The 56,103-nt window shown below is 73.3% G+C and carries 38 protein-coding genes; 8 read left to right on the plus strand and 30 right to left on the minus strand.

What is annotated here, in order from left to right; translation table 11 throughout:
* Both ADK86_RS41395 and ADK86_RS26530 read left to right on the plus strand, forming a co-directional pair.
* On the plus strand, nt 1-145 hold a 145-nt coding region (locus ADK86_RS41395), incomplete at its 5' end, for a universal stress protein (RefSeq protein WP_159393946.1).
* 140 nt (nt 146-285) lie between these two features.
* Nucleotides 286-786, plus strand: a complete 501-nt coding sequence (locus ADK86_RS26530; RefSeq protein ID WP_053698867.1) for a pyridoxamine 5'-phosphate oxidase family protein — start codon at nt 286-288, stop codon at nt 784-786.
* A gap of 517 nt (nt 787-1,303) precedes the next feature.
* On the opposite strand, the gene ADK86_RS26535 is transcribed toward ADK86_RS26530, so the two are convergent.
* Complete coding sequence (locus ADK86_RS26535; RefSeq protein ID WP_199834473.1) at nt 1,304-2,980, minus strand: GAF domain-containing protein; 1,677 nt, start codon at nt 2,978-2,980, stop codon at nt 1,304-1,306.
* Between the two features lie 293 nt (nt 2,981-3,273).
* Here ADK86_RS26535 and ADK86_RS26540 point away from each other — a divergent pair, with 293 nt between their 5' ends.
* Entirely contained in the window at nt 3,274-3,966 is a 693-nt protein-coding gene (locus tag ADK86_RS26540; RefSeq protein ID WP_063789094.1) for a CBS domain-containing protein, read from the plus strand.
* Nucleotides 3,967-4,063: 97 nt separating this feature from the next.
* Here ADK86_RS26540 and ADK86_RS26545 read toward each other — a convergent pair whose 3' ends face one another.
* From ADK86_RS26545 to ADK86_RS26595, 11 genes are all read right to left on the minus strand, one after another.
* Nucleotides 4,064-4,798 carry a response regulator gene (locus ADK86_RS26545; protein WP_053698869.1) on the minus strand — a complete coding sequence of 245 codons (735 nt, stop codon included), beginning with the start codon at nt 4,796-4,798 and terminating at the stop codon, nt 4,064-4,066.
* Between the two features lie 139 nt (nt 4,799-4,937).
* Nucleotides 4,938-5,657, minus strand: coding sequence for a respiratory nitrate reductase subunit gamma (gene narI, locus ADK86_RS26550; RefSeq protein ID WP_053698870.1), 720 nt, complete (start codon nt 5,655-5,657; stop codon nt 4,938-4,940).
* The gene (gene narJ, locus ADK86_RS26555; RefSeq protein WP_053698871.1) at nt 5,654-6,310 is read right to left on the minus strand and encodes a nitrate reductase molybdenum cofactor assembly chaperone; all 657 of its coding nucleotides are present in this window, start codon (nt 6,308-6,310) and stop codon (nt 5,654-5,656) included. The genes narI (ADK86_RS26550) and narJ (ADK86_RS26555) overlap by 4 nt, the downstream gene beginning before the upstream one ends.
* Nucleotides 6,307-8,073: a nitrate reductase subunit beta gene (narH, locus tag ADK86_RS26560; RefSeq protein WP_053698872.1), complete on the minus strand. Its 1,767-nt coding sequence runs from the start codon at nt 8,071-8,073 to the stop codon at nt 6,307-6,309. Before narH (ADK86_RS26560) ends, narJ (ADK86_RS26555) begins: the two co-directional genes overlap by 4 nt.
* A gap of 1 nt (nt 8,074) precedes the next feature.
* Entirely contained in the window at nt 8,075-11,785 is a 3,711-nt protein-coding gene (locus tag ADK86_RS26565) for a nitrate reductase subunit alpha (protein WP_053698873.1), read from the minus strand.
* Between the two features lie 122 nt (nt 11,786-11,907).
* A complete protein-coding gene (hemG, locus tag ADK86_RS26570) occupies nt 11,908-13,437 on the minus strand; it encodes a protoporphyrinogen oxidase (protein ID WP_078952289.1) in 1,530 nt (509 codons plus the stop codon).
* An 80-nt stretch (nt 13,438-13,517) separates the two neighbouring features.
* The gene (locus tag ADK86_RS26575; protein WP_053698899.1) at nt 13,518-14,735 is read right to left on the minus strand and encodes an MFS transporter; all 1,218 of its coding nucleotides are present in this window, start codon (nt 14,733-14,735) and stop codon (nt 13,518-13,520) included.
* Between the two features lie 197 nt (nt 14,736-14,932).
* Nucleotides 14,933-15,715, minus strand: coding sequence for a respiratory nitrate reductase subunit gamma (narI, locus tag ADK86_RS26580; protein ID WP_053698874.1), 783 nt, complete (start codon nt 15,713-15,715; stop codon nt 14,933-14,935).
* Nucleotides 15,712-16,473: a nitrate reductase molybdenum cofactor assembly chaperone gene (gene narJ, locus ADK86_RS26585; protein WP_053698875.1), complete on the minus strand. Its 762-nt coding sequence runs from the start codon at nt 16,471-16,473 to the stop codon at nt 15,712-15,714. The genes narI (ADK86_RS26580) and narJ (ADK86_RS26585) overlap by 4 nt, the downstream gene beginning before the upstream one ends.
* A complete protein-coding gene (gene narH / locus ADK86_RS26590; RefSeq protein ID WP_053698876.1) occupies nt 16,470-18,020 on the minus strand; it encodes a nitrate reductase subunit beta in 1,551 nt (516 codons plus the stop codon). The genes narJ (ADK86_RS26585) and narH (ADK86_RS26590) overlap by 4 nt, the downstream gene beginning before the upstream one ends.
* A 1-nt stretch (nt 18,021) precedes the next feature.
* Nucleotides 18,022-21,714 carry a nitrate reductase subunit alpha gene (locus ADK86_RS26595; protein ID WP_053698877.1) on the minus strand — a complete coding sequence of 1,231 codons (3,693 nt, stop codon included), beginning with the start codon at nt 21,712-21,714 and terminating at the stop codon, nt 18,022-18,024.
* 229 nt (nt 21,715-21,943) lie between these two features.
* On the opposite strand from ADK86_RS26595, the gene ADK86_RS26600 reads away from it, so the two are divergent.
* From ADK86_RS26600 to ADK86_RS26615, 4 genes are all read left to right on the plus strand, one after another.
* Nucleotides 21,944-23,149 carry a TIGR04053 family radical SAM/SPASM domain-containing protein gene (locus ADK86_RS26600; protein ID WP_234346044.1) on the plus strand — a complete coding sequence of 402 codons (1,206 nt, stop codon included), beginning with the start codon at nt 21,944-21,946 and terminating at the stop codon, nt 23,147-23,149.
* A 231-nt stretch (nt 23,150-23,380) separates the two neighbouring features.
* On the plus strand, nt 23,381-24,643 hold the full coding sequence (locus tag ADK86_RS42560; protein WP_159393969.1) for a wax ester/triacylglycerol synthase domain-containing protein: 1,263 nt from the start codon (nt 23,381-23,383) through the stop codon (nt 24,641-24,643).
* Nucleotides 24,640-25,830, plus strand: coding sequence for an acyl-CoA dehydrogenase family protein (locus ADK86_RS26610; RefSeq protein WP_053698879.1), 1,191 nt, complete (start codon nt 24,640-24,642; stop codon nt 25,828-25,830). Before ADK86_RS42560 ends, ADK86_RS26610 begins: the two co-directional genes overlap by 4 nt.
* 51 nt (nt 25,831-25,881) lie before the next feature.
* A complete protein-coding gene (locus ADK86_RS26615) occupies nt 25,882-27,012 on the plus strand; it encodes an SDR family oxidoreductase (RefSeq protein WP_053698880.1) in 1,131 nt (376 codons plus the stop codon).
* Here the strand turns inward: ADK86_RS26615 and ADK86_RS26620 are convergent.
* The 17 genes from ADK86_RS26620 to ADK86_RS26700 all read right to left on the minus strand — a co-directional run bounded on the left by ADK86_RS26620 (nt 26,964) and on the right by ADK86_RS26700 (nt 52,142).
* Nucleotides 26,964-27,926 carry a GNAT family N-acetyltransferase gene (locus ADK86_RS26620; protein WP_053698881.1) on the minus strand — a complete coding sequence of 321 codons (963 nt, stop codon included), beginning with the start codon at nt 27,924-27,926 and terminating at the stop codon, nt 26,964-26,966. The two genes, ADK86_RS26615 and ADK86_RS26620, sit on opposite strands and share 49 nt — an antisense overlap.
* Nucleotides 27,927-27,991: 65 nt before the next feature.
* Complete coding sequence (locus ADK86_RS26625; RefSeq protein WP_199834472.1) at nt 27,992-29,905, minus strand: CocE/NonD family hydrolase; 1,914 nt, start codon at nt 29,903-29,905, stop codon at nt 27,992-27,994.
* Complete coding sequence (locus ADK86_RS26630) at nt 29,902-31,095, minus strand: lactate 2-monooxygenase (protein ID WP_053698882.1); 1,194 nt, start codon at nt 31,093-31,095, stop codon at nt 29,902-29,904. Before ADK86_RS26630 ends, ADK86_RS26625 begins: the two co-directional genes overlap by 4 nt.
* Complete coding sequence (locus ADK86_RS26635) at nt 31,092-31,424, minus strand: hypothetical protein (protein WP_053698883.1); 333 nt, start codon at nt 31,422-31,424, stop codon at nt 31,092-31,094. The genes ADK86_RS26630 and ADK86_RS26635 overlap by 4 nt, the downstream gene beginning before the upstream one ends.
* Nucleotides 31,421-34,516, minus strand: a complete 3,096-nt coding sequence (locus ADK86_RS26640) for a non-ribosomal peptide synthetase (protein ID WP_053698884.1) — start codon at nt 34,514-34,516, stop codon at nt 31,421-31,423. Before ADK86_RS26640 ends, ADK86_RS26635 begins: the two co-directional genes overlap by 4 nt.
* Nucleotides 34,513-35,844, minus strand: a complete 1,332-nt coding sequence (locus ADK86_RS26645) for an MFS transporter (RefSeq protein ID WP_053698885.1) — start codon at nt 35,842-35,844, stop codon at nt 34,513-34,515. The genes ADK86_RS26640 and ADK86_RS26645 overlap by 4 nt, the downstream gene beginning before the upstream one ends.
* Nucleotides 35,841-36,101, minus strand: a complete 261-nt coding sequence (locus tag ADK86_RS26650; protein WP_053698886.1) for an acyl carrier protein — start codon at nt 36,099-36,101, stop codon at nt 35,841-35,843. Before ADK86_RS26650 ends, ADK86_RS26645 begins: the two co-directional genes overlap by 4 nt.
* A 4-nt stretch (nt 36,102-36,105) precedes the next feature.
* A complete protein-coding gene (locus tag ADK86_RS26655; protein ID WP_053698887.1) occupies nt 36,106-37,020 on the minus strand; it encodes a hypothetical protein in 915 nt (304 codons plus the stop codon).
* Entirely contained in the window at nt 37,017-37,982 is a 966-nt protein-coding gene (locus ADK86_RS26660) for an acyl carrier protein (protein ID WP_053698888.1), read from the minus strand. The genes ADK86_RS26655 and ADK86_RS26660 overlap by 4 nt, the downstream gene beginning before the upstream one ends.
* On the minus strand, nt 37,979-39,337 hold the full coding sequence (locus ADK86_RS26665; protein ID WP_053698889.1) for a condensation domain-containing protein: 1,359 nt from the start codon (nt 39,335-39,337) through the stop codon (nt 37,979-37,981). Before ADK86_RS26665 ends, ADK86_RS26660 begins: the two co-directional genes overlap by 4 nt.
* On the minus strand, nt 39,334-40,365 hold the full coding sequence (locus ADK86_RS26670; protein ID WP_030372557.1) for a MupA/Atu3671 family FMN-dependent luciferase-like monooxygenase: 1,032 nt from the start codon (nt 40,363-40,365) through the stop codon (nt 39,334-39,336). Before ADK86_RS26670 ends, ADK86_RS26665 begins: the two co-directional genes overlap by 4 nt.
* A 2-nt stretch (nt 40,366-40,367) precedes the next feature.
* A complete protein-coding gene (locus ADK86_RS26675) occupies nt 40,368-45,137 on the minus strand; it encodes a type I polyketide synthase (RefSeq protein ID WP_159393970.1) in 4,770 nt (1,589 codons plus the stop codon).
* Nucleotides 45,130-47,046, minus strand: coding sequence for a non-ribosomal peptide synthetase (locus ADK86_RS45265; protein ID WP_053698891.1), 1,917 nt, complete (start codon nt 47,044-47,046; stop codon nt 45,130-45,132). The genes ADK86_RS26675 and ADK86_RS45265 overlap by 8 nt, the downstream gene beginning before the upstream one ends.
* Complete coding sequence (locus ADK86_RS26685) at nt 47,043-48,167, minus strand: 3-hydroxyacyl-CoA dehydrogenase NAD-binding domain-containing protein (RefSeq protein WP_053698892.1); 1,125 nt, start codon at nt 48,165-48,167, stop codon at nt 47,043-47,045. Before ADK86_RS26685 ends, ADK86_RS45265 begins: the two co-directional genes overlap by 4 nt.
* Nucleotides 48,164-49,414, minus strand: coding sequence for a Coenzyme F420 hydrogenase/dehydrogenase, beta subunit C-terminal domain (locus tag ADK86_RS26690; RefSeq protein WP_053698893.1), 1,251 nt, complete (start codon nt 49,412-49,414; stop codon nt 48,164-48,166). Before ADK86_RS26690 ends, ADK86_RS26685 begins: the two co-directional genes overlap by 4 nt.
* Complete coding sequence (locus ADK86_RS26695; RefSeq protein WP_053698894.1) at nt 49,411-50,685, minus strand: aspartate aminotransferase family protein; 1,275 nt, start codon at nt 50,683-50,685, stop codon at nt 49,411-49,413. The genes ADK86_RS26690 and ADK86_RS26695 overlap by 4 nt, the downstream gene beginning before the upstream one ends.
* Nucleotides 50,685-52,142 carry a 3-phosphoshikimate 1-carboxyvinyltransferase gene (locus tag ADK86_RS26700; RefSeq protein ID WP_053698895.1) on the minus strand — a complete coding sequence of 486 codons (1,458 nt, stop codon included), beginning with the start codon at nt 52,140-52,142 and terminating at the stop codon, nt 50,685-50,687. Before ADK86_RS26700 ends, ADK86_RS26695 begins: the two co-directional genes overlap by 1 nt.
* 360 nt (nt 52,143-52,502) lie before the next feature.
* Here ADK86_RS26700 and ADK86_RS26705 point away from each other — a divergent pair, with 360 nt between their 5' ends.
* Nucleotides 52,503-53,600 carry a TolB family protein gene (locus ADK86_RS26705; RefSeq protein ID WP_053698896.1) on the plus strand — a complete coding sequence of 366 codons (1,098 nt, stop codon included), beginning with the start codon at nt 52,503-52,505 and terminating at the stop codon, nt 53,598-53,600.
* 18 nt (nt 53,601-53,618) lie between these two features.
* Here the strand turns inward: ADK86_RS26705 and ADK86_RS26710 are convergent, their stop codons facing one another.
* On the minus strand, nt 53,619-55,796 hold the full coding sequence (locus ADK86_RS26710; RefSeq protein ID WP_234346045.1) for a hypothetical protein: 2,178 nt from the start codon (nt 55,794-55,796) through the stop codon (nt 53,619-53,621).
* Nucleotides 55,797-56,103 lie beyond the last annotated feature (307 nt).

Raw genomic sequence — 56,103 nt, forward strand, 5'->3', positions numbered from 1 at the left:
CCTGCTGTCCGCCGGCGCGCGGGCCCGGCTGCTGGTCGTGGGGCGCCGCAGCCCGGGCCGGCACGACCTGAGGAAGATCGGCGCGGTCGCGCACGCGGCACTGCACCACGCGGCGTGCCCGGTGGCCGTGGTGCCCCACCCGTAGGCTGGGAACAGCGGACGGCCCTGCGCAAGTGCCCCCGACCGGGGTCCGTTCGGCCCTGTTGCCGCGATCCCGCTTCGGGGAGGCTGGCAGGCAGGCAACGAGTGCCCGGACGAACGCCGCCGGAGCAGAGGGTGTGCAGGATGAACGACGAAGACGCTCAGCAGGTCGAGGAACTCCGTGAACCGGTGGCTCCCCGGGGGATGCAACAGCTGCCCCGGGGCGAATCGCTGCGGCTGCTGGGCAGCGTCCCGCTCGGCCGGCTGGTGTTCACCCAGAACGCCCTGCCGGCCATCCGACCCGTCAACCACCTCATGGACGGCGAGGACATCATCGTCCGGCTCAACGACGGCGCGACCCTGACCTCGATCGCACCGCCCGCGGGCGAGGCGGGCCTGGTGGTCGCATACGAGGCCGACACCATCGACCCACGTACCCACCTCGGCTGGAGCGTCATCGTCACCGGCTACGCGCGACTGGTGGCCGACCCGGCGCAAGTCGCCCGCTACGAAAGCCTGCTGCGCCCCTGGGTGCAACAGACCATGAACGGCGTCCTGCGCATCCAACCCGACCTGGTCACCGGCTTCCGACTGGTGGCACAACCCGCGGTCGCGGCGTGCGCCGCGGGGGGCGAGCGTCGCTGAGGCCCCGGCGCCGTCACGAAGCGGCCAGCATGGCCGCCAACGGCGCGCGCCCCCTGCTCCGACCGGACCATGGCGCCCGGTACTTGCCGTACTGGCAGGCTGGCGTGGTGCGCACATCTCGGCAAGCAGCCGAGCGCGAGTTGCGCGAGGAGATCGGGTGGACCGACATCGAGGTCACCGGCGCCGTGCTGTGCCGGTGGCGACACGACTTCACGCGGGCCGGGATGCCGGCCCGTCAGCATGAGGAGATCTTTCTCGCCCGGGGCCCCGCCGGGACCCGATCGGTGACGTTGCGGCCGCGCATGCGACGGACAGGACCTTCCGGTGGCACTGGTGGTCACCGGACGATCTGTCCGCCGGCCGCGAGCCGACATGGCCGCCGCAGCTGGGCGAACTGCTCGCCGCAGTACGGGAATCCGGCGCGCCGCCGACGCCCGTCGGCCTCGGTTACGTCTCGAACGGGGCCGTCAGCGGGGGACGACCCAGGAGGGCTCCGGAGCCCTCTACAGCCGACCCGTCACGCCTCCCCGCCCAGCGGTGCGCGCCATACGATCCGGCTGCCGCCGTCGTCCGGCGTGTGGATCTCCATCGTCCCGCCCACCCGGTCCGCCCGTTCCGCCAGGTTGGTCAGTCCGCTGCGCCGGCCGCCCTGCGGGATGCCCCGGCCGTTGTCCGTGACGGCCAGCACGACCTCGTCGCCGGTGGCCTGCAGTGCCACCTCCACCCGGGTCGCATGGGCGTGCCGGGCCGCGTTGCTCAACAGCTCGGTCAAAGCCGCCACGACATGGTCGGCGACCTGGACGGGTACGTCCGTGTCGAGCAGGCCCTCCATGCTCAGCCGGGGCGGGAAGCCCAGCGCCGTACCGGCCTCCCCCACCGCACGCGCCACCCGGGCCCGCAGGCTCGGACCCGTGTCCTCCTCCCGGACCCGCAGACCGAAGATCGTCGACCGGATGATCTTGATGGTCTCGTCCAGATCGCCCACTGCCCGGGTGACCCGCTCCGCCGCCCCGGCGTGCTCGACCAGCCGGGCCGCGCTCTGCAGCGTCATCCCGGTGGCAAACAGCCGCTGAATGGCCAGATCATGCAGATCACGGGCGATCCGGTCGCGGTCCTCCAGCAGGGCCAGCTGCTCGGCATCCCGCCGGCGCTCGGCCAGCTCCAGGGCCAGCGCCGCCTGCCCGGCGAACGCGTGCAGCGGCTCCAGCTCCTCCTCGGTGAAGACCGGCTCCCCCTCGGCCCGCGCCAGCAGGAGGACGCCCCGGGCGCTCTCGCTGCCCAACGGCACGGCCACCGCGGGGCCCAGGCCGTCGAACCGGCGGGGCCCGGCGGCATACCGGTCGTCGGCCGCCAGCCCGGACGTGGTCACCGGCCCGCCCGAGGTGAGAGCGGCACCGGACAGCGTGCCGTCGGCCGGGACCACCAGGCCGCGGCGCTTGTCGGCGTTGCCGCCGAGCGCCAGCTCGACGACCAGGTCGCCGGTGCCGGGCATCGGCACGCACACATCCGCCAGCCGCGCCCGGGTGATCTCCTGCGCCCGGCGGGCGATCAGCTCCAGGACCTCCAGGCGGGGAATGCCGGACAGCAGGCTGTTGGTGATCTCCGCGCCCGCCTTCAACCAGCGCTGCTGGCGCTGCGAGCCCTCATAGAGCCGGGCGTTGTCGATCGCCACACCGGCCGCGACCGACAGCGTGGAGATCACCGACTCGTCCTCCGCGTCGAAGTCCTGCCCGCCGCGCTTATCGGTCAGATAGAGGTTGCCGAAGACCTCATCACGCACCCGGATCGGCACGCCCAGGAACGTGCGCATCGGCGGATGGTGCGCCGGGAAGCCGTACGACGACGGATGGGCGCTGAGATCACTGAGCCGCAACGGCTCGGGCTTGCGGATCAGTTCGCCCAGGATGCCGTGCCCGGCGGGCAACGGCCCGATCGCCGCCACCTGTTCAGGGGTCAGGCCCACGGTCAGGAACTGCGAGAGCCGTCTGCCGTCCGGGCCGATCACCCCCAGCGCCGCATACTCCGCATCGACCAGCAGCGCGGCGGCCTCGACGATACGCCGCAGCACCTGGGGCAGATCCAGTTCCCGCCCCACCGAGACCACCGCCTCCAGCAGGCTGTGCACCCGGTCCCGGGTCCCGCGCGCCGCGTCGATGCGTGCCTGCAGCTCCTCCAGCAACTCATCCAGTCGCATCTGCGGCAGCCGCGACAACGACTCCTGCGTACCCACCGGTCCTCCTTCTCCGCTCCGCCCGCCGTACCCGGTCAGCGTAACCCTGTCCGGACAGCGGCTCCCGACCGCCGCCATCCTGCGCTCATCCGCTGCCGCCCAGGTCATGCGTGTGACGCAGCGGGCCTGGTGGCCCTGGGATGAAGGCGGATAGGCCCCTGCTCCCCGGCCCCTTCCTCGGCCAGACTCGTCCGGCGGGGGCAGGGACCGGCATGGCGGCCGGTCCCGTGAGGCACCGACCGAGGGGAGGTATCGCCGTGCAGGACCGCACCGTTGCCGAGGTGATGACGTGGGATGTCGTCCAGGCCCGCCCGGACACCCCGGCGCAGGAGCTGGCCCGGCTGCTCGACGTCCACCGGATCAGCGGCCTGCCGGTGGTGGACGGCGACGACAAGGTCATGGGGGTGGTCTCCCGTACGGACCTGCCCGCGCCCCCGGGCGGCCGGGACGGGAGCCCTGCCGTACTACGCCCGGTGCCGCGCCGTCCGGCCGGTACCGCGACCGCCCGCGGCACGACCGCGGGCGAGGTGATGACCACTCCGGCGGTCACCGTGCACCCGGAGCACCGTGTGGTGGACGCCGCCCGCATCATGCAGCGCCGGCACGTCGACCGGCTGCCCGTCGTGGACGAGGAGGACCGCCTCATCGGCATCACCACCCGCCGCGACCTGCTGCGGGTCTTTCTGCGGACGGACGAGCAGATCCGTGCGGAGGTGGCCGACGAGGTGCTGGGCCGCGCCCTGGACGTACCGCCGGGCGACGTGCTGGTCTCGGTACGGGACGGCGTCGTGACCCTGCGGGGAACGCTCCCGCACGAGGACGACATCCCGGCCGCGATCGGTCTGACCTGGCGGGTTGACGGAGTCGTGGGCGTGGTCAGCCGCCTCGTCGCGCGCGCGGGCGGCGACGGTCCCCCGCACACCGGGGCCTTATGGCGGACGCGGGACTGACCGGTCACGCCCCGGCCCCGCCCGGCGCTGCGCGGTCCGGGCCGGGTAGCCGGGGGCAGGCCGCGGAATTCCCCGCCGGACCGGGCACCGGGGCCCGTCAGCGCCGCGGGCCGCCGTCGCGCGGCGACGCGGCGGGGCCCGTCCGGGGTTCCTGGGAGCCCGCGAGCGCCTGGGTGGCGATGACGGCGGCCTGGACGCGGCGCTCCACGCCCAGCTTGGCCAGCAGGCGGGAGATGTTGTTCTTGACGGTCTTCTCCGCGAGGTAGAGCCGCTTGCCGATCTCCCGGTTGGTCAGGCCCTCGCCCACCAGCGCCAAAATCTCCCGCTCCCGCTCGCTCAGCCCGGACAGGCCGTCCGGCCGCTCCTCCTGCTTGGGCTCGCCGCGCAGCCGGGCCATGACACGGGCGGTGGCGCCGGCGTCCAGCAGCGACTGGCCGGAGGCCACCGTCCGTACGGCGTTGACCAGGTCGGTCCCGGTGATCTGCTTGAGCACGTACCCGGCGGCGCCCGCCATGATCGCGTCCAGCAGGGCCTCCTCGTCGTCGAACGAGGTCAGCATCAGGCACACCAGGTCCGGCATCCGCGAGCGCAGCTCACGGCAGACGCTGACGCCGTCGCCGTCCGGCAGCCGGACGTCCAGGATCGCCACCTGCGGACGCAGGGCGGGCACGCGCACCAGCGCCTGTTCGGCGGTGTTCGCCTCCCCCACCACGGTGAGGTCCGGTTCGGCGTCCAGGAGGTCGTGCACGCCGCGGCGCACCACCTCGTGGTCGTCGAGCAGGAAGACGCTGACCGGTGCCTTCGTCCGGGCGTCGGCCGGGTTCTCCGTCATCACACAGCTCCGATGTTCCTGATCCGGCCCGCCCGCGCGGGCGGTGCCACTGATCAGCCTGCCGCACGCCAGGGCCGAAGGGCCAGGGCCGGACGGCCCTTCTTGCCACCGCATCCGGGCATGATTCTCCCGGCCGGTCTCAGCGGACGCGTTCCCAGCCGCGCCGGGGTGGCCGCGAGCCCAGCTGCGCGTCGCGGCTGCGGTAGACGATGTACGGGCGGGTGAGGTAGCCCAGGGGCGCGGTGAGCATGTGGACGAGCCGGGTGAACGGCCACACGGCGAACAGGGCCAGCGCGCTGAGCGCGTGCAGCTGGTAGAGCAGCGGTACGCCGGTCATCAGCGTGGGCTCGGGCCGAAAGGAGAGCACCGACCGGAACCACGGGGAGATGGTGGTGCGGTAGTCGTAGCCCGCGCCGGCGATGTTGGCGTCGACCGTGGCGGCCAGTCCCAGCACCAGGGCGAGGGTGAGCAGGACGTACATCAGCTTGTCGTTGCGTGTGGTGGCGCTGAACACGGGGCCGACGGTACGGCGCCGGTAGATCAGGAGGGCCAGGCCGCCGAGTGTGCACACGCCCGCGACGGTGCCCAGGGCGACGGCGGTGACGTGGTAGGCGTGCTCGGTGATCCCGGCGGCCTCGGTCCAGCCGTGCGGGATCAGCAGACCCACCACATGGCCGATGATCACCAGCAGGATGCCGAAGTGGAACAGCGGGCTGCCGATGCGCAGCAGGCGGTTCTCGTGGAGCTGGGACGAGCGGGTGGTCCAGCCGAACTTGTCGTAGCGGTAGCGCCAGATGTGTCCGCCGATGAACACGACCAGCGCCACGTACGGCAGCACCACCCACAGCAGGATGCTCATCGGCGGCCTCCCGCCGGGTCGGGCAGGTACGAGGGCGGGGCGAAGGGGGCCAGGCCCACCTGTTCCTCGGGCGGTCCTTCGGCGGCGAGCCGGGCGACGGCGGTGCGCTGGTCCCCGGCCAGGGGCGGCAGGGTCGCCGACACCGAGTCCAGGACGTGCGCCCAGGGCGCGGACGCGTCGTGCAGGGCCAGGCGGAGGAGTTCCAGGCCGGCCCGGTGCTCCAGGAGCAGGCGCCGGCCCGGCTCGGGCTCGGCCGCGGCGAATTCCAGTACGACGGCGAGGTGGTCGGGGAGTTCGTCGTCGGACAGCCGCAGTCCGGCGGCGGCGTAGGCCGTTTTCATGCGGAGCAGCGCGACTCCGCGTTTCCGGGTGTCTCCGCAGGCGTAATAGGTCAGGAACGGGCAGCAGCGCTTCTTGTGGTCGAAGACGCCGACGTATTCCGTGGCCAGCTTCTCGGTATCGCTCCCGGCCACGTGGTCGAGGAAGCGGAGCATGGGGGCGGCGACCGGGCCGGGCAGGAGACGCGCGGTCCGGTGGGCCAGGCGTACGCGCCACGGGAAGTGTTCGTCGGGGTAGGCCAGCAGCAGCGACTGGACCTGCCAGGCCGGTTCGCGTACGGGGGCGGGTACGGGTACGGAAAGGTGGTCGGTCACGGCTTCGGCTCGCTCTCGGCGTTCGGATCGGTACCGTCCACCGGTTCCGCCGGAGTACTCCCCCGGCTTCCGGACCGGTCTGCGGAGCGGCTTCCGGACCGGCGGGGGAACAGCCCTTGTGGGCTGCCCTTGCCGTCCCAGTTCAGGAGGTTGACACGGGCTTCCTTGTCGGCCGGGTCGGTGAGGGTGCCGGTGGTCTGGCGGGCTTGCAGCATGCGGAAGTTCTCGACGGCGATCGGCGAGTTCGCGCCGGAGGACTCCCCGAACGGGCCGGAGCTGCCCGCCCCTCCCCCGTCGCCGCCCATTCCCGGACCGCCCTCGTAATCAAGGCTGCATTCGGTGGCCAGTTCCTCCAGCCCGTGGGCCTGTTCGGCGTGGGCGGGCGGGATGACATAACGCTCGTCGTATTTGGCCAGGGCCAGGAGGCGGTACATGTCGTACATCTCCTCCTCGCTCATGCCGACCGCCTCGGGAATGGCGGCGTCGGGCTCGCGGCCCAGGTTGATGTCGCGCATATAGCTGCGCATGGCCGCCAGCCGTCGCAGTACGGCGTCGACGGGGCCCGGGTCGCCCGCGGTGAACAGCTCGGCCAGGTACTCCACGGGGATGCGCAGCGCGTCGATGGCGGCGAACAGGTTCCCCCGGTCCTCCGCGTCGTGTCCGGTGCCGCCGACCGCGTCCACGACCGGGGACAGCGGCGGGATGTACCAGACCATCGGCATCGTGCGGTACTCCGGGTGGAGGGGCAGGGCCACCCGGTAGGTGCTGATCAGCGAGTGGACGGGCGAGCGCCGCGCCGCCTCGATCCAGTCGCGCGGGATGCCGTCCCGCTCGGCGGCCGTGATCACGGCGGGGTCGTGCGGGTCGAGGAGGACGCGCCGCTGTGCCTCGTACAGGCCCTTGTCGTCGGGGGTGGCGGCGGCTTCCAGGACGCGGTCGGCGTCGTAGAGCACCAGGCCGATGTAGCGCAGGCGCCCGACGCAGGTCTCGGCGCAGACGGTGGGCAGGCCCACCTCGACGCGCGGGAAGCAGAAGGTGCACTTCTCGGCCTTGCCGGTGCGGTGGTTGAAGTACACCTTCTTGTACGGGCAGCCCGTCACGCACATCCGCCAGCCGCGGCAGCGGTCCTGGTCGACGAGGACGATGCCGTCCTCGGTGCGCTTGTAGATCGCCCCGGAGGGGCAGGACGCCGCGCACGAGGGGTTGAGGCAGTGCTCGCAGATCCGCGGCAGGTAGAACATGAACGTCTGCTCGAACTGGAACCTGATCTTCTCGGAGACCTCGTCGAGCAGGACGTCCTGCTCGCTGGTCGCCCTCGACCCGCCCAGGTCGTCGTCCCAGTTCGCCGACCAGGTGATCTTCATGTCCTCGCCGGTGATCAGCGACTTGGGCCGGGCGACGGGCGTGTGCTCCTGGAGCGGGGCGTTGGTCAGCGTCTCGTAGTCGTACGTCCAGGGCTGGTAGTAGGCGTCGAGGGAGGGCAGCTTGGGGTTGGAGAAGATCGTGACCAGCTTGCGGAACCGCCCGCCGGCCTTGAGCGTGAGCCGCCCGCGCCGGTTCAGCCGCCAGCCGCCCCGCCAGGTCTCCTGGTCCTCGTAGCGGCGCGGGTAGCCCTGCCCCGGCCGGGTCTCGACGTTGTTGAACCAGACGTACTCGACGCCGGTGCGGTTGGTCCACGCCTGTTTGCAGGTGACCGAGCAGGTGTGGCAGCCGATGCACTTGTCGAGGTTCATCACCATCGCCATCTGGGCCATGACCTTCATGTCAGTACGTCACCTCCTGGGAGCGGCGGCGGATGACGGTGACCTCGTCCCGCTGGTTGCCGGTGGGACCGAGGTAGTTGAAGGCGAAGGACAGCTGGGCGTAGCCGCCGATGAGGTGGCTGGGCTTGATCAGCAGCCGGGTCAGGGAGTTGTGGATGCCGCCGCGGCGGCCGGTGGTCTCGGTGCGCGGCACGTCGATCAGCCGGTCCTGCGCGTGGTGCATGTAGACGGTGCCCTCGGGCATCCGGTGGGAGACGACAGCGCGGGCGGCGACGACGCCGTTGCGGTTGACCGCCTCGATCCAGTCGTTGTCCGCGACGCCGATCTTCGCCGCGTCCTCCTGGCTCATCCACACCGTCGGCCCGCCGCGCGAGAGGGAGAGCATGAACAGGTTGTCCTGGTACTCCGAGTGGATGGACCATTTGTTGTGCGGGGTCAAGTACCGGACGGTGACGCCGAGTTCACCGGTCGCTCCCACCGCGGGTTCACCGAAGAGGGCGGCCATGTCCAGCGGCGGCCGGTAGACGGGCAGTTGCTCGCCCAGCTCGGCGATCCAGTCGTGGTCGAGGAAGAAGTGCTGCCGTCCGGTGAGGGTGTGCCAGGGCTTGAGGCGTTCGGTGTTGATGGTGAACGGCGCGTAGCGGCGCCCGCCGGACTCCGATCCCGACCACTCGGGGGAGGTGATGACGGGCACCGGCCGGGCCTGGGTGTCGGCGAAGGTGATCTGCTTGCCCTCGTGTTCGGCCGCCAGGTCGGCCAGCCGGGTACCGGTGCGGGCCTCGACCGTACGGAAGCCCTGGGTGGCCAGGTGCCCGTTGGTGGTGCCCGACAGGGCGAGGATCGCCTCGCAGGCGTGCACGTCGCGGGCCAGCGAGGGCCGCCCGTCGCCCGCTCCGCCGCGTACGGTGCCGTTCTGGTGCCGCAGGTACTCCAGCTCGCGGCCGACGTCGAAGGTGACGCCCTTCGTGGTGGCGCCGAGGGTGTCCAGCAGCGGGCCGAGGGCGGCCATCTTGTCGGCGACGGCGGTGTAGTCGCGCTCGACGGGGATCAGCTTGGGCATCGTGCGGCCGGGGACCGGATCGCACTCGCCCGCCTTCCAGTCCCGTACGCGGCCGTGCGGGGTGGCCATGGCGTCGGGGGTGTCGTGCAGCAGCGGGGCGGCCACCACGTCGGTGGCGGTGCCGAGGTGGCCGGCGGCCAGGCGGCTGAAGGCGCGGGCGAGGGTGTGGAAGGCGTCGAAGTCGGTGCGGGTCTGCCAGGGCGGGGAGATGGCCGGGTTGAAGGCGTGCACGTAGGGGTGCATGTCGGTGCTGTTGAGGTCGTGCTTCTCGTACCAGGTCGCGGCGGGCAGCACCACGTCCGAGTAGAGGGTGGTGCTGGTCATCCGGAAGTCGAGGGACAGCAGCAGGTCGAGCTTTCCGGTGGGGGCCTGCTCGCGCCAGGTCACGTCGCGGGGGCGGACTCCCTCGGGCGCTTCGGTGGCGCGCACGGCGGAGTCGGTGCCCAGCAGGTGCTTGAGGAAGTATTCGTTGCCCTTGGCGGAGGAGCCCAGCAAATTGGCGCGCCACACGGTCAGCACCCGCGGGAAGTTCTCCGGCGCGTCGGGGTCCTCGGCCGCGAACCGCAGCCGCCCGGCCTTCAGTTCGTCCACCACATACGGGCCCACCTCCTGGCCTGCGGCTTCCGCGTCGGCGGCGAGGGTGAGCGGATTGCGGTCGAAGGTGGGGTGAGAGGGCATCCAGCCGAGGCGCGCCGACTGCGCGATCACATCGGCCGTGGACCGGCCGGCGAAGGTGCCGCCGGCGGAGGCGGCGGTGAGGGTGTCGGCGCCGAAGGGGTCGTAGCGGAACTGGTCGGTGTGCAGGTACCAGTAGGCGGTCTGGATCATCTGGCGGGCGGGCCGGTTCCAGTCGGCGGCGGTGGCCAGCACGGAGTAGCCGGTGATCGGGCGGACCTTCTCCTGGCCGACGTAGTGGGCCCAGCCGCCGCCGTTGACGCCCTGGCAGCCGGTGAGGGTGGTCAGGGTCAGGAAGGCGCGGTAGATGGTGTCGGAGTGGAACCAGTGGTTGGTCCCGGCCCCCATGATGATCATGGAGCGGCCGCCGGACTCCTCCGCGTTGGCGGCGAACTCCCGGGCGATACGGGCCGCCTTCTCCGCCGCCACACCGGTGACCGGCTCCTGCCAGGCGGGGGTGTACGGCTCCGCCGCGTCGTCGTAGCCCGTCGGCCACCGGCCGGGCAGCCCCTCGCGGGCCACCCCGTACTGGGCCAGCAGCAGGTCGTAGACCGTGGTGACGGTCTTTCCGCCGACCTGCCGTACGGGGACACCGCGCAGCAGCCGCCCGGCTTTCCCGTCGGGAGCGTCGAAGCGGGGCAACTCCACCGGTACGGGTGCCTCTTCCCCGCCGGCGGCCGTCAGCAGCGGGTCGATGTCGCCGAGGTCGAGATTCCACCGGCCGGCGCCCGACTCGCCGAAGCGGTGGCCGAGCGTCCCGCCCGGCACCACGGGGCGGCCCGTGACGGCGTCCAGCAATACGGTCTTGAACTCGGCGTTCTCGGCCGCGCCCTCCTCGCCTCCCAGGTCGGCGGCGGTCAGGAACTTGCCGGGCGTGTACCGGCCCGGCGCCGACTCGTCCAGGACGACCAGGAACGGCAGATCGGTGAAGCGCTTCACGTACGAGATGAAGGGCGCCGTCTCCCGCTCGACGAAGAACTCCTTCAGAACGACGTGCCCCATGGCCATCGCCAGGGCCCCGTCGGTGCCGGGCCGCGCGTGCAGCCACTCGTCGGCGAACTTCACGTTGTCCGCGTAGTCCGGGGCGACGGCGACGACCTTCTGGCCCCGGTAGCGGGCCTCGGCCATCCAGTGCGCGTCCGGCGTACGGGTCACCGGCAGATTGGAACCCCACATGATCAGATAGCCCGCGTCCCACCAGTCCCCCGACTCGGGCACGTCCGTCTGGTCGCCGAAGACCTGCGGCGAGGCCACCGGCAGGTCCGCGTACCAGTCGTAGAACGACAGCATCACCCCGCCGAGCAGCGAGTAGAACCGCGCCCCGGCCGCGTGCGACACCATCGACATGGCCGGGATCGGCGAGAAACCCGCCAGCCGGTCCGGGCCGTACTCCTTGATGGTGTGCACATGCGCGGCGGCGACCAGCTCCGCCGCCTCCTCCCAGGTCGCCCGCAGCAGGCCGCCCTTGCCGCGCGCCGCCTTGTAGCGGCGGGCGCGCTCGGGGTCGCCGACGATGTCGGCCCAGGCCAGCACCGGGTCGCCGAGGCGCTGCCGGGCCTCGCGGTACAGCTGGAGCAGCACCCCGCGTACGTACGGATAGCGGACGCGGGTCGGCGAGTAGGTGTACCAGGAGAACGCCGCGCCGCGCGGGCATCCGCGCGGCTCGTACTCCGGGCGGTCCGGGCCGACCGACGGATAGTCGGTCTGCTGCGCCTCCCAGGTGATGATGCCGTCCTTGACGAACACCTTCCACGAGCAGGAGCCGGTGCAGTTCACGCCGTGCGTGGAGCGCACCACCTTGTCGTGCGACCAGCGGTCCCGGTAGAAGGCGTCCGCCGCGCGCCCGCCGGTCCGGTACAGCGTGCGCCCGTCGTCCGAGACCCGGGCGCGGGTGAAGAAGCGGCGGCTGTTCACCAGCGCCTCGGCCAGCGGGCCGTCCAGGCCCGGGGGCCGCTCCGGATGGGTTCCGGTACGCACCGCGCCACTCCGCTCCCGGGCACCCTGCCCGTTCGGATCGTGATCGGTTCACCGCGAACGGCTTCAGGGCCACTTTCCACGCAAAGCGGGGCTGCCGCACCATGAGTGCGGCGCCGGATTTCTCACCCGCGGGGGCGGCGCGCGTCGAGCGACGCCGTGACCGCCTCGGCCGCCCGCCCGGCGCCCTCGACGCAGCTGGTGATGCCGACACCGTCGTACGCGGCCCCGCAGACCGCCAGCGTGCCGAGCCGTCCCAGGTGCTCCCGCACGCGGGCGATCCGGTCGGTATGGCCGACGGTGTACTGCGGCAGGCCGGTCGCCCAGCGGGTGACGGCACTGGCGTACGGTACGGCCGCCAGGCCGGTCGCCTCGGCCAGCTCGGCCCGGGAACGGTCCACCAGTTCGGCGTCGTCGAGGCGCAGGGCGGTGTCCTCGCCGTACCGGCCGACGGATGTGCGCACCACGGCCTTGCCGGGCGCGTACCGGCCCGGCCACGCCCATTTGGCGCTCAGGAACGTGGCCGCCTTGATGAGGCGCCCGTCCACCGGCGGGACCAGGAAGCCGCTGCCCGGCAGCTCGCCCGTCAGACCGGCGCGGTCGAAGACCAGGGTGACCAGGGCCATGTCCGCGTACTCGACGGCGCGCAGCGCGGCGGCCGCGGCCGGCACCTCGTCGGCCAGCAGGCGGGCGGCGGCGGGCGCGGGGACGGCGAGCACCACCGCGTCGGCGTCGATCCGGTGCTCACCCGCGGCGTCCCGTACCGTCAGCCGCCAGCCGTGCCCGGTGTTGCGCAGGGTGCGGGCCGCGGTGGCGGTGCGGATGTCGACGCCCACGGTCCGGCACGCCTGGGCGACGGCCAGGGGCAGCCGCCCCAGTCCGCCCCGTACGCTGCGGAACGGCGGCACGGCCGCCCCGGGCTTCGGCGCCTCCGGCTCCGGGCCGCCGGACGCCGGTGTGCGCATGCGGCGGATGCCTTCGAGCAGGGACCGCTCCTCGCGGGCGACGGGGAGCAGATGCGGCAGCGCGGCGCGCAGGGAGATGCGGTCGGCGTGCCCGGCGTACACGCCGCCGAGGAGGGGTTCGACGAGCCGGTCGACCGCTTCGCGCCCCAACCGGGCGGCCACGTACTGGCCGACGGCGATGTCGTCGCCCACATCCGTACGCGGGAGCGTCAGGTCATCGCGGGCGCGCGCGAGGCCGCCGGCGGACAGCACCCCGCAAGCAGCCAGGGAGTCGAGGTCGGCGGGGATGCCCATGATGTGGCCCCGGGGCAGCGGGCGGAGCGCGCCGCGGGTCCACAGCGAAGCCTCCGCCGTGGCCGGAGCCTCCAGCTCCTCCCCCAGTCCGACCTCCCGGGCCAGGTCCACGGCGGACGGCTGCCGTGCGAACACCGCCTCGGCCCCCAGGTCCACGGGTACGCCGCCGACCTCCGCGCACAGGAGCTTGCCGCCGAGCCGCCCGGCGGACTCCAGCAGCGTCACCCGCGCCCCGGGACCGCTGCCGCCCGCCGCGCCACTGAGGCGGGCGGCAGCGGTCAGTCCGGCGATGCCGCCGCCCACGACCACGATGTGCGGCCGCGTCTCCCCGGGCGCCGGTGCGGAGGGGGCGGGCAGGGCGGAGGGAGCGAGGTGCGGGGTGGTGGATGCGTTCATCGGGCTGCGCTGCCTTTCTGAGGGCGCCTCAGGGGCGCCGTTGTCCGAACCTGCTGAGATTCACCGGGCCGGTTGCGCCATCACGGTGAGGTGCCCTCCAAGGCGGCGGCCCGCCGGACCCGGGTGACGGTGAAGGCCAGGGCCGCGGCCGAGACCAGGGCCAGCAGGAGCAGGCCGACGGCGTAGCTCCCGGAGGCGCTGTAGATCACGCCCATGACCAGCGGGGGGATGAAGCCGCCCAGTCCGCCCGCGGCGCCGACGACGCCGGTGACCGAGCCGACCTTGTTCGCCGGGGCCAGCAGGGCCACCAGCGCGAAGGTGGCCCCGCTGCCCGCGCCGAGCGCGGCGGCCATGGCCAGGAAGGCGATGGTGCCCACCGGGGCGAGCGGCGGGGTCGCCGCCTGCACGGCGGCCCCCACGACGACGACCGCCAGGGACCCGGCGAGCACACGGACCGAGCCCATCCGGTCCGACAGCCAGCCGCCGACCGGGCGCATGGCCACCGCCAGCAGGACGAAGCCGGCCATCCGGTTGGCGGCGTCGGCCTGGCCGAGCCCGTACCCGGTCTTCAGATAGGTCGGCAGGTAGACCGAGAAGGCGACGTAGCCGCCGAACGCCACGGCGTACAGGGCGGATGCCTGCCAGGTGACGGACAGGCGGGCGGTGTCGGCGAGACGGCGGCCCAGCGGCTCGGTCGGTACGGTACGGCCGGGCGCGTCCCGCAGCAGTACGGCGGCCAGCACGGCGTAGCCGGCGAGCGCCGCGGCGGTGATCAGGAACGGGTTGGCCATGCCGTGCGCGTCGACCAGCTTGACGGTGGTCAGCGCGCTGATGGCGGTGCCGCCCATGCCCACGCCGAAGACGCCGATCGCCATCCCGCGGCGTTCCGGCGGGAACCAGCGGTTGACGAACGGCACGCCGACGGCGAAGGCCGTACCTCCGATGCCCAGGAAGAACCCGCCGATCAGCAGGGCGATCAGCGAGGAGTGACCGGCCAGCCCCAGGTACAGCACGGGCACGATGGTCGCCGCGGACACCAGGGGGAACATCACCCGGCCGCCGAACCGGTCGGTCAGCGCGCCCACCGGGATGCGTCCCAGCGAGCCCACCACAACCGGCACCGCCACCAGCAGGGACTGTTCGAACGAGCTGAGCGCCAGGATCTCCTTGAAGCGCGGGCCCAGCGGGCTGAGCAGCGCCCACGCCCAGAAGTTGACGGCGAAGCCCAGTGTGGCCAGCGTGAGCATCGTCCAGGGGTGGCCGGCCGGGGAGGTGTGGCCCGCTGCCCTCGGTGCCATGGTGCCGGTGGTGTCCTCATGCGGGCGCATGGTGTGCCTCTCGGTCGAGTCGTTCCGCGAGCCGACCGGCGCGGGACCCGGGGTCCCGACGCCATGCGGCTCCCGTCTTGCAGCTTCATCGAACCCGCCCGCCAGGAGACGGGCCATTCTTCGCCGCGCCGCTGCGGCGCGGCGCCCGGGGTGTACGGCGGCCGGCTTCACCGGGACGCCTTGGCCCCGGCCGGGCGGCGCCGGGCGGGGGCAGCGGCAGACCGGTCGTGCGCCGGAGCGGCCGTCTTGCGGCGGTAGACCAGGTACGGACGCCGCAGGTAGCCGATGGGGGCGCTCCACACGTGGACGAGGCGGGTGAAGGGCCAGGCGGCGAAGAGCAGGCACGCGCTCAGGGCGTGCAGCTGGAACAGCAGGGGCGCGCCGGAGATCGCCTCGGGCTTCGGTTGCAGCAGGAACAGTCCGCGGAACCAGACCGAGACGGTCGAGCGGTAGTCGTACCCGCCTCCGGCGACGTTGTGGACGACGGTGGCGGCGATGCCCAGCAGCACGGTGGCGGCCAGCAGCGGGAAGAGCAGCTTGTCGCTGGAGCTGGTGCGGGTGCGGATGCGCGGGGCGAGCAGGCGCCGGGCGCAGAGCATGCCCAGCCCCACCACCATGGCCGCACCGGCCACGGAGCCGAGGGAGACCGCCACGGTGTGATAGGTGTGCTCGCCGATGCCCGCCTTCGCGGTCAGGGACGCGGGGACGGCCAGGCCCACCACGTGTCCGGCGATCACGGCGAACGCGCCGAGGTGGAACAGCGGGCTGCCCCAGCGCAGCCAGCGGTGTTCCAGCAGCTGGCTGGTGCGGCTGGTCCAGCCGAACTGGTCCTTGCGGTAGCGCCAGACGTGCCCGACGGCGAAGACGGCCAGGCAGGCGTAGGGGACGGCGACCCACAGCAGCAGGTCGGTGCCGTCCATGGAGGTGAGTGGGCTGCTGGCGGCGCTCATCGGCGGGCCTCCGGGTCCATCGGGCCGGTCACAGGGGGCATGAGGGTCGGCGGTGCGGGCGCCGGGGGTACGAAGGTGCCGGGCGGGGCGAAGCCGGTGCCGCTGTACGGGTCGAGGCCGACGTCCTCGGCGGGCGGCCCTTCGGCCGCCAGCTTCGCCACGGCTTCCAGGTCGGCGTCGGTGGCCCGGGGCAGCAGGGACAGCAGCGCCGCCAGCAGATCGGCATAGGGGGACCGCACGTCCGTCAGGGCGTGGTGGACGAGGTCCAGTCCGCGCCGGTGGCGGCGCAGCGGTGCTTCTCCGGCGCGCGGCCCGGCCAGGGCGGCGAATTCGAGGACGACGGGCAGGTGGTCGGGGAGTTCGCCGTTGTCGGCGCTCCAGCCTGCGGCCCGGTAGGTCCGGGCGAGGGCGAGCAGGGCCATGCCGCGTCGGCGGGTGTCGCCGTGCAGGTAGTAGGTGAGGTAGAGGCTGCTTTTGCGGCGGAGGTCGAAGACCTCCACGTAGTGGCTTTCCAGGTCCTCGGCCGGCTGGGCCGCGAACCAGGTGGTGAAGGCGGCGAGGTGTCCGGCGGCGGTCGAGGGCGGCAGCGCGTCGACCGCAGCGCTCAACGCAGGCCGCTCGTCGGCCAGTTCGGCGTCCGGATACTGCAACAGGAGCGACAGCAGCCGCAGCAGGAGGCCGCGCTGAGCGGGCTCTTCGGGGCCGGGGCGGGCCCGGCGGCCGGCCGCCGGGCGGAGGCGGGTACGCGGGGCGCTCATGCGGTCCCTCCTGCGGGGTTGTCCGAGGTCGTGGCCCGTCGTCGCAGGGTGGGGAGGCCGAGCATGACCTTGCGGCCGGTGCCGGACGGATCGCCGCCCGCGCTCTCCACGGGACAGCGGTCCTCCATGGCGCTGAGCGCGGCAGCGTCCTCCTTGTGGGCGGCGGGGACGACGTACCGGTCGGCGTACTTGGCGACGGCCAGCAGCCGGTGCAGGTCCTCGGCCTGCGCGGGCGTGAGCCCCACGGCCTTGAGGGCGCTCTCGTCACCCTGCTCCCCGAGCGTGCGCTGCCGCATGTGGCTGCGCAGCGCGGTCAGCTTCATCAGCACCCCGGCGACGACATCGGTGTCCCCGGCGGTGAAGAGGTTGGCGAGGTAGTCCAGCGGGATGCGCAGGCGGGTGACGGCGGCGAAGACGTGGTCGGGGTCCTCGGCGTCGCCGCCGGCCTCGCCGACCGCGTCCAGGACCGGAGAGAGCGGCGGCACGTACCAGACCATGGGCAGGGTGCGGTACTCCGGGTGCAGCGGCAGGGCCACCTTGTACCCGCTGATCAGGGCGTGTACGGGCGAGCGGCGGGCGGCGTCGATCCAGTCCTCCGGGATGCCCGACATACGGGCGGCCGAGCGGACTTCGGGGTCGGCGGGGTCGAGGAAGACGTTCCGCTGGGCGTCGAGCAGGTCCTTCTCGTCCGTCACCGCGGCGGCCTCGCCGACCCGGTCGGCGTCGTAGAGGAGCAGGCCGAGGTAGCGCAGGCGGCCGACGCAGGTCTCGGAGCAGACGGTGGGCTGTCCGGCCTCGATGCGCGGGAAGCAGAAGGTGCACTTCTCGGCCTTGCCGGTGGCGTGGTTGACGTAGACCTTCTTGTACGGGCACGCGGTGACGCACATCCGCCAGCCGCGGCAGCGGTCCTGGTCGACCAGCACGATGCCGTCCTCGGCCCGCTTGTACATCGCGCCGGACGGGCAGGCGGACACACAGGCCGGGTTGAGGCAGTGCTCGCACAGCCGCGGCAGATGGAACATGAAGGTCTGCTCGAAGGCGAACTTCACCTTCTCGGCCAGTCCCCCGCTCAGGTTGGGGTCGCCGGCCGCCGTCTCGCCCGCGCCGCCGAGGCCGTCCTCCCAGTTGGCGCCCCAGGTGATGGAGGTCGGCTTCCCGGTGAGCACCGAGCGGGGGCGGGCGACCGGCACGTCCTGGCCGGCCGGGGCGCTGACGAGGTTGTCGTAGTCGTAGGTGACCGGCTCGTAGTAGTCCTCGATGGCCGGCAGGTCGGGGTTGGAGAACAGCGAGCCCAGGCGCTTCATGCGGCCGCCGGAGCGGAGCACCAGGCGTCCGCGCCGGTCCAGCATCCAGCCGCCCTTCCACTGCCGCTGGTCCTCGTAGCGGCGGGGGTAGCCGACGCCGGGCTTGGTCTCGACGTTGTTGAACCAGGCGTATTCGACGCCGGTGCGGTTGGTCCAGGTCTGCTTGCAGGTGACCGAGCAGGTGTGGCAGCCGATGCACTTGTCGAGGTTCATCACCATCGCCACTTGGGCCATGACGCGCATGTCAGTACTCCACATCCTGGCTGCGGCGGCGGATCACGGTGACCTCGTCGCGCTGGTTGCCGGTGGGTCCGTAGTAGTTGAAGGCGTAGGTGAACTGGGCGTAGCCGCCGGCCAGGTGCGAGGGCTTGATCAGCAGCCGGGTCAGCGAGTTGTGCATACCGCCGCGCCTGCCGCTGACCTCGGTCCTGGGCACGTTCACCGTGCGGTCCTTGGCGTGGTACATGTACACGGTGCCCTCGGGCATCCGGTGGGTGACCACCGCACGGGCGGCGACGACGCCGTTGCGGTTGTACGCCTCGATCCACTCGTTGTCCTTGACGCCGATCTTCCCGGCGTCGGCGGTGCTCATCCAGATCACCGGGCCGCCCCGGGAGAGGGCGAGCATGTAGGCGTTGTCCTGGTACTCGGAGTGGATGGACCACTTGGAGTGCGGGGTGAGGTAGCGGACCGTCACCTCGGCGCGGCCGTCCTCGCCCAGGCGCTCGTCGCCGTAGTGCCGGGCGGTGTTCAACGGGGGCCGGTAGGCGGGCAGTTGCTCGCCGAGTTCGGCCATCCAGTCGTGGTCGACGAAGAAGTGCTGGCGGCCTGTGAGGGTGTGCCAGGGCTTGCGGTGCTCGACGTTGATGACGAACGGGGAGTAGCGGCGGCCACCGGTCTCGCTGCCGGACCACTCGTAGGAGGTGATCACCGAGCGGGGCTGGACGCGGGTGTCGGCGAAGGTGATCCGCTCCGCCTCCCGCTCGGCGGCCAGGTGCACCAGGCCGGTGCCGGTCCGCTTCTCCAGCGCCTTGAACCCCTCGGTGGCCAGGCGCCCGTTGGTGGTGCCGGACAGGGCGAGGATCGCCTCGCACATGTCCGACGCGGTGGCCAGCGAGGGCCGTCCGGCCGCCGCGCCGCCGCGCCGGACCCCGTTGCTGCGCCGCAGCTGCTCCAGCTCCTGGTCCGGGTGGACGGTGACGCCCTTCGTGGTGGTCCCGAGCTTGTCGAGGAGGGGGCCGACGGCGCGCATCTTGTCCGCCACCGCCGCGTAGTCCCGCTCAACGGTCACCAGCTTGGGCATGGTGCGCCCGGGTACCGGCGCGCACTCGCCGGCCTTCCAGTCGGCGACGATGCCGCCGGGCTGGGCCAGTTCGTCGGGGGTGTCGTGCTGGAGCGGCACGGCCAGCACATCGGTGCGGGTGCCGAGGTGATCGGCGGCCAGTTCGCTGAAGCGGTCGGCGATGGTCAGGAAGGTGTCGTAGTCGGTCCGTGCCTGCCAGGGCGGCGCGATGGCCGGGGTGAAGGCGTGCACGAAGGGGTGCATGTCGGTGCTGGACAGGTCGTCCTTCTCGTACCAGGTGGCGGCGGGCAGCACGACATCGGAGAACAGGCCGGTGGAGGTCATCCGGAAGTCCATGGAGACCAGCAGGTCGAGCTTGCCCTCGGGGGCCTCCTCGTGCCAGACGACGTCCCGGGGCCGCTTGTCGGGCGGTGTCTCCTCGGAGCGCACGGCCGCGTCCGTCCCCAGCAGGTGGCGCAGGAAGTACTCGTTTCCCTTGCCGGAGGAGCCGAGCAGGTTGGCCCGCCATACGGTCAGTACGCGCGGGAAGTTGGCCGGGTCGTCCGGGTCCTCGGCGGCGAAGCGCAGCGCGCCGGAGGTCAGCTCCTCCACGATGTGCTCGGCGACGGGGCGGCCGGCGGCGGCCGCCTCGTCGGCCAGGTCCAGCGGGTTGCGGTTGAAGCCGGGATGGCCGGGGGTCCAGCCCATGCGGACGGCCTGGGCCAGGCAGTCGGCGGTGGCACGGCCCGCGAAGCGGCCGTCGCCCAGCGGTGACGCCAGCTCGTCCGGGCCGAAGGCTTCGTAGCGCCACTGGTCGGTGGCCAGGTACCAGTAGGAGGTGCCCGCCATGTGGCGGGTGGGCCGCTGCCAGTCGAAGGCGAAGGCGAGGTGCTGGAGGCCGGTGACGGGCCGGACCTTCTCCTGGCCGACGTAGTGGGCCCAGCCGCCGCCGTTGACGCCCTGGCAGCCGGTCATGGTGGTCAGGGCCAGGAAGGCGCGGTAGATGGTGTCGGAGTGGAACCAGTGGTTGGTCCCGGCCCCCATGGCGATCATGGAGCGGCCCTTGGTGCGCTCCGCGTTGCGAGCGAACTCCCGGGCGATACGGGCCGCCTGCGCGGCGGGGACCGAGGTGACCGTCTCCTGCCAGGCCGGGGTGTACGGCTGGGAGGCGTCCTCATAGGAGGCCGGCCAGGTGCCGGGCAGCCCGGCGCGCCGTACGCCGTACTGGGCCAGCATCAGGTCGAAGACGGTGGTCACCCGCCGGCCGCCGATCGTGCGGACCGGGACGCCGCGCACCATCACGCTGCCGCCCTCGGTGGGGCCTTCGTCGAAGCGCGGCAACGCCACGGCGGCCGTCGACTCCGCACCCTCCAGCAGGCTCAACTCCGGCTCGGTCTCGCCCAGTTCAAGGTTCCAGCGCCCCTTCCCCTCCTCTCCCCAGCGGAAGCCGAGCGACCCGTTGGGGACCACCGGTTCGCCGCTGCGGCGGTCCACCAGGACGGTCTTGAAGCGCGCGTGCTCATCGGTCTCGCCGAGGTCGGCGGCGGTCAGGAAGCGGTCCGGCACCAGGTCGCCGTCCCGCTCGCGCAGCGTGACCAGGAACGGGGCGTCGGTGAACCGGCGCAGATAGTTCTCGAAGTAGGGCGTGGCGCGGTCGACCAGGAACTCCCGCAGGATGACGTGGCCCATCGCCATCGCCAGCGCCCCGTCCGTCCCCGGGTGCGGGGCCAGCCACTCGTCGGCGTGCTTGACGTTGTCGGCGTAGTCGGGGCTGACGGCGACGACCTTGGTGCCGTTGTAGCGGGTCTCGGTCAGGAAGTGGGCGTCCGGCGTGCGGGTGACGGGGATGTTGGACCCCCACATGATCAGATAGCCCGCGTTCCACCAGTCGGCGGCCTCCGGCACGTCCGTCTGGTCGCCGAAGACCTGCGGCGAGGCGACGGGCAGATCCGCGTACCAGTCGTAGAAGGACAGCAGGGTGCCGCCGATCAGCGAGTGGTACCGCGCGCCCGCGGCGAAGGACGCCATCGACATGGCGGGGATGGGCGAGAACCCGGCGACCCGGTCCGGACCGTAGGTCTTGACGGTGTGCACCTGGGCGGCGGCGACCAGCTCGGCCACCTCGTCCCAGCCGGCACGCACCAGCCCGCCCTTGCCCCGCGCCTTCTTGTAGGCGCGGGCCCTGGCCGGGTCGCCGGTGATCTCCGCCCAGGCGGCCACCGGGTCGCCGAGCCGGCGTCGCGCCTCCCGCCACATCTTCAGCAGTGCGCCGCGGACGTACGGGTAGCGGACCCGGCTGGGCGAGTACGTGTACCAGGAGAACGACGCGCCGCGCGGGCAGCCCCGGGGCTCGTACTCGGGGCAGTCGGTACCGATCGACGGGTAGTCGGTGGCCTGGTGCTCCCAGGTGATGATCCCGTCCTTGACGTAGACCATCCAGGAGCAGGACCCGGTGCAGTTGACCCCGTGCGTGGAGCGCACGACCTTGTCGTGGGACCAGCGGTCGCGGTAGAAGCCCTCCCACCGCGGGTCCCCCGTGCCGAAGACGGCGCGCCCGTCCTCGCTGACCTCGCGGCGGTTGAGCAGCCGGCGGCCGGCCAGCGGCCAGCCGCGTCCCTCAGCGGCGGCGGGGCCGCTGATTGTTTCGTTCTCCATAAATCGAACGCTAAGTCGCTCCCGCGCGGGTCACGGTGGGCGAAGCGTCCCGCGGCGCAGGGCCACAGGACCTCGAATGATTTCGGCCACCCGGGACCAACGACCCTGCGCGGGGGCCGCACGCCCCGGGCGGCGGGCGCCGGCCCGGCCGCATGCTGGGGACGATCGCATCGGAGGTACCCGCCATGTACGCCCCCGCCCGTCCCGCTCCGCTCCCGCCCCTCCCCCGGTGAGCGGCGCCCGCGCGGTCCGCCGGCAGCACCAGGCCGTGGCGGACAAGCCGTTCATCGTCATCTGGGAGTCGACCCGCGCCTGCCCGCTGGCCTGTGTGCACTGCCGGGCGACCGCGGTGCCCGACCGGGACCCGCGCGAGCTGGACACCCGGGCCGCCAAGGGCCTGATCGACCAGATCGCCGCGTTCGGGCGGCCCGCGCCTCTGTTCGTGATCACCGGCGGCGACCCGTTCCAGCGCCCGGATCTGCTGGAACTGATCGTTTACGGCACGCGTGCGGGGGTACGGGTCGCCGTCTCGCCCTCGGGCACCCCCACCCTGACGGCGGCCAACCTCCGGGCGGTGCACGAGGCGGGGGCGGTGGGCCTGTCCCTGAGCCTGGACGGCTCCACGGCCGCGCTCCACGACGGCTTCCGCGGCGTGCCCGGCGTCTACCGGTGGACCCTGGGCGCCTGGGACACCGCGCGCAGCCTGGGCATGAAGGTGCAGATCAACACCACGGTCAGCCGCCACAACCTGCACGACCTGCCGGAGATCGCGGCCCTGGTCCGCGAGCACGGCGTCATGCTGTGGAGCGCGTTCTTCCTCGTGCCCACCGGACGCGGCCGCGACCTGGCCGCGCTCGGGCCCGCGGAGGCCGAGGACGTCCTCAACTTCGTCCACGACGTGGGCCTCTCGATCCCCGCCAAGACCACCGAGGCCCACCACTTCCGCCGCGTCGCCCTCCAGCGCGCGGTGCTGGCCGCGCGGGGCGCCGACCACGTCGAGGTGCTGCGCCTCGGGCCGCTGTACCGCCGGCTCCGCGAGCGGGGCGAGGAGCTGGGCCTGTACGAGGGCGGGCGCCGGGCCCGCCGCCCGCCCCTGGACGTCAACGCGGGCCGCGGCTTCGTCTTCGTGTCCCACACCGGCACCGTGCACCCCAGCGGATTCCTGCCCCTCGCGGCAGGCAATGTGCGCAACCGTCCGCTGACGGAGATCTACCGCGAGTCGGAGCTGTTCACCGGCCTGCGCGATGCCGACCGGCTGGGCGGCCGGTGCGGCCGGTGCGAATTCCGCCGGGTATGCGGTGGGTCGCGTTCCCGGGCGCATGCCGTCACCGGCGATCCGTACGCGGAGGAGCCGTGGTGCGGTTATCGGCCCGGGACGTTTCCGTATCAGCGGGAAGTGGCGGAATTGCTGGGCGGGGGCGCGGCGGGATCCTGAGAATACGCCCGTCCGCGTATGACGGTCCGGCCGGGCCCGATGAACCGATATTCGGAGCGACGGCTCATCTGCCTATTACCGGCGGCAGGTTGACTCGTCCGGGTCGTCGGCTCATCCATACCGGTGAACGGTATGCATCGGCCCCTTCCCTCCCGGGCCGATTGTGTCGCATGGTCGAATTCCGGGCCGGAGCCCGCCTCCCGGCGAACGGCGAAAAGGAGACCAGCGACCGTGAATTCTCCACCGCCTCCCTGTGCTTCGGCCCTCGACCGGGCTTTTCTCGCGTTCGGGGCCGGCGCCCCGGACGCACGCCTGGATGTGGGGGCGGTCGTGTATGTGGAGGGCAGGGCGCCGACGCTCAGCGACCTGATGAACCTGATCGGCGGAGCGCTGCATCTGCTGCCCGTGCTGTCCCATGAATTGTGCGCGGCGGGAACGACTGCCGCCTGGCTGCCGGCCCGCGATTTCGAGGTGGGCCGGCATGTGGTGGAGACGGTCGTCCCGGGCGAGGGGCGTTCAGATGTGCTGGACGCGGCCCGGCAGTTGTGGGCCGAGCGACTGACGCGGGGATCCGCTTGGGAGTTGCGGCTGCTGCGGCCTTCCTCGGGGGACGGCTGGGGCCTGTCGTACCGCGTGCACCACAGCCGGCAGGACGGCGTGGCTATCGGGCAGACGCTCCAGACCCTCTTCGCTCCGGCGGGCCCGGGGCCGGTCCCGCGCCCGGCCGCCGACGCGGGCACCGGCTCGCGCACGGGCCGGGCGCTGCGGGCGGTCGGCACGGCGGTGGCGCTGTACGCCGGTTACCGGCGCTTCCCGCCGACCGGACTGGGCACACCGTGGGAGCTTTCGGGCCGGCGTCAGGTGTCGACCGCCGCCGCGTCGCTGCCCCGGTTGCGTACGGTCGCCCATACCGTCGGCGGCACGGTCAACGATGTCCACCTCGCCGCTCTCGCCGGTGCCGTGCGCGCCTGGCTCCTGGAGGCCGGCCGGACTCCCGGGCCGCTGGCGGTCGCCGTACCACTCAGCGTCCGGCTCCCCGAGGAATCGACGACGTGGGGCAATCGGTGCTTCTTGCGGCGGGTGTGGCTGCCGTGTCAGGAGAGCGATCCGCGGCGGCGGCTCGTACGGACCGTGGCGGCCGGTGCGGGGCTCAAGTCGGCGCGTGTGCGCCGGACCGCGCAGGACCTGCTGCACCGTGCCCCGGACCGGCTCGTGCGGTTCGCCCTCCACCGGATGCTGGACCCCCGCTACGCCCCGGTCATCGCTTCGTACGTGCCGTGCGGGGAGGACGAGGAGGCCGTTCCGCCGACGCTGACCGATGTGCTGCCGATGACCCTGCTGCCGCCCGGCCACCCGTTCAACGTCTGTCTGACGACCTACGGTTCGACCGCCCAGATCGCCATGATCAGCGACGCGTCGGTGCCGGGCGCGGACCGGCTCCCGGAGCTGTGGCGGCGGGAGACGGCCGCACTGTGCGGGGGCCCCGTCTCATGATCCCCAGGTCACGGGCAGCCGCGGACACCTCGTCCGTCACGCTGGGCGGTGCGGACCTGGCCCTGCTGCGCCGCGCCGTGGCGCAGGTGGGGCGGGACTACGGCATGGCGTACTTCCTGGAGCAGGTCCGGACCGGAGGACGGTGCCAAGAGCTCTGGGCCGACCTGGGGCGCTGCGGGTTCACCGGCGTCCACCTGCCGGAGGCGTACGGGGGCGGCGGCGCCGGAATGGCGGAACTGTGCGTGGTCGCCGAGGAGATCTCCGCCCACGGCTGTCCGCTGCTCATGCTCATGGTGTCCTCGGCGGTGTGCGGCACCATCCTGGCCCGCTTCGGCACGGAGGAGCAGAAGCGGCGCCGGCTGCCGGGCATCGCGGACGGCAGCGCGCCGATGGCCTTCGCGATCACCGAGGCCGACGCCGGTTCCAACAGCTACCGCATCGCCACCACCGCCCGGCCCGACGGACAGGGCTGGGTGCTGTCCGGCAGCAAGATCTTCACCTCCGGTGTCGACACCGCCGCGGCCGTCATGGTCGTCGCCCGTACGGAGCGTCCTTCGGGCGAGGTGGCCCCGGGGCTGTTCATCGTCGAGCGGGACGCCCCGGGCCTCTCCTGGCGCCCCGTTCCCATGGACGTCGCGCTGGCCGAGGTGCAGCACAGCGTGTTCCTCGACGAGGTGCGGGTGCCGCGCGACGCCCGGGTCGCGGACGGCGGGCACGGGCTCGCGCCGCTGTTCGCCGGGCTCAACCCGGAACGGCTGGTGGCCGCGTCCCTGGCCACCGGGCTCGCCTCACTGGCCCTGCACCGGGCCGTCGACTACGCCGGCGGGCGCACGGTGTGGCAGGTGCCCCTCGGGGCCCACCAAGGCATCGCGCACCCCCTCGCCAAGGCCGCGATCGACACGGAGCTGGCCCGGCTGATGACCGGCAAGGCCGCCGCCCTGTGTGATCTGGGGCAGCACAAGGCCGCCGGTGAGGCGGCGAACATGGCCAAGTACGCCGCGGCCGAGGCGGCCGCCCGGGTCTCCGACCAAGTGGTGCAGGTCTTCGGGGGGAACGGCATGTGCACCGAGTACGGCGTCGCGCCGCTGCTCGCCCTGTCCCGGGCCATCCGTATCGCACCGGTCAGCCAGGAGATGATCCTCAATCACATCGCCCACAGCACGCTCGGTCTGCCGAAATCGTACTGACGCGGCCGGACGGCCGCGGCCGACACCGGAGCACCACGAAGGGACCGGCGTATGCTCATCGCCCTGACCGGTGCGACCGGTTTCCTCGGCTCGCATCTGATGGCCCGGTTCCTGGCGCGCGGCGCCGATGTCGTCGCGCTCGTCCGTGACGACGGGCCGGGCGGGTGGCACCGGCTGCGGCGCGCCCTCGACGCCACCGACAGCCCGCCGGGCGCGGGGTGGCAGCGCCGGGTGCGGCTGCTCGCCGTGGACCTGGCCCGGCCCGGGCTGGGGCTGGGCGCGGCGGACCGCCGGGAGCTGGCCACAGCGGTCGGCGAGTGGTGGCACAGCGCCGGACTGATCGACCTGGTCGCGGACCCCGGCGCGCTCCGCCGGGTCAATGTCGACGGCACCCGCCGTCTCCTGGAGTTCCTGCGCTCCAGCGGGGCACGGGGGCGGGTGGTGCACATCAGCACCGTGTACGTCGCGGGCGGGCGGCTCGAAGGGCTGGTCAAGGAGACCGACCTCGACGACCGGTACGGCTTCCTCACCCCGTACGAACGCTCCAAGTACGAGGCCGAACAGATCGTCCGGGCCTGGGCGCGGCGGCACGGCCGGCCCGTGACCGTGCTGCGCCCGGCCGTGCTGGTCACGTCCCGGCGCCGCCCGCCCACCGCTCCCCGGCACCCGCTCGCCGAGATCGGGGCGCGCCTGTCCCTGCTGGCGCACAGCCGGGCGTCGTGGTCCGCGATCGCGGCGGCGGGGCCCCTGCGCTTCCCCGGCCGGCCGGACGCCGCCGTGAACCTGCTGCCGGTCGAGTACGCCGGGGAGGTGATGGGGCGCCTGCTCGGCCGCACCCCGCTGACGTACACCGACACCTTTCATCTCAGCCATCCCCGGGACACCCCCGTGCAGGCGGTCCTGGACGCCGCCGGGCAGCTCTGGCCCGGTCTCGCCGTCCGGCTCGACCCCGCCTGCACCCGCCTGGGCCCGGCTCAGCGGGCGCTGGCCGACATCACGAGGGGCATCACCGCGTACGGCTGGATGCACCGCCGCTACGACCGCGCCCAGCTGAACCGGGCCCTGGCGCCCGCCGTGCCGCCGCCACCGGGCGTGGACACGGACTACCTGTGCCGGGCCCTGCTACCGCCGTCTCACAGTTCGCGGCGGAAGGCGACCCGGTCCAGCGAGGGGCCGTCGTAGTCGGTGACCGGGTCGGACGGGGTGAAGCCGAGCGCCCGGTGGAAGGCGATGGAGCGGGCGTTCTGCGGCGAGGTGATCGCCTTGACGACGGTGCGGCCGTTCGCGCGCGCCATGGCGAAGAACCGCTCGTACAGGAAGCGGCCCAGGCCGGTGCGCCGCCAGGCGGGGTTGACCCCGGTGAAGTGGATGTACGCCTCGTCCGGGCGGGACGGGGAGAGGAACCCGATGACGAAGCCCGCCAGTTCGCCGTCGCGCTCGGCGATCAGGCTGGTGTCGTGGAAGTGGTTCACGAACACCCGGGTCAGGTCGCGGGAGGCGGGGCGGCCCCACCAGTCGTCGACCACCGAGACGACGGTGTCGAAGTCCTCCGGCACCGCCGCCCGCGTCGTGAAGGGCTCCAGGGTGCGGGCCTCCGGGGCGCCGAGCTTCTTGCGGAAGGTCACCCGGTCCTGGCCGAGGCCGTCGTAGTCGCCCTGCACCGGCACGCCGTCCGCCTCCCGGTCGCCCGGCTCCGGTTCGAAGCCCATGGCCTGGTGGAAGGCGATGGAGCCGGTGTTCTGCGGTGAGGTGATGGCGCGTACCTCGGTGCGGCCGGCCGCCGCGGCGCGCTCGAAGAAGGCGGTGTAGAGGCGGCGGGCCACGCCCTGCTTGCGCAGTTCCGGGTCCACGCCGACGAAGTGGATGTACGCCTCGTGCGGGTGGTCGGCGGAGTGGAAGCCCACCAGGAACGCCCGCACCCCGGTCTCGTCCTCCAGCACCAGACTGGTGCCGGCGAAGTGCTGGAGGAACAGCCGGGGCAGCAGCAGTGAGAGCTCCCGCGCCTGTTCGGGGGTGCGCGAGTCGCCCCACCAGCGCTGTACGCACTCCACGAGCGTGGTGTGGTCGGTCGTACGGGCCCGGCGTACGTCGTGCATGTCCTGCCTTTCGGTCGAGGTCGGGATCGGTGTCGGTTTCGTCGGGTGCTGTCGGCCCACCGGCGCTATTTCTGGGGCGGGGTGCCGCTGCCCTGGTCCCGGCCGCCGTCCGGGATCACCGGGAGCGTCACCTTCGAAGGGTGCGCCGCGTCGTGCAGCACGGTCTGCCGTGCGGTGCGCCGCTCGGCGGACTCCCCCAGCCAACTGCCGGTGTTCGGGTTCGGATCGTACTGGGGGTAGTCGCTGGAGGAGATGTCGAGCCGGATGCGGTGGCCCTTCTTGAAGAGGTTGCTGGTCGGCCACACCTTGATCTTGTACTCGTACACCGTGCCGGGGACGATCGGCTTCGGCTCGCCCATCGACTCGCGGTAACTGGCGCGGACGATGCCGCTGTTGAGGTTCACCGCGGTGCCGTCGGGGTGGACGTCGATCAGCTTGGCGGTCCAGTCGGTGTCCGGCGCCGAGGACCTGGCGTGGAGGGTGACCGTGATGGGGCCGGTGACCTCGGTGTCCTTGGCCAGCGGGGCGCCGGTGTAGACGGCGATGTCGGGGCGCTGTTCGATCTGCTGCTGGTCATAGGGGCCCTGGGTGCTGATGGCCGCCGTGCAGCAGGAGTGTCCGCCGACGCTGGGCACCGGGTTGCGCGGGTCGTAGGTGTAGTGGTCGGTGGGGGTGTTCTCGGCGGGCGGGGTGGTGGACAGTGTGCCGTCCTGGGTGTTGCCCGTCGCGTGGCCGGTGCTGGAGAGGTAGTAGTCGGTCCAGCGGGTCTGCGGGAGCGGCCAGGTGGGCGCAGTGCGCCACTTGTCGGCGCCCATGACGAAGTAGTCGACGCCGTTCTTGCGGACGCCATTGTCCTTGCCCTTGAGGTGGTGGTCCCACCAGGCGAGCATCATCTCGTTGACGGGGCTGTTGCCGACCGGGCCGATCTGCTTGAGCAGCGGGGCGGGCGTGCTGGTCGGGCGGCCCCAGCCGGTGTGGTCCCACGGCCCGATGACCAGCCGCTGGTTCGCGCGGGCCGAGGCCGAGCCGCCGCGCTCTGCCATGCCCTGGTAATTGCGGACCGATCCGTCCAGGAAGGCGTCGTACCACCCGGCGTAGTTGAGGACCGGGATGCCGACCTTCCCGTAGTTCTCCTTCGGGGCCCACCGGCGCCAGTAGTCGTCGTACGTACGGTGCTTGATCCAGTCGAAGAAGTACGGGGCGACCTTCGGGTCACCGGGGTGGAACGGCTCGAAGCGGTTGTACGGGGCGGTGCCCAGCCACTTCCGGACGTCCTGGTAGTCGCGGTTGACCTGGTGGTATGTGTCCCAGTCACCGCGGTTGGCGGCGGCGGACGGGACGATCTTGCGCATGGCCCACGGGATCACGAAGTTCAGCCGGAAGGCGCCGCCTTCATAGGTCCAGCCGTCGTAGTAGTCGTCGGAGGTCTTGTCGGGCACGATCGTCTTCAGGTGCGGCGGGCGCTCCTGGGCGGCGAGCCACTGGGTGGCGCCCACGTAGGACGAGCCGTACATCCCGACCTTGCCGTTGGAACCGGGCAGCCGGGCCGCCCACTCCACGCTGTCGTAGCCGTCCTTGCCCTCGTTGGCGAACTCGTAGAAGTCGCCGTCCGAGGCGTACTGGCCGCGCACGTCCTGCACCACGACGAGGTAGCAGTGCGAGGCGAACCACTCCGGGGACTGGTAGCTGGAGGGCTGGACCTCGGCCGCCTCCTTGCCGTACTGGGTACGCATCAGGATGACCGGCACCTTCTCCTTGGTGCGCGGCCGGTACACGTCCGCCCGCAGCACGGTGCCGTCCCGCATGCGCGCCCCGGCATCGGTGGTCTTCCCTACCGTGCAGGGGCCTTTGCCGGTGTCCGGCGGCCAGGCGCCGTCCTCGGAGTCCCGCGCCGGGCCGGGCGCGGCCTGGAACGCCAGCGCGCAGGCTCCGGCGAACGCCAGAGCCGTCCAGCCGGCCTTCCGTACCCGCCGCTTCACCGCCGCACCTCCCCTCCGCCGCCCGCGTGCAGCGTGTCCGGGCCGATGTCCGCGAGCGTGGTGCACCCGGACAGCCCCATCGTCAGGTCGAAGTCCGCGAGCAGGCCGCGTACGACGTGTTCCACGCCCGCGGCGCCGCCGAGGGCCAGCCCGTACACGTACGGGCGCCCCAGCAGCACCGCCCGCGCTCCCAGGGCCAGCGCCTTGAACACATCGGCGCCGCTGCGGATACCGGAGTCGAAGAGCACCTCCGTCTCGGTGCCGACCTCCGCCACCACGTCGACCAGCGCGTCCAGGGCGGCCACCGCCCCGTCCACCTGCCGGCCGCCGTGGTTGGACACCACGATGCCGTCCATCCCGGCCCGCACCGCCCGGCGCGCGTCCTCGGGGTGCACGATGCCCTTCAGGACGATCGGGCCGTCCCAGTGCTCCCGCAGGAAGCCCAGTTCGTCCCAGGTGTGCGCCTTGCCGCTGAAGATCGGCAGCCACTGCATGGCCGCGCCCTGCGGGTCCTCCTCGACCGGCCGCTCCAGCCGGGAGCGGAACACCGGGTCGGACAGCGGGATCGCCACCCCGTCGCCGCGCAGGAACGGCAGATACGCCTGGTCGAGGTCGTGCGGGCGCCAGGCGAGCTGCCAGGTGTCCAGGGTGACGACCAGGGTCGAATAGCCGGACGTGCGGGCCCGCTTGAGGATGCTGGCGGTCACCTCGTCGTCGTGCGGCCAGTACAGCTGGAACCAGCGCTGGCCGTCGCCGTTGGCCTCGGCGACCTCCTCGATGGTGTGCGAGGCGGCGGTGCTCAGCACCATCGGCACACCGGTCGCCGCGGCGGCGCGGGCGGTGGCCAGCTCGCCTTCCGGGTGGACCTGGGACTGCACCCCGATCGGGGCGAGGACGACGGGGGCGGGCAGTTCGCTGCCCAGTACGGTGGTGCGCTGGTCGCGGGCGGTGGCGTCGCGCAGCATGCGCGGGACGATGCGGTGGCGGTCGAAGGCGGCGCGGTTGGCGCGTGCGGTGGCGCCGGTGCCGGCCGCGCCGGCGATGTACCAGTAGGGCTTGGGGCCGAGGCGGTCGCGGGCCTGGTCCTCCAGAGCGCCGAGGTCGGTGGTGAAGGGCGGGATCGCGTCCTGGAGCCCGCGCACGTAGATCTGGTACTGGTAGTCCGCGTAGCCGCGTTCGGGCGCTGTCATGGGCTGGTGTGCTCCTTCGTCCGTTCTTCCGGTTCGGCTGCCGGTCCCGGGGGCGTGCTGCGGCCCAGTCCGAGCAGGAGCAGGGCCAGTTGCGCGCCGGCCGGGCCCAGCGCCTCCTGGTAGCCGCGCAGTACGGCGTTCTCCCAGGCCAGGTCCGTACGGGGGTGTCCGACGGCGCGGCGCGCGTCCTGGAGACGGCGGTCCTCGGCGGTGCGCAGGCGGATGAGCCGGGCGATGTCCCGGTCCAGTTCGTGGATGCGGGACCGGTGGCGGGCCGGGCCGTCGAGGCCGCCCACGCCGCCGTTCACCGCGTCGGTCCGCCCGTTCACGGCCGGTCCGGCTGCCGCAGGAGGCGGTGGTAGGCGGCGGCCACCCGGGCCACGAACGCGGTGGACACCTGGTCCGGCCGGTGCCCGAAGACCACCTCGGCGCCGCCCGCGCCGTCCGGCCACACCTCCACCTCCAGCTCGTGGACGGCCCGCTGTGCCGCATCCCGTACGGGCTCGGTCCCGCAGCCCGCCAGGTCCAGGCGCTGCGGCGGCCCCTCCTGGAGCGCGAACATCGTCTGGAAGAGCGGATGCCGGGTACGGTCCCGTGCCGGGTCGGCGGCCAGCCGTACCACCTCCTCGAACGGCACGTCCTGCGCGGCCAGACCGGCGTGGATGCCCTCCAGGAGGCGGGGCAGCGCGTCCGCCGTGCCGTCACCGGCCGGGCGCATCCGGAAGCAGACCACGTCGATCAGGCAGCCGACCGCGTCCGCGGTGTCGGGGTGGTAGCGCTTGGCGACCGGCGCGCCCACCGCGAGGTCGTGCTGCCCGGTCGTGGTGGCCAGGGCTTCGGCGTAGGCCGCCAGCAGCACCGCGAAGCGGGTGCTGCCGTGGTGCCGGGCCCGCTCTTCCAGAGCCGCGTATTCAGTGGCGGAGAGGGTGAAAGTGGGTGCCGCGCTTTCAGAGGGTGTCTTTTCAGGAGGTGGCAGGGCCAGCGGCGGCACGCCGGTCAGTTCGTCACGCCAGTACGCGCGCTGCTCCTCGCCGGTGTGTCCGTTCACCTGTGCGCGGTGCCCCGCCAGGACGGCCGCCAGTGGGGCGGGGCGCGCGGCCCTGGACTCCTCGCCGCGCAGCCGGGCCGCGTAGGCCGCCGACAGGTCCTCGGCCAGCGGCCGTGCGGAGCCGCCGTCGAAGGCGATGTGGTGTACGACGATGCCCAGCCACCAGCGGCCACCGGCCGCCGACGGCACCATGACACACCGCCAGTTGACTCCGGAGCCGATGTCCAGCGGCCGGTGCAGCTCGGGGTGTACGGCCGTGAGCGCGGCCGTCTCGTCGCCGGCCGGATCGAGGACCCGTACGTCCACCGGCGCGGCCGGGCCGTCCAGGAGCGCCACCGGGCGGCGGTCGAAGACATAGCGGGCGTGCAGCGACTGGTGCCGCCGGTGCACGTCGTCCGCCGCGGCCCGGAACGCCTCCGGGTCGAAGGCGCCGGTCACCCGCCACAGCAGGACGCAGTGCGCCGAGGTGTCGGACGGGTCGAGCTGCTGCTCGTACAGGAAGCCGGTCTGGACGGGGAGCAGCGTCAGCGGACCTGTGGGCACGGGCTGCATGGACGCCCCCGGCTCCGCCTGCCGCTTCTCGATCCATTCCACCAGGTCGCGTACGGTCGGGCCGGCGATCAGTACGGAGGCCGGTACGGGGACGCCGGTGCGCCCGCCGATGCGGACGCACAGCCGGGCGCCGTCCAGCGAGGTGCCGCCCAGCTCGAAGAACGAGGCGTCGGGGGGTACATCGTCCGGGGCCCGGCGCAGGATCTCGGCGAAGGCGGCTATGACATGGGCTGCCACCGAGCCGTCCACCGCGTCACGAGGCCGGCGCGCGTCGGCCCGGGGCCGGGCCGTTTCCGTGCGCGCCGTGATCAGGTCCAGCAGCGCGGCCGTATCCAGCTTTCCGTTGTCGGTCAGCGGGAAGGCGTCCACGGCGGCGAGTTCCCGGGGCACCAGATATTCCGGCAGCCGCTCGGCCAGCGTGCGGCGCACCGTCTCCGCGCTCATCGGCTCCCGGCCGTCCCGCACCGTGTACGCGGCGGCCAGTCCCACGCACCGCCCGTCCGCCATCAGCGGGACGACGGCGCACCGGAGCACTCCGGGCACCCGGGCCGCCGCGGCTTCCACTTCGCCGGGCTCGATGCGGTGTCCGTGCACCTTGACCTGGCGGTCGCGGCGGCCCGCGTAGTGCAGGGTGCCGTCGGCGGAGCAGAAGCCCAGGTCGCCGGTGCGGTAGACGCGGCGTACGGCGCCGTCCAGCGGAAGGTCGACGAAGCTGCGCGCGGTCTGCTCCGGGTCCGCGAGGTAGCCGCGGGCCAGTCCGGCACCCGCGACGCAGATCTCGCCGGTGGTGTCCGGCGGGACCGGCCGCGACTCCTCGTCCAGGACGAACACTTCGGTCCGTCCGACCGGGCGGCCCACCGGAATCTGCGTGCCGGGCGCCTGGTCGTCGGCGACATCGGCGGCCGTGATCCGGTGGGTGGTGGCGAAGACCGTCGTCTCTACGGGGCCGTAGCCGTTCACCAGGGCGATGTGGGGGTGCGCCCGTACGAAGCGGCGGACGTGCGCGGGCGAGAGCCGTTCGCCGCCCGCCATGAGCTGCCGCAGCCCGTGGAAGCAGTCCGGGTCCTCCTCCACGAGCAGGTGGAACAGCGAGGCGGTGAGCCACAGCGTGTTCACGCCCGCCCGGCGTACGAGGTCGCGCAGCCCGTCCGCCGTCAGGTACGGCTCGTCCACGAGCACGGAGGTGCCCCCGTTGAGCAGCGCTCCCCACAGTTCGAGGGAGGCGGCGTCCCAGGGCAGCGGGGCGGCCTGCGGCCAGACCGTGTCCGGGCCGAGGTCGGCGAAGCGGGCGGCGGGATCTGTCGGGTTGAACAGCCGTTCCGTGCCCGCGTGCGGGGAGAGCACGCCCTTGGGACGGCCGGTGCTGCCCGAGGTGAAGAAGACGCAGCAGGTGTCCGTCTCCTGTACGGGCACCGGTGGCAGGGGCTGGGCGGTGGCGGCGGCTTCCTCGATGTCCGTGCCGGGCACCCACACCGGGACGGGCGGGGTCTCCTGGTGCCCCGGGGCGGCGGCGATCAGCGGGGCGTCCGCCCGCCTCGTCAGTTCCGCGATCCGGGGCGCGGGCCAGCGGGGGTCCAGGGCCGCGTAGGCGGCGCCCAGTTTGAGGATCGCCAGGACGGTTGCCACGTAGCGCGGGGAGCGGGGCATCAGGACGGGGACGATGTCTCCGGCGCGTACTCCTGCCGAGGCGAGTTCGGCCGCGTAGGCGTCCGAGGCGCGGTCCAGGGTCCGGTAGCTCACGGTGCGCTCCCCGTGGAGCAGGGCGGTGGCGTCCGGGCGCTCGGCCGCCCGCTGCCGGAAGATCTCGTGTACGGCCGTCATCGTCCACCCCCGGAACCCAGCCGCTGCGGCTCGTTCTCGTACGGATCACTGGCGTGCCGGTCGTCCGGCCCCTCCGGCGCAGCCGTCCGCGCGCTGTCCGACGGACCGTGCAGCCGCCCGAGCCGCGGCGCCAGGGCTACGCACGCCACACACCCCGTGCCCAGCACCACGGCCAGCAGCCACGGCTGTCCGCCGGTGAGCAGCCAGCCGCCCAGGAGCGGGCCCAGGACCAGGCCCCCCGACATGGCCGCGGAATAGGCCCCGTTGTACCTGCCGCGTACCGGATCGCCGGCCAGCGTGTTGACGAGAGTGGGCAGCGCCACGGCCAGCAGCGCCTCCCCCACGGCGAACACCGCCAGCGCGCCGATCACCAGCGCGGCCTGTACCGCAGCGCCGCTGCTGACGGTGGCCAGCAGGAGCAGCAGCCAGCTCGCCGCCCAGCTCCCGGCGGTCCCGGCGAGCAGGACCGCGGGCCGGGAGCGGGAGATGCGGGTGACCGCCGCGAACTGGATCAGCACGATGCAGCAGGTGTTGGCCACGAAGCCCCATGCCATGATCCGCGCGTCCATGCCGCGCACCGCGACCAGCCCGGGAATGCTGGACTCCAGCTGTCCGTACCCCACCACCATCAGTGCGACGGTGAAGGCGAGCACCTTGAGCAGCGCGCGGTCCCGGAGGACGACGGCGTAGCCGCGGGGTCCGGCGGCGGGTTCCTCCGCTGCCGTGTCCGGGCGTTGTGGCCGCCGTCCCACCGCGAGGACGAGGACGGCGCCGGCCGCCAGGAACGACAGGCCGTCACAGACGTACAGCAGTTGGAAGCGGCCCGGATCGGCCGTCGAGGCGAAGATCCCGCCGAGCAGGCCGCCGAGCCCCACCCCCGCGTTGAGCCCGACGAACTGGAGCCCGAACGCGGTGGACCGGGCCTCGCCCGTCACGCTCCGGGCGATGGCGGTGTTCCATACGGAGAGCATCGCGCCGTACGCCAGTCCGTAGGCCGACCCGGCGAGCACCGCGCCGCCCACCCCGGTGACCAGGGCGAAGGAGGCGGTGCCGAGGGCCGCGAGGGCCATCGCGGCGGCGGCCGTGGCGCGCAGCGAGCGGCCGTCGGCCAGCCGTCCGGCCAGCGGCCCGCCGAGCAGCGAGGCCACCGCGATCACCGAGATGACGGCGGTGGCGGCGCCGACCGGCAGCCCGCGCACCCGGGTCAGATAGAGGACCAGGAACGGCTGGACCAGTCCGGTGCCCACCGAACTGACCAGGTTGGCGCCCATCACCGCCCGGGTGCGGGGCGGGAGTTGCCGCAGGGCGGCCACAGACTGGATCTTCACGGCCGGGCGGTCTCCTCGCGCCCGGCTCCGTGCGCCGTCACCGCGGCGGTGACGGCCCGCAGCGAGGCGTCCGCCAGCAGCGCGCTCAGCGCCACCGGGGCGCCGAACTCCTCGCGCAGCCGCTGGACCAGGGACATGGCCTGGAGGGACGTGCCGCCCAGGGCGAAGAAGTCGTCCTCCGGGCCGATGGGCGTCCCGGTGTCCAGGTCCAGGATCTCCCGCCAGATTCCGGCGGTCCTCTCCTCTGCCGTCGGCATGTGTTCATTCCTCCACGGGACGTAGTAGAACGGCGGCGGCGTGCACCGCGCTGGTGCCGAGCAGTACGACGGGGGACGGTGCGCCGCCCCCGGCCGTACGGTCGGCGAGATTGATCAGCGGGTCGCTGCCCAGACAGTGCGCGATACGCGGCACGTTGTCCAGATACACCTGGGCGTCGGCGATTCCGGCCTCGCCAAGGAACGTCCGCAGGGCGTCCCTGGCGAGGTTGCTGGGCAGCACGGCGCCGGTACCCAGGTCGCGGGACGTCAGCCCCGTGGCTGCCCACAGATCGGCGAACATCCCTTGGTACATGGCGAGTTGCGCACCCATCCGGTGGCCCGGCGTGGCGGCCTCGTGGGCGATCCTGCGGGCCCCGCCGAGCAGTTCCCAGCCGTACCGCCGCCCGGAGACGACGGCCGCCGCGGCCCCGTCTCCGGCGACCGCCGTGCCGCCCAGCACCACCCGGCCGCCCGGCAGCACCGTACGCACCAGGTCCCCGGAGACGACCAGCACCGTGCCGGACGCGCCCGACCGCACCAGGGACGCCGCGATGTCGAAGGCGGTGATGGCGGTGGAGCAGTCGGCCAGGCCCAGCATCAGCGGGTAGGCGCGGCGCAGACCGAGGTCGCTCAGCAGGCCCGTGAGGGCGGTCCGGTCCGGGCCGTCGGCAGGCAGCGACTCGGTCGCGAGCAGCACCGTGTCCACCGTGGCCGGGTCGGTTCCGGAGGCGTCCAGCGCGCCGCGCATGGCCGGGCCGAGGAGACCGAGGATGCCGCCCTCGGCCTCGCGGTACTCGGCGAAGCCGGTGCCCGCGTCCGGTGGTCCGTCCGCGTACTCGGGGAGTTCGGCGACCTTGCGGCGTATCGCGCCCAACTCCGTGCCGAGGCCGTTGACATAGGCCGCCGCCCCCGCGCTCATTCCGCCCCCGCCGGCAGCGGGCGCGCGCCCAGCAGCACCGCCGCCAGGTGGGAGATGCCCGCGCCGAGCAGCACGAGGCGGTCCTCCGGGCCGCCCGCCTCCTCCCCTGCGGCCTTGGCCTCCGCGAGCCGGTCCGCGAGGTTGATCAGCGGGTCGCTGCCGAGGCAGTGCCCGATCCGGCCGACGTTGCCCAGCGCGAGCCGGTCGCCGCCGTAGCCGACGTCGGAGAGGTAGATCTCCAGGACGTTGCGCGCGAAGTTGCTGGGCAGGACGGCCCGTACCTCCTCGGGCCGGACCGGGTGACGCTCCGCGAGCCGGGCGAACAGTTCGCGGTGCGCCGCGATCCGGGCCGCCAGCTGCTGCCGCGCGGGCTCCCCGGAAAGGGTCTCCGGGGCGGCGTGGTGGGCCATGCCCAGCACCGGCAACCCGGCCGCGGTCGCCGATACGAGAACGGTGGCGGCGGCGTCGCTGGCGATGGCCGCGCCGCCCGCGACGACACGTTCGCCGCCGGTGGCGTGGTCGGCCAGATCACCGGTGACGACCAGGACATGACGGGCGCTGCCGTCGCGGACCAGGGAGGCCGCGGTGCCCACGGCGGCCATGGCGGTGGCGCAGTCCATCAGACCGAGCGTGCTCGCGGTGGCGCGGGTCAGCCCGATGTCCTGGAGCAGTTCGGCCACGTCCCGGTGGGCCGTGCGGTCGCGCGGCAGCGAGTCGGTGGCCAGCAGCACGAGATCGACCTCGTCGCCCGGCACCCCGGCCTCGCCCAGGGTGCGCTGGGCCGCGGCGGCCATCAGCTCCACCACCTGCCCGTCCGACCAGTGATAGGTGTCGAAGCCGGCGGCCGGGGCGGTCAGCCGGGCCGCGGTGTCGGGGTCCGCGAGCAGTTCCGGCAGCTCGGTGACGGGGTCGGCGTACTCGCCCAGCTCGTAGGCGGGGGCACACAGCCGTGCGGTGGTCATGCCCGGCCTCCCGCTCCGGCCGCCGCCCCGGCCAGGGCCGTGAACCGCTCGGCGAGGCGGCGCACGGTGGCCTCGTCGTACAGCTCGCTGTCGTACTCGAACCAGCCCTCGGTGCCGTCCGGTCCGGGGTAGACGGCCAGCGTCAGGTCGTAGCGGGCGGTGCCCTTGTCGAGGTCGGCGGTGTCCGCGCGGGCGCCCTGGATCTCCCGGCCGCCCTCGCCGAGGTTGTCGAAGACGAAGACGGCGTCGAGGAGGGGGTGGTTGCCCGGCACCCGGGCGGGCCGTACCTCCGCGGCGACCAGTTCGCCCGGATACGCGGCGTGCCGGAGTCCGGCCCGGGTCGCCGTACGGACCGCACGGACGCGGGCGGCGTGCGAGCCGTCACCCGCGTCCCGCAGCCGCACGGGCAGGACGTTGAGCAGGTAGCCGGCCACCTCGGCGGTGCCGGGCCGGTCCCGGCCCGCGGTGAACGTGCCCAGCAGCACGTCCTGCCGGCCGCCGAACTCGGCCAGCGTGGCCCAGGCCACGGCCAGCCATCCGGCGTACGCGGTGGCCGCCTCGTGCTGTGCCGCCGCGGCGATGCCCTCGGTGACGGCCCGGGACACGGTGAAGTCCACCCGGCCGCCCTGGCGCGAAGTGCCGTCGGCGGGGCGCGGCCGGTCGGTGGGCAGCGGCGGCGGAGCGTCGGCCACCTCGCCGGCCCAGTAGGCGGCCGCTTCCTGGCCCGCCGGGCTGCCGAGCCACTGCCGCAGCTCGCGGGCGTAGTCGCTGAAGGCGGGCGCGGCGGCGGGCTCGGTGTCGGCGGGCCGGGCCAGTTCGTCCAGCAGCAGTTCGAAGGACCATGCGTCGAAGACGAGGTTGTGCACCACGACCAGCAGCCATGCCTCGTCGGGCGCGGGCCCTTCGGCGAGGGTGACCCGCAGCAGGGGCCCGGCCCCCAGGTCGAACGGCTCGGCGGCCAGTTCCCGGGCGAGCCGGTGTGCCGCGTCGGCGTCGGCGCAGCGGGTACGGGCCAGAAGAGGCGGCAGTTTCTCGTGCACCACCGGGCGGAGGCCCGAGCCGCCGTCCTCGAAGGTGGTACGCAGCGCCTCGTGCCGGGCCGCGAAGCCGCGTACCCGCTCGGCGAGCAGGTCGAGGTCCACCGGGCCGCCGGTGAGGTGCACGGCCTGGCAGACCACGTCCACCGGGTGGCCGGGCAGCCGCTGCTGGGTCAGCCAGAGGCGGCGCTGTCCAGGGGTCAACCGGCGTTCATCCGCGAGCACTTGGGGAATCCGTTCGCGCAGGCGCGCACGCTGGCCGGGGGTGAGGCCGGTGAGCCGGGCGACGAGGTCGGCCCGGGAGGGGGCGGCGGTCATGCGTAGCGCCTCCGGAGTTCGTTGAGGTGGCTCAGGCTCTGTACGACGAGGTCCTCGTCGACGCCGAAGTCGATCAGGCAGGCGATCTCGTTGACGCCCATGCCCTGGAAGCGGTCGACCACCGCGGCGCAGGAGTCCGGGGTGCCGAGCAGCGCGCCCTTCTCGAAGTACTTGTCGAAGGCGAACTTGATCAGTTCGTCCTGGTCGTCGGCCGAGATGTCGCGGACGCCGGCGCCCGGCGCCAGGTTCTTCTTCTGCGAGTCGATGACGGTGAAGAAGGAGCGCAGATAGTCGCTGAAGGGGGGCCAGACGGTCTCCCGGACCTCGTCCAGGTCGGTGCCGATGAAGGTGTGCAGCATCAGCGTGACCGTGGTGCTGTCCGGGTCGTGCCCGTACTCCTCCAGGGTCTTGTAGTAGACCGCGAGCTTCTCCTCCAGCTCCTCGTTGGTCATGTCGATCAGCGCGGTCAGCACGTTGCAGCCGAGCCGTCCGGCCGTCTCGAACGTCTCCACGCTCTTGGTGCAGGTCAGCCAGATGGGCAGTTCGGGCTGCACGGGCTGCGGGTGCAGCTCCACCTCGACGTGGTTGCCGAGGCCGTCCTGTACGTAGACCGGCGCGCCCTCCCACAGTTCGCGGATGGTGCCCACCGCGTCGAAGGTGCGCTGCCTGCGGTCGGACCAGCCCTCCGGCCGGATGGCGAAGTCCAGCGGGCTGAAGCCGGTGGCCAGGGCGATCCCGGCCCGCCCGCGGGAGAGGTTGTCGACGACCGCCCACTCCTCGGCGACCCGGATCGGGCTGTGCAGCGGGAGGATGACGCTGCCGGCCCGGATCTGGAGGCGCTGGGTGTGCATCGCCAGGCCCGCGCCGAGGACGGAGGGGTTGGGGTAGAGGCCGCCGAAACGGTGGAAGTGCCGCTCCGGGGTCCAGATGGCGGTGAAGCCGTTCTCGTCCGCGTAGCGGGCCGCGTCGAGCACGAAGCGGTATTTGTTCTTCTCGTCCCCGGAGAAGAAGATCAGACTGAAGTCCACGGTCAGCGCTCCTGTTCCTGCCGGTCCTGGCCGGTCGGGCCGTCCTGCCGCACCTCGGCCAGCAGGCGTTCGATGTCGTACGGGTCGAGTGCGGCCAGCTGCGCGGCCAGCGCGCCGATGTCGTCGCCGGCGTCCCCAGCGGGCGCGTCGGCAGCGCCCGTACCGGCCTCGGTCCGCGCGCCCAGCCGTTCCTGTACGAGCTTGGCCAGCGCCGCGGGCGTCGGCTCGCCGAGCACGTCGGCCAGCGGCACCTCCACCGAGAACTGGTCCCGCAGGTCCGACAGCAGCCGCACGATCAGCAGCGAGTCGCCGCCGAACTCGAAGATGTCCCCGTCCAGCGGCATGTCCTCGGCACCGAGCGCGCCGCGCACCAGCCGCGCCACCTGCCCGACGAGGTCGTCCGCCGCCTCCTGCCCGTCGGCGTCGGCCACGGCCGCGGCGGCGCCCGCCGTCGGCCGGGCGATCCGCTCGTCGCGCACCCACTGGTCCAGCCGGTGCCCGATGTCCCAGGTGGAGACGGCGACATGGGAGACATCGCGCAGCGTCAGCAGGCGGCGGATCGCCTCCAGGCCCTCGTCCGGCTGGATCGCCTTGTCGTCCATGCTGCGGCCGATCGCGGAGATCGCCCGCTTCTCGTCCTGGTGGTGCTGCCACACGTCCCACGCCGCGCTGATCCACACCGTACGGTCCAGGCCGCGGTTGGCCCGCTCGGCGGCGGCGTCCATGAAGTGGTTGGCGGCGCCGTACCCGAGCAGCCGCAGCCCGCCGAGCACACCGGCCAGCGAGGAGAGCAGCAGCACGAAGTCCACGTCGTGGCCGGACAGCACCTTCTCCAGCGCGATCTGGCCGTGCGCTTTGGGCACGAAGTGCCACTCGCACTGCTCGGCGCTGGCCGCGGTGATGGCCCGGTCCCACTGCTCGCTGGGCAGCCCGGCCGCGTGCACGACCCCGTGCAGAGCTCCGAAGTGCGCGGTGACCTGGTCCACCGCGGCACGCAGCGCGTCCTCGTCGGCCACGTCGGCGTGCACGAGGAGGGGCGCGTCGCCGCCGTCCTCCAGGGCCCGCAGCCGCTGGATGCGCAGCGAGGTCCCGTCGTCCTCGTCGTGCGCGTCCAGCCAGGCGTCCCACTCCGCACGGCCGGGCAGCGGGTCGCGGGTGAGCAGCGCCAGCCGGACGCCCGGGCACTCGCGGCGCAGCCACTTCGCGATCGTGGCGCCGATCTCGCCGAGGCCGCCGGTGATGAGGTAGACGCCGTCCTCGCGCAGCCGGGAGACGGCCTTGGCGGTCCAGTCGGCGCGTACCGGTTCCAGGTCGGCGATCCAGCGGGTGGCGCCGCGCAGCGTGGTGGCGACCTCGGGGCGGCGCTGCCCGGCGAGTTCGGCGGCGAGGGTGCGCAGCGAGCGCTCGTCCACGGCGGCCGGCAGGTCGAAGTGCCGGGAGCCGATGTTGCCGTGCTCCTGGCCGATGACCCGGGCGGCGACGGCGAGCGGCACCAGTTCGGCCGCCGGTTCCGGTTCGGCCGGGCTGACGGCGTAGGCGCCCGCGCTGATCAGGTCGAGCTGGAGCGGCTTGGTGACGCCGTGTTCGCTGAGCGCCTTGACCAGCGCGATCAGGCTGTAGAGGCCGTGCCGCTGGGCGGTCTCGAAGCGCTCCCTGCCGCGTTCGGCGGGCAGCGGGGCGGTGGACCAGGCGTGCAGGACGCGGTCCGGCAGCCGCTCCTCGGCCAGCAGATCGGCGACGAGGCGGGCGTGGTCCTCCTCGGAGTCCGGCCGCAGCGTCCAGGTGTCGCCGTCCCGCCCGTACGCCGTACCGGCCCGTACGGTCAGCACCTCGCCCGCGCAGGCGTGCGCGGCGAGCCGGGCCGCGGTGCCCTGCTCGTCGGCGAAGAGCAGCACGGGGTCGGCGACCGGTTCGGCGGGCGCGTCGAGGGTGCCGACGGCCTGGCGCCAGACCGGGGCGGAGAACCACTCGTCCAGGGGGAGTTTGCGCACGCCGTCGCCGGAGCCGCCGCCCGCGCCGGTCAGTGTCCCGGTGCCGGGCTCGACCCAGTAGCGGGTGCCTTCGAAGGGGTACGTCGGCAGCGGTACCCGGCGGCGCCCGCGGCCCGCGTAGTAGCCCTGCCAGTCCACCGGCAGGCCCGCCGCCCACAGCCGGCCGAGCGCGGCGGTCACCGCGGTCAGGTCGGCGCCGGCGTCCCGGCCGCGGGCCGCGGAGGTGACGACCGGTACGCCGGTCTCCCGGTCCGGGTGCCGCCGGGTGAAGGTGGCGAGCGTCTGGCCGGGACCCACCTCCAGGAAGACCGGGGGCTCGCCGTCCAGCACGGTGGCCACGTCGTCCGCGAACCGTACGGTCTCGCGCAGGTGCCGCCCCCAGTACGCGGGGTCGGTGGCCTCCTCGTCGGTGATCCAGGTGCCGGTCCGGTTGGACAGGAACGGGATCTCGGGGCGGTGCAGCGGGACCTCGCGCAGCAGCTCGGTGAGCGGGCCGACGGCCGGGTCCATCATGGCCGAGTGGAAGGCGTGCGAGGTGACGACCTTCCGGTGGGCGACGCCGTCGGCGGTGAGCCGGGTGGTGAGCGCGCGGACCGCGTCCTTGGGCCCGGCCACGGTGCACACCGCGGGTTCGTTGACCGCGGCGAGCGCGACCTCGCCGTCCTCTTCGAGGTACGGGGCCAGTTCGGCGGGCGGCAGCATGACCGCCGCCATCACGCCGCCGGGCAGTTCGTCCACCAGCCGGCCGCGCTCGGCGATCACCCGCAGGGCGTCGGGAAGCCGGAAGACCCCGGCGAGGGTGGCGGCCACGTACTCGCCGACGCTGTGCCCGATGAGCGCGGCCGGGCGCATGCCCCAGGCCGTCCACTGCCGGGCCAGCGCGTACTCCACCACGAACAGCGCGGGCTGGGTCAGCCGGGTGCGGTTGAGGTCGTGCGGGGTGCCGGTGTACTCCCGCAGCCGCGGGTAGAGGGCGTCCCGCAGGTCCAGGCCCAGGTGCGGTTCCAGGAGTCCGGCGCACTCGTCCAGCACCTCGCGGAACACCGGCAGGTGCTGGTACCAGCCCTGGCCCATGCCGGGGTGCTGGGCGCCCTGGCCGGGGAAGAGCAGCACCACGGGCCGGTCGGCGGGCTGCCCGGAGTCCTGGTGGGTGAAGCGCGGATCGCCGCTGCGGAGCGCGCGTACGGCCGTCTCGCGGTCCGGGACGGTGAGTACGGCGCGGTAGTTGAAGGTACGGCGGGCCGTGGCCAGCGTGTAGGCGGCGTCCTCCAGGGCGGTGTCACCGAGCGTGTCCGGCACCTCGGGTGCCGTGGCCTCCAGATGGTCCGCCAGTTCCTGGCGGGCGGTCTCCAGCGCGGCCGGGGACTTGGCCGAGACCGGCAGCAGTACGACGGGGCCGGCGGAGCGTTCCGCCGGGGCGGGCGCCGGGGCTTCCTCCAGGACGACGTGCGCGGTGGTGCCGCCCATGCCGGTGGAGGTGACCGCGCAGCGCAGCGGATCACCCTCCGCCCCCGGCTGCCACGGCTCGACCTCCGTCCCGACGCGGAAGCGGGTGCCCGCGACCTCGCACTGCGGGTTCCACTCGGTGAAGTGCGGGGTGGGCACCAGCGTGCGGTGGCGCAGCATCAGCACGCACTTGATGAGCGAGGTGACGCCGGCGGCCGTGCTCAGGTGGCCGAGGTTGGCCTTCACCGACCCGATCGTCAGCGGCGGCGCACCGTCCACCTGGTAGGACTGCGCGGCGGCGGCCAGTTCGATGGGGTCGCCCATCTTCGTACCCGTACCGTGGGCCTCCAGATAGCCGACGGTCGCGGGGTCCACGTCCGCCACGGCCAGCGCCTCGGCCAGTACGGCGGCCTGGCCGGTGACGCCCGGCGCGGTGTAACCGACCCGGTCGGCGCCGTCGTTGCCGATGGCGGAGCCGCGCAGCACGGCCCAGACGGTGTCGCCCTCGGCGAGGGCGTCCGCCAGCCGCTTGAGGACCACCACGCCGACGCCGTTGCCGAAGACCGTGCCGTCGGCGCCCGCGTCGAAGGGCCGCACCGTGCCGGTCTCCGAGGCGATGCCGTCGGTCTCGTGGCGGTATCCGGCCTCCTGCGGGAAGCGCAGCGCCACCCCGCCGGCCAGCGCCACGTCGCACTCCTGCGCCAGCAGGCTCTGCGCCGCCTGGTGCACCGCGACGAGCGAGGTGGAGCAGGCGGTCTGCACGGAGATGCTGGGGCCGGTGAGGTTGAGGTGGTACGAGACCCGGGTGGCCAGGTAGTTGGGGTCGTTGCCCATCAGCGTGGCCAGGTCCTGGCGCATCCTGGGCAGTGAACCGTTGAAGCCCTGCTCCCCGGTCAGCACGTTGTTCAGCAGGTACGTGCTGGCCAGCGCACCCGCGAAGACGCCGATGCGGCCGTCGTACTGCTCGGAGTCGTGGCCGCTGTGCTCCAGCGCCTTCCAGGAGGACTGGAGGAACAGCCGCAGCTGCGGGTCCATCCGCTCCGCCTCGCGGGCGCTGAGGTAGAAGAAGGAGGCGTCGAAGAGGTCCGCGTCCTCGACCGTCGCGGCCCGGCGTACGTAACGGGAGTCGGCCAGCGTCCTGGCCTCGACCCCGGCGGCGGCGAGTTCCTCCTCGCCCACGTCGCGGATCTGGTCGGTGCCCGCGAGCAGGTTGCGCCAGAACGCGTGGTGGTCGCGGGCGCCCGGCAGCCGGCAGTCCAGGCCGATGACGGCGATCCGTCCGTCGAGGTCGGCGCCGTCCGCCGCGGCGGCGTCGGCGTAAGGACGGTCAGTCACTGGTTCCTCCTGCTGGTTGCTGGGGGTGCGACGGCGGACCGGCGGGGCGCGTACGGGCCGCGGCCCGGCGGGCACCGCCACGGGCGGCGGCGCGCCTGCGGGCGCCCCGTGCGGCGCCCGCGGCGGAGTCCTCCCGGCCGCTGCCGATGAGCCGCACCAGGCTCCGGATGGTCGGCGCCCGGTACAGGTCGGTCATCCGCAGTCCGGGCGCGACGGTGCGGGTGAGCCGTTCGTGGACGGCGGCCACCCGCAGGGACGTCCCGCCCAGGTCGAAGAAGTTGTCGTCCGGAGCGACCGCGCCGGTGCCGAGCACCTCGCGCCACGCCTCGGCCACGGCCCGCTCCAGCGGCCCGGCGCCGCGTGCGCCGGCGGCGGGTCCGGTCTCCCGGGCCGCGAGCGGATCGGGCAGCGCGGCCCGGTCGATCTTGTGGTTGGGCGTCAGCGGGAGCGCGTCGAGCAGCACGTACGCGGTGGGCACCGCGTGGTCGGGCAGCACCCCGCGCAGCGCCGCCCGCAGGACGGCCGGTGCGGTACGCGCCCCGTCGGCCGCCACCAGGTACGCCGCCAGCTGCCGTTCGCCGAGCCGGTCGGTGAACGGCATCACCACGGCCTCGCGCACTCCGGGCAGATCCTTCAGCGCGCTCTCCACCTCTCCGGTCTCCACCCGGATTCCGGAGATCTTCACCTGGTGGTCGCGGCGGCCGATCAGCAGCAGGGTGCCGTCCGCCAGCCGCCGGGCGAGGTCGCCGGTGCGGTACGTCCGCCCGTCGGCGACCGCGCCGGGCGCCAAATAGTCGCTCGCCACGACGATCTCGCCTTCGCCCGGCCCCTCGACCGGCCGCCCGTCGCCGTCCTGGAGCCACACCTGCGTCTCGGCGGCCGGGAAGCCCAGCGGGAAGACGCCGGTCGGCGGCCGGTAGTCGCGGTCGGCGACCCGCAGCAGCGCGCAGGAGCACTCCGTCGAGCCGTACGCCCCGGCCACCCGGCAGTGTGCCGCGAAGGCCCGGCGGGCGGCATCGAGGTCGGCCAGGTGCAGGGTGTCCCCGCCGAGGGCGAGCATCCGCATGGCGGGCAGCGCGGTGCCCCGCGACTCCATGGCCCGTACGAGGGCGCGGAACACCGGCAGCGTCGAGTGGTAGACCGTGATCTCCTCGGCCGCCATCCACTCCAGCAGGCCGCTGATGCCGAGCGACTTGAGGTCGACGGGGTACAGGGCCGCGCCGTTGAGCAGGGCGGCGAAGGTGTCCTGCACCGCCGAGTCCCAGCTGTAGGCGGACTGGAGGGTGAGCCGGTCCAGCGGGCCGATGCCCAGGCCGTCGGTCCACACCCGCGCGTGGTGCAGCACGTTGCGGTGCAGCTGCGCGACCGGCTTCGGCTGCCCGGTGGAGCCGGAGGTGTAGAGGACGTACGCCTCTCCGTCGGGGTGCGCCCGTACGGCGTCCGCCGCGTCGCCCGACACGAGTTCCTGGTACGCCAACACCGGCTGCCCGTCCGCCAGTTGTCCGGCCGGCGGCAGGTGCTGTTCGGTGGCGACCAGGGCCCGTACGCCCGCGTCCCGGGCCATGAAGGCGAGGCGCGGCTCGGGGTAGGCGGCGTCCAGCGGTACGTAGGACAGTCCGGCGTGCAGTACGCCGAGCAGCGCCGCGATCATCTCGGCGCCGTGCGAGAAGAGCAGCCCGACCCGGTCGCCGGGCCGCAGCCCGGCCGCGGTCAGCGAGGCGGCGATCCGGCCCGCGCGCCCGGCGGTCTCCTGGTAGGTCCAGCGCGCCTCGGGGGTGACCACGGCCTCCCGCCCGGGGTGGGCGGCGGCCTGCTCCAGGAAGCGGTGCACCAGGGTCCCGGCCTGCTCGGCGGGCGGGAACGGCCGGTGTCCGGTGGGCACTTCGGAGAGGGGTGCCGTCGTGGTCATGGCGCGGCGCTCCCTTCCGGCACGGCGGCGGGGCCGTGGGCGAAGAGGACGGCGGGGTGCGCGGGCCGCTCGCGCAGCCGCGCGTAGGCTTCGGCGGCCCGTTCCAGCGGGAGGCGCGGCAGTCCCATCAGGGCCGGGCGGACCGCGCCGGAGGCGATCAGATCCAGCGCCCTTTGCAGGTTCTCGGTGACCGTGCCCTCGCCGTCCGGCGCCGTGACCTCGGTCAGCCCGCGGGCGTACGCGGCGTCCCGGTATCCGGCGCCGCAGCGGGCCGCGTACCGGATGTCGAGGTTGCCCAGCTCCACACTGAAGTCGATGTGTGCCGCGAACCGGCCCACGCCGACCAGCCGGGGGCGCCCCGGGGCCCGGCCCGCCCAGCGGGCGGCCGCCGCGACGGTGGCCCCGGCGTCCCCGGTGCCGCACAGGAAGACGCACCGGCCGCCGTTCCCGTTCTGTGCCGGGCCCGTGCTCTGCTCCGCGAAGAAGTCCTCCCCGTCGGCGGCGGCCAGCCCGAGCGCGGGCGCCGTGCGCAGCCGCTCCGGGCGCAGGTCCAGCAGGGTGGTGCGGGCGCCCCGGGCCGCCGTGATCTGGGCGACCAGCTGGCCGACCATGCCCGCGCCCACCACGGCCACCTCGTCGGCGGGCTCCAGCAGGGCCCGGTCCACCGCGTGCACCGCGGTCGCCGCCAGCCCCGCCACCACCGCGTCCGCCACATCCAGGCCGTCCGGGACCCGGCGGCACAGCCGGTACGGCACGGTGACCGCACCGCTGTGCACGGCCTCGCCCCAGCCCATGGCGATCACCCGGTCACCGGGCGCGAACGCGGGGGCCTGCGGACCGACCGCGTCCACTTCCCCGGCCGAGCAGTACCCGAGGACGAAGCGCTCGCCGGTGCGGGCCGAGCGGTCCAGGTAGTGCAGTTCGGTGCCCGGGCTCACCAGGCTCCACGCGGCGCGCAGCCGTATCTCGCCGCGCCCCGGGGGCTGCCGCAGCACCTCCTCGACGACCGGTTCCGGACTCCCGTCCGCCACCAACTGCCGTACGGGCAACGGGTTTACGTCACCGACCACTCCCGCGGCGGAGACTTCCGGCACCCCGCGCACAGCCGCCTCTTCCGTCATCGCCCCGCTCCCTCGCCGTCCCCTGCCCGCACCGCTTCGCCTTGCGGCTCGGGCGCCGCGATCCACCGCTCGTCCGGCACGATCTCCAGTTCCTCGCGGTGGCCCGGTATCGGACCCAGCGGCACCGGGCGGCCGGAGCGTTCGTACGAGGCGCGCCGGTTGCGCTTGCGCTCCAGGCCGAGGTTGAGGCCCGCCAGGTCCACGGGCTCGTGGGTGAGCAGTCCGCGCTCCCGCCCGGCCGTCACCGCTTCGGCGCCGGCCCGGGTACGGATGAACACCCGGCCGTGCTTGGCCTGTCCTTCGCCGCTGACGCTCGCGGCGAAGATGTTCGGGTCGCCGTCGCTGACGCTCACGTCGGCCAGCCCCGACATCCAGTCCCCGCAGGACAGGCAGCGGTGCGTCTTGTTTCCGGCGAAGTCCCGGACGGCCTGCCAGAACTGCACCTGGTGGTCCACGCCGTCCCGCGTGCGGATGCCGATGTTCCCGGGGTACTCCCCCTCGCGGTAGCGCAGCCGCACCACCGACTCCACTGGTACGTGGGCGCGTTCGCGGATCACCGCGGCGGTGCCTTCGGGGCGCGTGCTGGACGAGCAGGCGGGCTCGACCAGGAGCACGACCTTCTCGCGTGCCCAGCGTCCGATCTCGGTGTCCATGGCCTGGAGCTTGCGCATGGCCTGGATGTGGCAGGCCACTCCGGACATGGCGACCCGGGCGTCCGGCTCCTCGGTCATGATGCGGCGTAACGCGCCCAGATACGGGGCGAGCTGGTACGTGGACTGGGCGGTCTCCACCAGCTCGCCCGGGTCGCGGACCACCGCGGGCGCCGCCCGCCACGGCTGCCCGGCGTCCCGCCCCATGGAGAGCACCGCCGTCACGCCCAGCACCCGCATGGCCGTCTGGAGCAGCGCGGTGAGGCTGCCGCCACTGGCGGACGCCTCGTACACCACGGGGTCCAGCGCGTGCCCGGCGACGACCTCCTCGAAGACACCGGTCCAGCGCTCGTCGGGGGTGCGGGTGCGGCCGAACAGGCGCTCCTCGGCGGCCGGGGTGCCGGGGTCGGCTCCCGGGCACACGTCCAGGCAGTCGGTGCACTCCCCGCAGTCGGCGGCGGTCCAGGAGGCCACGGTGAGCACCGGGTCCAGCTCGTCGAAGCCGATCACTCCGGCCGGGCAGGCCAGCTCGCAGGCGCCGCACACGGTGCACAGCTCGGGAGCCAGTACGTCCTTCTCAAGCTGCTGGAAGGTCATATGAGGCCGCCGTTCCGGGCGGCCTCGGCCACCGCCGTCCCGAGGGTGTCGATCAGGAACCGGTAGCCGTCGTCGTCCAGCAGCGCCGGCGGCACGATCTTGACGCTGGCGCCTTCCGGCCCGCCGCCGAACAGCAGCAGCCGGCCGCGCAGGGCGTTGCCGGTGACGGCGCGCGCCAGTTCCGGGTCGGGCCGTCCGTCCCGTACGCAGTCGAAGGCGGCCAGCGCGCCGGTCGTGCGGGCCGCCCGCATCCAGGGGTGCCGGGCGGCCAGCGCGTCCAGGTCGGCGCGCAACCGTTTCCCCAGCTGCTGCGCCCGGCCGGGCAGGTCCTCCCGTACGACCACGTCCAGGACGGCTTCGGCGGCGGCGCAGGAGACCGGGTGCCCGGAGAAGGTGGAGGTCTGCACGCCCGGCGGCAGCGCGTCGACCACCGCGCGCTCCCCCACCACGGCGCCGACCGGGAAGCCGTTGCCCAGCGTCTTGCCGAGCAGCGTCAGATCCGGCCGCTCCGTCATCAGCTCGGCGGTGAACAGGCGCCCGGCGCGGCCCAGCCCGGTGTAGATCTCGTCCAGGATCAGCAGCGCGCCCCGGGAGTGCGCCTGCCGGGCGATCTCGTCCAGCAGCTCCGGCGCCACGTCCAGGACGCCCTCGGTCACCTGCACCGGCTCCAGGATCACGGCCGCGGTGCCGCCGCGCCGGTCGGCGGCGTCCAGCGCCGCGGACAGCCCGGCCGCGAACGCAGCCGCGTCGCCGGCCCCCGGCTCCCTCGGGTCGGGTAATTCCGCGATGACGACCGGCGCGCGTCCGTCGTCGTCCGCGAACCCGCTGTAGGTCTTGAACTCCGACCGCCAGGTCAGCCCCAGCGCCCCGGCCGTCTTGCCGTGGAAGCCGTAGCGGAAGCCGACCACGGCCCGGTGGCCGGTGGCCGCGCGGGCGATCTTCAGCGCGGACTCCACCGCCTCCGCGCCGGTCGTGGTGGGCAGCACCGCGGGCTCCGCGTACGGGGACAGCGCGCCGATCCGCCCGACCAGCCGCCTGCGGGCGTCCGAGCCCAGCTTGCAGCCGGTGTGCGCCAGACGCCCGGCCTGGGCGGTCACGGCGGCGATGACGTCCGGGTGCTGGTGGCCCAGGGTCGCGGCGCCGCTGCCCGCGGTCCCGTCGAACCAGGCCGTGCCGTCCTCGGTGTACAGCCAGGGGCCGCTGCCGCTGCTGAAGTCCGGCCCCAGGGTGCTGCCCGTGGACCGCGCTTCGGTACTCGCCTCACTCGTCATCACTGGGGGTCCTTTGCGATCCGGGCGCCGACGGCCCGCTGCACATCGGCGAAGTCGGGAAATGACGTGCGGTGGCAGGCGCCGCCGCGCACCGTGGTGCGCCCCGGCAGACACCCCGCGAGCGTCGCGGCGGCCATGGCGATCCGGTGGTCCTCGAACCCCGGCACCACACCGGCCCGCAGCGGCGCACCGCCGCGCACCGTCAGCCCGTCCGCCGCCACCTCGACCCGGGCGCCGAAGGCTCCGGCCATCCGCGCCGTGGTCGTCAGCCGGTCCGTCTCCTTGAACCGCAGCTCCTGCGCGCATCCGATCCACGAGGTCCCCGGCAGCCGGGCCGCGACCACGGCCAGCAGCGGCACCTCGTCGATCAGCGCGTGCAGCAGCCACGGCTCGTCCACCCGGACGGGCCCGGCCTGCTCCAACCCCCCTCGGACCACCACGGTCCCCACCGGCTCCCCGCCGCGGGGCCGTCCCCCCTCAGTCCCTCCGTTTCCGTACTCGTACGAGATATCGGCCCCGGCCCGCCGCAGCACCTCGAAGAATCCGGTGCGGGTCGGGTTCAGGCACACGCCCGGCACGCGCAGCGTGCCGCCGTCGCCCCACAGCAGGTGCGCCGCCACGGGATACGCGGCCAGCGACGGATCGGCCGGTACGTCGATGACCTCCGGTACCGTGAGCGCACCGCCGCCCCAGCCGAGTTCATGGTCCCCCTCGTCCAGCACACCGCCGAACGAGGCGAGCATCCGCTCGGTGTGGTCCCGCGAGCGCACCGGGTGCCGTACGGTCGCGGGCAGCCCCGCGGCGGCCACGGCCAGCAGGACGCCGGACCGTGCCTGCGCGCTCCCCACGCGCAGCTCCACCGTGCGCCCCGGCCGGCACACCGGCCCCTTCACCCACACGGGCAGGCAGCCGTCCTCCCCGAGGTAGGCGATGTCCGCGCCCAGTTCGGCCAGCGGATCGACCAGCCAGTCCATCGGCCGGTGCCGCAGCACCTCGTCGCCGTCCACCACCGCCGCGGTGCCGCTCCCGGCGAGCACCCCGATCAGCAGCCGGGCCGCGGCGCTCGACCCGCCGGTCTCCAGATACGGCACGCCCTCGGGCCACCCGGTCACGCCCGGGTGGGGCCGCGCCTGCTGTGGCACCGGTAACGCGCCACGCCGCACCGTCAGCGTGCCGCCGTCCGCGTCGACCGCCACGCCCAGGGCCCGCATCGCGGGCAGCAACGCCCGTACGGCGCCGCCCAGATTGGCGTTGCGCACCGTCAGCACCTCGGGCGCGCCGGGAAGCAGCGCCGCCAGCAGCGCCCGGTGGCTGACCGACTTGTCCCCCGGCACCTCGACGCTCAGCGCACCGGCCCCGGCGGCCTCCCCGGCCCGCCCGCCGTCCACCACCAGATCCGGTGAGTCGGTATCCGGCCGGTCGAATTCCTTCCGGGGCCCGCTGCGGGCGTCAAGCACACCTTGCTCCTGTTCCTGGGCCTGGGCTCCGGATCAGCGGGCTCTTGAAAACCCATTTCCCGCCACCGCCGACATCACCGCTACGGCGCGGAAACCCACGTGAACTGCTTTCGGTTTCCCTTTTCGGCGAGCCCGACTCAACCACCGGTCCGGAGCAACTGTCAACGAAAGATTGTCCACTTCAACAAGTCCCGACCACCGCCACCGACCCCGAAATGGAACATCTTTCCCTCATACACGCAACGGCAATCCCCGCGCCCCTGAAAAGATGCGAAAGCAACCCCGCCCGCACCGCTCCGGCCGCGTATTCGTCGCAAACTCCAGTGGAATCCCTGGAGTTCGCCCGCTTAATGTGTACGCATGCGCAGGCGAGGGTGGATCGCGGGCTGGCTGGGCGCCGGAGCCCTGGTTCTCACGGCGTGCGGGGGTGGCGGGGAGGGCCCGTCGCGCCACCCGCCGTACCCGGAGTCGGCACGGCCGTCACCGGGTACGGCGGGCTCCCCCTCGGCGAAGCCCGCGGTGCGGCGCGGGGACGGGGCCGAGCTGATCCACCGGGAGTCCGGAAAGGGCAGCGCGCAGAATCCGGCGTTCGCGCCCGATGGGAAGTCCCTGCTGTTCACGGTCTTCCACGGCGGTTACAACGAGGGAGCCGCCGCGCTGCGCGTACTGCCCCTGGCACACCGCGACGGCCGGGACTCCCGCAAGGCCGTCCGCGACTTGCTGGACGAGCACGACCGGGCGGCGGTGAACCTGCCCGGTTCCAGCTGGCGGCCCTCGGCCGGAGTGACGTTCGCCTCCGACCGGGCGGGCAAGGACGAGATCTGGGTGCTCAGGCCGGGCGGGCGGCCGGAGCGGGTGACCGAACACCCGGGGAATTCAGGGTATTTGGAGCCGAGTTTCTCGTCGGACGGAAAGTGGATCGTCTTCCAGGAGAGCGTGGAACGCAAGGACCCGGACGGAAAGGCGGCACTCGCCGACCGGTCGGCACTGGGCTCCCTGTGGAAGGTCCGGCGGGACGGCACGGAGCAGACACGGCTGGTGAACGGTCCCGCGAGCCGTACGGACAACCGGGAGCCCAACTGGTCGCCGCGCGGCGACCGCCTTGTCTTCCAGCGCCGGGAACTGGGCAGCGACGCCTGGGCGTTGTATGTGATGAACGCCGACGGGAGCGGCGTGCGCAAGCTGACCACCGTGGCGGGCGAGCACACGGACGCGAGCTGGTCGCCGGACGGCAGGTCGGTGGTCTTCTCGTCCACCACGGGCGGGCTCGCCCTGCCGAAGATCTTCGTCATGCCGGTGTCGGGCGGCGCGCCGGTCCAGGTGACGCGCGAGCCCGGTACGTACGACGGAGCGCCGAGCTGGTCGCCCGACGGCCGCTGGATCGCCTTCGAGTCGCACCCCGGAAGCGAGGACCGGCCGACGTCCTTGTGGCGGACCCCCGCTCCCGGGAAGCAGTGACAACTACCGTGCGCGCGCTCAGTTGATGGTGACGTTGAGCAGGGAGTACTGCGCCACCGTCAACTCCACACTCGCCTTGTCGCCGTCCGTCTTCCAGGTGACCGGCTTCGGCCCGGGGCCGCCGGAGCCGTCGGGCGAGCTGACGGTGGCCGCCCGTACCTGCCGGCCGGCCGGGACGGTGAGGGTGACGGTGCAGGTGGTGGGCTTGGTCGCGAAGGCCGCGGGGGTTTCGCCGAACGCCGTGAAGTTGACCAGCTGCACGATGGTGGCGTCGCCGAGGTGGCTCAGCTCCAGGTGGATGCGCGGATCGCCGGTGAGCGTGACGGCGGACGGTGCGGCCGTACGGGCCGGTCCGAGGAGCCGGTCGGCGGTGGGCTGGTCGGTGCGCGTGAGGTATTTCAGGCCGAGCAGGTCCTTGATGTACCAGCAGGTGCCCTGGCCGAAGGTATTGCGCTTGGCGGCGGGCGCCGGGTCCGCCTTGTGGAAGCCGAGGACGTCGGCCAGGGCGTATTCGGCGCGGGTGCCGCCGTGCTCGTCGAGGCCGGTGGGCGCGGGCCCGGTGAGGACGACGGTGCCGCCGCCCGCCACGTACGAGCGCAGCACGTCCGCCTCCGCGTCGGAGACGGCCTGGAGGTTGGGCAGGTACAGCACGCGGTATCCGGCCAGGTCGTCCGCGCTGACGCCGGGGCTGGGCACGGTGTTGAACGGGATGTGCGCGAGGACCAGGGACTTGACGGTGCCGCGGAACTCGCCCAGCCACTGCTGCTTGGTGCAGCTCTCCTCCGGCGTGTCGAAGCTCCACCAGTCCTTGACCCCGGCGGGCGGCTTGGTGTTGACGTACATGCCGCTGCCCTCGACGGGGCTGACGAAGTCGCGCGAAGCGGACGAGTGGTAGACGCCGACCGTGGCCCCGGAGGCGGCGGCGAACAGCTCCTCCTGGTGGGCCGCGACGAAGCCGTACATCCGGGTCCGCATCGCGGTGTCCGTGCTGTCGGTCTTGAACGGGCTCTTGACCTCGTACGGGTTGCAGCCCGCCGCCAGCGTCTCGGCCATCACCAGCGACGCGTCGTCGGCCTTCCAGCCGTAGGAGAAGGCCCAGGCGGGCTTGGTGCCGCTGGCCGCGCGGGCGTACTTGTACATCGAGATCAGACAGGTCCAGTCGGAGACCGTGGCGTGCCGCATCCCGTCGTAGTTGCCGAGGATGTCCACCTCCCAGACGTGGCTGACGCCCTCCGCCCGGCGCAGGTGCGCGCCGTCGAGGCCCACGGTGGTGGCGTACTTGTAGTCCATGGTCACCGTCTCGACGAAGGTGACCAGGTCCGGGTTGACCGAGCGGCCGGCGGCGGCGATGTCGAGCTGGAACCGGTTGAGGTTGTCGTGGCGCCACTCGACGTAGCGGCGGAAGTTCGCGTTGGTCCAGTCGACCTTCTTGGGCAGCGCCAGGCCGGTGTCGGCCCGGAAGGCGTCCACGGCCCAGGTGGAGGCGTCGCACCAGCTCAGCGCGCCGTCGAAGTAGATCGGCACGTCCGGCCAGATGGCGTCCACACCGGTGCGCGCCAGGGCCTTGATACGGGTGAGGTAGTGGTCGCGCCAGGGCGAGTTGGGGCTGACCCAGCAGCTCTCGTCGCCCGGGTCGACCCAGACGACCAGGCTTCCGTAGAAGACGTTGGGTTTGCCGTCGAGGCCGCGCTGCACCCAGTTCTTGCCGTCGCCGTTCTTGTAGAACGACTTGCCCTTCTCGCCTCCGACGCTGATGACCTCCATCGAGGGGTAGTAGACGATCACCCGTATCCCGGCGGCGTGCGCCAGGTCGGAGAAGCGCTTCATCTGCGCCATGTGCGTGCTGAACTCTTTGTCCGTCAGCCAGTTGGACAGGATCGTGTCGACCTCGATGACGCTCACGTTCTGCGCCTTGAGCTTGTCGATCACCGGCTTCATGTCGCGGGCCGGGTCGGCGTCGTCGTCGAACGTCCCGTCCGCGATCCGGGCGAACCTGGCCCAGTCGGGGAAGGCGGCGGCAGGGGCCGGGGGCCCCGCCGGTACGGCTGCCGGCGCGGCGCCCGCCGGGGCGGCCCACGCCGCGCCCGGCGAACGCCCCCACAGCCCCGGCAGCAGGCTGGTGGCCACGGCCAGTCCGCCCGCGCCCAGTCCGCTCCGCAACAGAGATCTGCGGCTCAGTCTGCGTCCCTCGTTCACCCGTCCACATCCTCACGTCGAGCACCGACCGCGGTGCACCGCCCCGGAAACGTTCTCGATTCAACGCCCGTCCCGCGCGGTCGTGTCCCGGACAATCACAGAACGGCCGGAAGTCGCCGTATGTCCGGATCACACAAGGCGCGCGGCACACCGAGGGCAGCAATGGTCTGGACCTGGAACCGGACGGTCGCCATGCTGTTGACGAGCACACGCCAACCCCCCTCCGGCGTGGAAAGGTGCCCGCCCATGCCCGCACAGCCACCACCCCCTCCGGAACACCCCGAACCCCCCGCCCCCGCCCCCGGCC

This window comes from Streptomyces sp. NRRL F-5755 (genome assembly GCF_001279365.1).
GTDB lineage: Bacteria > Actinomycetota > Actinomycetes > Streptomycetales > Streptomycetaceae > Streptomyces > Streptomyces rimosus.

Excerpts from the sequence above, each read along its gene's own strand:
- ADK86_RS26575 (WP_053698899.1), bottom strand. The coding sequence starts at position 14,735 with ATGGCACCGAGGGCAGCGGGCCACACCTCCCCGGCCGGCCACCCCTGG.
- ADK86_RS45265 (WP_053698891.1), bottom strand. The coding sequence starts at position 47,046 with ATGACCACGACGGCACCCCTCTCCGAAGTGCCCACCGGACACCGGCCG.
- ADK86_RS26650 (WP_053698886.1), bottom strand. The coding sequence starts at position 36,101 with ATGCCGACGGCAGAGGAGAGGACCGCCGGAATCTGGCGGGAGATCCTG.
- ADK86_RS26705 (WP_053698896.1), top strand. The coding sequence starts at position 52,503 with ATGCGCAGGCGAGGGTGGATCGCGGGCTGGCTGGGCGCCGGAGCCCTG.
- hemG (WP_078952289.1), bottom strand. The coding sequence starts at position 13,437 with ATGAACGCATCCACCACCCCGCACCTCGCTCCCTCCGCCCTGCCCGCC.
- narI (WP_053698874.1), bottom strand. The coding sequence starts at position 15,715 with ATGAGCGCCGCCAGCAGCCCACTCACCTCCATGGACGGCACCGACCTG.
- ADK86_RS26620 (WP_053698881.1), bottom strand. The coding sequence starts at position 27,926 with ATGCACGACGTACGCCGGGCCCGTACGACCGACCACACCACGCTCGTG.
- narH (WP_053698872.1), bottom strand. The coding sequence starts at position 8,073 with ATGAAGGTCATGGCCCAGATGGCGATGGTGATGAACCTCGACAAGTGC.
- ADK86_RS26655 (WP_053698887.1), bottom strand. The coding sequence starts at position 37,020 with ATGAGCGCGGGGGCGGCGGCCTATGTCAACGGCCTCGGCACGGAGTTG.
- ADK86_RS26615 (WP_053698880.1), top strand. The coding sequence starts at position 25,882 with ATGCTCATCGCCCTGACCGGTGCGACCGGTTTCCTCGGCTCGCATCTG.
- ADK86_RS26535 (WP_199834473.1), bottom strand. The coding sequence starts at position 2,980 with ATGCGACTGGATGAGTTGCTGGAGGAGCTGCAGGCACGCATCGACGCG.
- narI (WP_053698870.1), bottom strand. The coding sequence starts at position 5,657 with ATGAGCATCCTGCTGTGGGTGGTGCTGCCGTACGTGGCGCTGGTCGTG.
- ADK86_RS26545 (WP_053698869.1), bottom strand. The coding sequence starts at position 4,798 with ATGACGGAGAACCCGGCCGACGCCCGGACGAAGGCACCGGTCAGCGTC.
- ADK86_RS26695 (WP_053698894.1), bottom strand. The coding sequence starts at position 50,685 with ATGACGAGTGAGGCGAGTACCGAAGCGCGGTCCACGGGCAGCACCCTG.
- ADK86_RS26530 (WP_053698867.1), top strand. The coding sequence starts at position 286 with ATGAACGACGAAGACGCTCAGCAGGTCGAGGAACTCCGTGAACCGGTG.
- ADK86_RS26660 (WP_053698888.1), bottom strand. The coding sequence starts at position 37,982 with ATGACCACCGCACGGCTGTGTGCCCCCGCCTACGAGCTGGGCGAGTAC.
- ADK86_RS26595 (WP_053698877.1), bottom strand. The coding sequence starts at position 21,714 with ATGGAGAACGAAACAATCAGCGGCCCCGCCGCCGCTGAGGGACGCGGC.
- ADK86_RS26640 (WP_053698884.1), bottom strand. The coding sequence starts at position 34,516 with ATGACGGCCGTACACGAGATCTTCCGGCAGCGGGCGGCCGAGCGCCCG.
- ADK86_RS26685 (WP_053698892.1), bottom strand. The coding sequence starts at position 48,167 with ATGACGGAAGAGGCGGCTGTGCGCGGGGTGCCGGAAGTCTCCGCCGCG.
- narJ (WP_053698875.1), bottom strand. The coding sequence starts at position 16,473 with ATGAGCGCCCCGCGTACCCGCCTCCGCCCGGCGGCCGGCCGCCGGGCC.
- ADK86_RS26665 (WP_053698889.1), bottom strand. The coding sequence starts at position 39,337 with ATGACCGCCGCCCCCTCCCGGGCCGACCTCGTCGCCCGGCTCACCGGC.
- narH (WP_053698876.1), bottom strand. The coding sequence starts at position 18,020 with ATGCGCGTCATGGCCCAAGTGGCGATGGTGATGAACCTCGACAAGTGC.
- ADK86_RS26690 (WP_053698893.1), bottom strand. The coding sequence starts at position 49,414 with ATGACCTTCCAGCAGCTTGAGAAGGACGTACTGGCTCCCGAGCTGTGC.
- ADK86_RS26610 (WP_053698879.1), top strand. The coding sequence starts at position 24,640 with ATGATCCCCAGGTCACGGGCAGCCGCGGACACCTCGTCCGTCACGCTG.
- ADK86_RS26630 (WP_053698882.1), bottom strand. The coding sequence starts at position 31,095 with ATGACAGCGCCCGAACGCGGCTACGCGGACTACCAGTACCAGATCTAC.